We start from the raw sequence: 57,671 nt of genomic DNA on the forward strand, positions 1-57,671 counted from the left end.
GCCAGAGGATGTCGGACATGGTTTGCCTCTTCTTGTTGTCAGATCGTTCCCACGCAGAGCGTGGGAACGATCATCTATAAGGGTTTAGCGGCCAATCACTGCGCCAACCACCCACCATCAATATTCCACGCCGCACCCCGCACCTGAGCCCCGGCTTCACTGCACAAGAACAGCACCAACTCGCCCAACTGCGGCGGGGTCACGAATTCCAGCGAGGGTTGCTTCTCGGCCAGCAGATCATGCTGCGCCTGCTGCGGATCGATTCCGGTGGCGGCGCGATCGTCGATCTGCTTTTGCACCAGCGGTGTCAATACCCAACCCGGGCAAATGGCATTGCAGGTAACGTTGCTGGTGGCGGTTTCCAGGGCGACCACTTTGGTCAAGCCGATCACCCCATGCTTGGCGGCAACGTAAGCGGCTTTGCCGGTTGAACCCACCAGTCCATGCACCGAAGCAATATTGATCACCCGGCCCCAACCTTTGGCGCGCATGCCCGGCAGGCTCAGGCGGGTGCTGTGAAACACCGACGACAGGTTGATCGCGATGATCGAATCCCAGCGCTCCACCGGGAACTCGTCCACCGGCGCGACGTGCTGGATGCCGGCATTGTTGACCAGAATGTCGACGCCGCCGAACTCACGCTCGGCGTAGGCAATCATGTCGGCGATCTGTTGCGGGTCGCTGACGTCGGCCGGGTGATGGCCGACCTTGCCGCCGAACTGTTCGACTTCAGCAATGACCCTGGACGCATCGCCGAAGCCATTGAGGATCAGGTTGGCGCCAGCCTTGGCCAGGCTCAGGGCAATCCCCAGGCCGATGCCGCTGGTGGAGCCGGTAACCAGTGCGGTCTTGCCGGAAAGAGTCGTCATGAATACCTCACACAATGCCAGTGGCGTAGAAAGTACCGATCACCACGAAAACCGCCAGGGTCTTGATCAGCGTAATACAGAAAATATCTTTGTAAGCTTCGCGGTGGGTCAGGCCGGTGACCGCGAGCAAGGTAATCACCGCGCCGTTGTGCGGCAGGGTGTCCATGCCGCCACTGGCCATCGAAGCTACACGGTGCATCACTTCCAGCGGAATATTGGCGGCGTGGGCCGCCGCGATAAACTGCTCGGACATTGCCGCGAGCGCGATGCTCATGCCGCCCGAGGCGGAGCCAGTGATACCCGCCAGCAAGGTGACGGTGATCGCTTCGTTGACCAGCGGATTGGGGATGCTCTTGAGCCAGTCGGCCAGCACCAGGAAACCCGGCAGGGAGGCGATCACCGCACCAAAGCCGTATTCCGAAGCCGTGTTCATCGCCGCCAGCAATGCACCGCCGACCGCACTTTTGCTGCCTTCGGCAAGTTTGCTGCTGATGGCTTTGTAGCCGAACGCCAACACCATGAGGATGCCGACCAGCAGCGCAGCCTGCACCGCCCAGATTGCGGTGAGTTTGGCGATTTCAGTGGTGACCGGGGCCGCCATGCCCGGCAGCGCCAGGCTGTGGGTCTTGCCGTACCACTGTGGAATCCACTGGGTGAACAGCAGGTTCATGATGCCCACGGCTAGCAGCGGCGACAGGGCGATCCACGGGTTGGGCAGCTTGATGTCGGCAGCGGTTTCCGGCTCGTTGCGCAGGTCGGTGCCATAACCTTCACCGGCACGCTGGGCCTTGTTGCGCTGGCGCTGAAGAAACAGCATGCCGGCGCAGAACACGAAAATCGTACCGATCACACCCAACCATGGCGCAGCCCAAGCGGTGGTGTTGAAGAACGTACTGGGGATGATGTTCTGGATCTGTGGGGTGCCGGGCAGGGCGTCCATGGTGAACGAAAACGCGCCGAGGGCGATGGTCGCCGGGATCAGGCGTTTGGGGATGTTGCTCTGACGGAACATTTCAGCGGCAAACGGATACACCGCGAATACCACCACAAACAGCGACACGCCACCGTATGTGAGCACGGCACAAACCAGCACGATCACCAGCATCGCCTGGCGGGTGCCCAGCAGGCGAATGGCCGCGGCGACAATGGAACGCGAGAAACCGGACAGCTCGATGAGCTTGCCGAACACCGCACCGAGCAGGAATACCGGGAAGTAGAGTTTGATGAAACCGACCATTTTCTCCATGAACACGCCGGTGAAGGCAGGTGCGACGGCGGAAGGGTCAGTCAGCAGGACAGCGCCGAGGGCGGCAATCGGGGCAAAAAGGATAACGCTGTAGCCACGGTAAGCAGCCACCATCAGCAACGCGAGGGCTGCCAAGGCAATGATCACACTCATGGTGTGTCTCCTGGGATTGTTATTTTTGTGTGGTGAAATCTTGTAGGAAGGGGCTATAGCGAGTTTCGTGCCAGGTGGTTAACTAGCTGAAATATAAGGAAATATTTATCGTTGGTGCGATGGATTTACAGGGGGTGTCTCTATTTGGAGATTTTTTCGACCAGGAGAGCGTTTTCGCGGGCAAGCCTCGCTCCTACAGAGATTTGGGAAATATCGGGGTTTCACCATCCGTAAGAGCGAGGCTTGCCCGCGATGAGGCCGGATCTACCAATAGAGATGTCTGTCTCTCTATTGAGACTCAGCAATCCCCAACGCCACCATTTTCTTGTACAACGTCGACCGCCCAAGCCCCAAATGCGCCGCGGCTTCAATCACCTTGCCGCCGCATCGCGCCAGCGTGGTTTCGATCAGTTGGCGATCGAAGCGCTCCCGTGCCGCACTGAACGTCTCATGCTCCAGCGGTTCCAGAGTCGCTGGTGCCGGGCGTTCAACGGGGGTAAACGTTCCGATGGCCGCGCGGATGTCCGTGGCCGAAAGCCGCAGGTCATCACTGAGCAAGGCGGCCCGTTCCAGGACGTTGCGCAACTCGCGAATGTTCCCCGGCCAGGCGTGTTGACCCAGCAGCTGCAGCGCTTCACTGTTGAGTTCGTGCTGGCTGCGCAGCTCTTCAAGGATGGCCTCGCTGAGCGCGGGCAGGTCGTCGAGGCGGTCGCGAAGCGGTGGCACCTGGATTGGCAGGACATTGAGGCGGTAATACAAATCCGCGCGGAAATCACCGCGCTTGATCGCGGCTTCCAGGTCGGTCGAGGTCGCAGCGATCACCCGAACATCGCTCTGGATCACTTCATTGGAACCCACCGGTTCGAATTCCTTTTCCTGCAACACCCGCAGCAGCTTGCTTTGCAACGGCAGCGGCATGTCACCGATTTCATCGAGAAACAGGGTACCGCCCTGGGCGATTTGCAGTTTGCCTGCGCGGCCCTTGCGATCAGCGCCGGTGAAGGCACCCGGTGCCGTGCCGAAGAATTCAGCTTCCAGCAACGATTCCGGGATCGCTGCGCTGTTGATACTGACAAACGCCTTGTGTGCCCGCGGCGAAGCGTTGTGGATAGCCTGCGCCAGCAACTCCTTGCCGGTGCCGGTTTCGCCAAGCAGTAACACCGGCGACTCGGTGCTGGCACTGCGCCGGGCGCGGCGTTTGACTTCAAGGCTGGCGGCGCTGGTGCCAATGAAGTGGGCGAAGTTGTATTTGGTCTGCCGCGCGCGCAACAGCGAGCGCGTGGAAGCAAGCTCTTCCTGCATGCTCATGTAGCGCTTGAGCATCGGCGACAGGCTGCGCAGTTCATCGAACAGGGCGAAACCGATCGCACCGATGACCTCGCCAGCGTCGTCATGGATCGGCAGGCGCATGACCACCAAGGGTTCCTTGGGCGTGTCCTGCATGTCGAGCAGGATCGGCCGGCCGGTGCGCACCACTTCACGCAACAGGCTGCCGGGTATCACGCTTTCGCAGGCTTTGCCGATGGCGTTCTCGGCCGATTGCAGACCGAAACGCCGGGCATAACGCTCGTTCATCCAGACAATGTTGGCGTCGCGGTCGACGATCACCGTGCCTTCACTCGATTGCTCGATAATTTCGAACAGTGAACGGATCGCCAGCAGGCGCACGCGCTGGTAGTCCTTGAGGCTTTCGGTGGTGTTCATGGGTGCTGATCCTGATTTTTCATTGCCCGATCCGGCCTAATCGCGGGCAAGCCTTGCTCCTACAGATGCCCCCCTGTAGGAGCAAGGCTTGCCCGCGATGGCCGTGATACGGTTTAACGATTGTGAATCGATTATGCCTGCCCAACATGCGCCGCCGCCAACAGCTCCTTGGTGTACGGATGCTGTGGGGCATCGAATACGTCATGGCTGGCGCCACGTTCCACGACCTTGCCATCCTTGACCACGATCATGTCGTGCGCCAGGGCGCGGACCACTGCCAGGTCATGGCTGATAAACAGATAGGTCAAGCCATGTTTTTCCTGCAGTTGGCGGAGCAGGGCGACCACCTGTTTTTGCACGGTGCGATCCAGCGCCGAGGTCGGTTCGTCCAGCAGGATCAGCGCCGGTTTCAGCACCAGTGCCCGAGCGATTGCAATGCGCTGTCGTTGGCCGCCGGAAAATTCGTGGGGGTAGCGATGACGGCTTTGCGGGTCGAGGCCGACTTCCTGCAATGCCCGAATCACTTCGGCATTGCATTGCTCGGGACTCAGTTGGCTATGAACCTCCAGGCCCTCGCAAATGATCTGTTCAACAGACATCCGCGGGCTGAGGCTGCCGAACGGGTCCTGGAACACCACCTGCATTTTCTTGCGCCACGGCCGTAGCTGTTTTTGCGACAAACCATCGAGTGCCTCGCCCTGGAAACGGATGCTGCCTTCGGAGTCGAGCAGGCGCAGGATTGCCTGGCCCAGCGTTGACTTGCCGGATCCGGATTCGCCGACGATGCCCAGGGTTTTGCCACGCTGGATGCTCAGGCTGATGCCGTCGACCGCCTTGAAGTAAGTCTTGCGCCGCAGCAGTCCGCCACCCACGGCAAACTGCACGCGCAGGTCGTCGACTACCAGCACGTTCTCGCGTTCGTCCCTTGGCAGGGCTTCACCTTCGGGTTCGGCATTGAGCAGCACGCAGCTGTAGGGATGTTTCGGCTCGGTAAAAATAGTCTCGCAGGACGCTTGCTCGACAATCTCGCCGGCCTTCATCACGCAGACGCGTTGGGCGATGCTGCGCACCAGATTGAGGTCATGGCTGATCAGCAGCAGCGACATGCCGAGCCGTCGCTGCAATGATTTGAGCAGCAGCAGAATCTTACGCTGCACGGTGACGTCGAGGGCCGTGGTGGGTTCGTCGGCGATCAACAGTTCCGGCTCGCAGGCCAGGGCCATGGCGATCATCACCCGTTGCCGCTGGCCACCGGACAATTGATGCGGGTAGGCCTTGAGGCGTTCCTTGGGTTTCTGAATGCCCACCAGATGCAGCAACTCAAGAATCCGCGCCTGCGCCGCTTTGCCGGCCATGCCTTTATGCACGAGCAGGGTTTCGCCGATCTGTTTTTCGATACTGTGCAGCGGATTGAGCGAAGTCATCGGCTCCTGGAAAATCATCGCAATGCGGTTGCCGCGCAATTCGCGCAGTTTCTTTGCGTCCGCGCCCACCAGCTCCTGGCCTCGATAACGGATGCTGCCGGTCGTCTCGGTTCCGCATTCGGGCAGCAATTGCAGAATCGAGTGGGCGGTCACTGACTTGCCCGATCCTGACTCACCCACCAGCGCCAGGCATTCGCCCGGGTGGATATCCAGGCACAGATTGCGCACGACGGTCTGGCCGCTGAAAGCCACGCTGAGGTCTCGGATTTCGATCAGGTTGGTCATATCAACAGTCCGCTCAAGAACGCGGATCAAAGGCGTCGCGCAACGCTTCGCCAATGAACACGAGTAAAGAAAGAATCAGCGCCAGGGTAAAAAACGCGGTCAGTCCGAGCCAGGGCGCTTGCAGGTTCTGCTTGCCCTGACCGATCAATTCGCCCAGGGATGCGCTGCCCGCCGGCATGCCGAAGCCAAGGAAGTCCAGCGCCGTGAGGGTTGAAATTGCGCCGGTAAGAATGAACGGCAGATAGCTCAAGGTCGCGTTCATGGCGTTGGGCAGGATGTGCCGCACGATCACCTTGCGATCGCTCAGGCCCAGTGCCCGGGCAGCCTTGACGTATTCCAGATTGCGCCCGCGCAGGAACTCGGCGCGCACCACGTCCACCAGCGCCAGCCAGGAAAACAGCGCCATGATCCCCAGCAGCCACCAGAAATTCGGTTCGACGAACCCCGACAGAATAATCAGCAAGTACAGGACCGGCAGCCCGGACCAGACTTCCAGCAACCGCTGCCCGAGCAAATCCACCCAACCACCGTAATAGCCTTGCAGGGCGCCCGCGGCGATGCCGATCAGTGCACTGACAACGGTCAGCATCAAGGCAAACAGAATCGACACCCGAGCGCCAAAAATAACCCGGGCCAGGACGTCCCGGGCCTGATCGTCGGTGCCCAGCCAGTTGACCTGCGAAGGCGGGCTCGGTGCGGGTTTGTTCAGGTCATAGTTAGGCGTGTCATCACTGAAGGGAACCGGCGGGAACAGCAGCCATCCGCCGTCTTTCTTGATCAGTTGCTGCACGTAGTCGCTACGGTAATCGGCCTGGAACGGCAGTTGACCGCCGAACTCCTGCTCGGTGTAGCGCTTGAAGACAGGGAAATACAACGAGCCCTGGTAACTGACTACCAGCGGTTTGTCATTGGCGATCAGCTCACCACCCAGGGTCAGCAAAAACAACCCGACAAACAACCACAGCGACCACCAGCCACGGCGGTTTTTCTTGAAACGCTCGAAACGACGTCGGCCTAAAGGTGAAAGCTTGAACATCAGGCGTTCCTCGCGGCGAAGTCGATGCGCGGATCGACCAGGGTGTAGCACAGGTCACCCACCAGTTTTATCAATAGACCGAACAGGGTGAAGATGAACAGCGAGCCGAACACCACCGGATAGTCTCGTGAAACGGCCGCTTCGTAGCTCATGCGGCCCAGGCCGTCGAGAGAGAAGATCACTTCGATCAGCAGTGAACCGGCAAAAAACACGCTGATGAACGCCTGGGGAATCCCTGACACCACCAGCAACATGGCGTTGCGAAAGACGTGGCCGTAGAGCACGCGGCGTTCGCTCAAGCCTTTGGCGCGGGCGGTGACCACGTACTGGCGGGTGATTTCATTGAGGAACGAGTTTTTGGTCAGGATGGTCAGGGTCGCGAAACCGCCGATCACCAGCGACGTCACCGGCAATACCAGGTGCCAGAAATAGTCGGCAATTTTGCCCAGGGCCGACAGCGACTCGAAGTTGTCCGACACCAGCCCGCGCACCGGGAACCAGTTCAGTGACGTGCCGCCGGCAAAAACCACGATCAGGAACATGGCGAAGAGAAACGCCGGCATCGCGTAGCCGATGATGATTGCGGTACTGCTCCAGATATCGAAATGACTGCCGTGGTGCACAGCCTTGCGGATGCCCAGCGGGATCGATACCAGATAAGTGATCAAGGTTGCCCAGAGGCCGAGGGAAATGGTCACCGGCATTTTCTGCAGGATCAGGTCGGTGACCGTGGCACCGCGGAAAAAGCTCTTGCCGAAATCCAGTCTCGCGTAACTGGTCAGCATCAGCCACAGGCGTTCGTGCGCAGGCTTGTCGAAGCCGTACTGTTTTTCGATGTCCTTGATCAGTTGCGGATCGAGGCCACGGCTGGCTCGGGAGGTGCTCATGGCCTCGCTGGAACTGCCGCCGACACTGGCGCCGCCGATGCCCTGCAAGTGCGCGATAGCCTGTTCCACCGGCCCGCCCGGTGCGGCCTGGACGATAACGAAGTTGACCAGAAGAATGATCACCAGCGTCGGAATGATCAGCAGCAACCGCCGCAGAATGTAGCCCCACATCAATGCGGTCCTCCGGGTTTGCCGCGGCGGATGCGCTCGGCGGTCATTTCCTGGTTGGTCAGCGGCGTGGTGCTCATTTCCCACCAGCTTTCGATGGCTTCGTCATTGCTGGCCTGCACATTCGGTATGCCGAAGCGGTTCCACCACACGGTGGATGTTCCTGGCGGGTAATAGTTGGGAATCCAGTAGTAGTTCCATTGCAGCACCCGGTCCAGCGCATGGGCATAACGCAACATGTCGGCCTGGGTGTTCGCCCGAACCAGCCCGGTAATGAGCGTATCCACTGCCGGGTTTTTCAGCACCATGTAGTTGTTGGAGCCAGAATCAGTGGCCGCGGCTGAACCGAAGTAGTTGAACAGCTCGCCGCCCGGGGAAGTTGTCACCGGGTAACCGGTGACAATCATGTCGTAGTCGCGACTCATCAGACGGTTGACGTACTGTGACGAATCGATGCGCCGGATATTCAGGTCGATACCGATTTGCTTGAGGGTACGCTTGTAGGGCAGCAGCAAGCGATCCATGCCGTTCTGGCTGACCAGGAACGTGAAGCTCAGCGGCTCGCCGTCGGCGTTGACCAGCTGATCGCCTTTGGGTGTCCATCCGGCCTGTTCGAGCAGGTCCAGGGCTTGCAACTGTTTGTCGCGAATGATGCCGCTGCCATCGGTTTTCGGTGCCTCGAATACCTTGGTGAACACTTCGTCCGGGATCTGCCCGCGCAACGGCTCGAGAATCGCCAGTTCGCCAGCATCCGGCAGTTGCCGGGCCGCGAGATCGGTGTTGGAGAAGAAGCTCTGCTGGCGGATGTACATGTTGCGCATCATCTGCCGGTTGCTCCATTCGAAATCCCACAGCATGACCAGCGCCTGGCGTACGCGGCGGTCCTGGAACATCGGTTTTTGCAGATTGAACACAAAGCCCTGGGACGGTTGCGGCGCTTCGGTGGCCAGGTGAGCCTTTTGCAGTCGTCCATCGCTCAGGGCCGGGCTCTCGTAACCGATGGAATAGCCGGTGGCGGAAAACTCGCGGTTGTAGTCGTAGGCACCGCCGCGCAAGACCTGACGGGCAACGTCGGTGTCGCCGAAGTATTCGATGCTGAAACGATCGAAATTGTACAGGCCGCGGCTGACCGGCAGATCCTTGCCCCACCAGTCGGCGTTGCGCTCGAAAGTAATGCTGCGCCCGGAATCGACCTTGCCCACTTTATAGGGACCGCTGCCCAGTGGCGGCTCATAACCGCCGCCACCGGCGAAATCGCGGGTTGTCCACCAATGCTCGGGAAACACCGGCAGGGTGGCGATGTCCAGAGGAAGCGTGCGGTTTTCGTTGTTCTTGAAGTCGAAGCGCACGGTCAGTGGCGACTCCACCTCGACGCCTTTGACGTCGGCGAATTGCGTGCGATAACGCAGGCTGCCTTGGGTCATCAGCAAGTCGAAGGTGTAGCGCACGTCTTGCGCGGTGATCGGCTTGCCATCGGCGAAACGCGCCTTGGGGTTGAGGTAGAAGCGCAGGGACAATCCGTCATCGGAACGCTCCATCTTCTGCGCCACCAGGCCGTACACTGTATAAGGCTCGTCCAGCGAGCGCTGAGCCAACGGCGAGTAAAGCAAGCCGTCGATCTGCGAGACGCCAATGCCCTTGTCGATGTAGGGCAAGACATGGTCGAAATGCCCGATCTCGATGGCCGAACGGCGCATCGTCCCGCCTTTGGGGGCTTGCGGATTGGTGTAGGCAAAGTGGCTGAACCCGGCAGGGTATTTGGCCGGTTCGCCGTAGACGGTCAACGCATGTTGCGGTGCGGCGTTCACGCCAGCCGCGCCGATCAGCAGGGCCATGGCAGTGAATAACAAAGTTGGGAAAGCCAGTCGCATTGTCAGCCTTAGAGCCGGGTGGTCGATAACCACAATTTGTACGCTAGCGGCGCGTCCCTCGCCAGCCGTATTACGCAGTTGAAGCACAACGGCCCACCAAAAAGGCGGGCCGTTGCGTAAGAGGCATCAGGCGTCGATCAGTCCTGACGGCTGGTCACTTCCAGCAGGTGATAACCGAACTGGGTCTTCACCGGGCCTTGCACGACATTGATCGGCGCGCTGAATACCACGGTGTCGAACTCCTTGACCATCTGGCCAGGACCGAACGAACCCAGGTCACCACCCTGGCGGCTGGAAGGGCAGGTGGAGTTGGCCTTGGCGACTTCGGCGAAATCTGCGCCAGCCTCGATTTGCGCTTTGAGTTCGTTGCACTTGGCTTCGCTGGCAACGAGGATGTGGCGGGCAGTGGCTTTAGCCATGGGGAAATACTCCTTTCAATATTCTGTAAAGTGGTGAGCCTACCGGATTCAGTGGACGATTTCTTCTCAAAGTTCCGTTCCATACGGCCTCGACGGCGGGTGCTTTTTATAGTCCGGCTTTTTTCAGGCGTGCAGCGTGTTGTACGTATAGATCGATCGGGTCGATGCTTTTCGTGAAGATACCGGCTGACGGGCGGATGACCGCCAGATGATCCAGCGGATAATCGGATCGGATAATCGTCCCCAGATGCGAACTGTAGCGGCCAACCATGCCATCGTTTTGCTCGGCTTCAGTGATGAAGTATCGCGAAAACGCCCGCAGGAAACCGTGGAACGGATCAAGGGCGTTCATTCCTTCATCCAGGGGATTGTCCGGCAGGACGCCGCTCCAGGAGTAGTAACGCACACCATTGACCAATTCCCGACCCTTGCCACCCCAGGTTTTTGGCAATCCTTGAGGGTATTTGTCGTTGAATGCCCCTACGCCAGTTGTGGTCAGGGCATTGAGCGCGGCGATGGCGTTCTGCGGGAGGCGATGGTGGCCGCTTAGCAAGGACAGGAAGCCTGCGAACAACGTGGCGACCGTTTCAGCGACCTGTTCCGGCAAACATCCCGGTTCAAGCGCCTTGCGCAGAAAGTCGGCCAGCTCCGACCCATGGTTCGGCCCACTGACGGATGTCACCGAAGCAACCGACTGTGGTGCAACCGCCGCAGCGTAGCGAGCAGCGAGTGCGCCCTGACTGTGACCGATCAGATTGACTTTGCCCGCGCCTGTGCCTTCCAGCACCCGTTGAATCTGTGCCAGCAGTTGCTCGCCCCGTGCCTCATTGCAGTGGGTGGCCGATAAATACGGCACGAAAACTCTGGCGCCTTCGCTTCTGAGTGTCTGTTTCACATCGTGAAAGAGCTCGAACGGACCGATCCGGTCAAAGCCGAAAAGTCCATGGACCAGCAGAATTGGATAATGGGTGTTCGCATTCCGTTGCATCGCATTTACCTTTTTCAGGGAGTTAAGGAGGTGCCATGAGCCTCACTCTAAAACACTCGGATGGGCGCGCGATGTATGAAAAAACCGCTGTAAGTTGATGAAAACGGAATAGAAAGCGTACGAAAGCTCGGACGTGTGCGAAGCCTTGATCGGAATATCCAGACATCTTTTCAGCAAGTCCCGAGCTTCGATGATCAACGACCTACTTCACGCGTGTCCTTTTTCCTCTCCTGCAAAGACGATCTCCGGCATCGCAAATGGCTGGCATCGGGTTCAATAGGCTCCGTTGGTTGCCTTGACCCCAAGGTGACGCTGATTCCACGGATCGGAACCCTCAAATGACCTCTCACGAAGCAAGCATTTCCTTGCATTTATTACCGCCACCGTTGCTTGAGCCGGTGGAAAACGCGGTACTCGACCCCTTTCAAAAACGTGCCGTCGTCAGGATCAAGCCGTATCCGGGCATGGCCTGTGGCGACAAATTGCTTTTGAACTGGGAGGGCCTGGACGTCGAAGGGCTTGTATACAAGCATCAGATGACTCGGTTTGTCAGCGAAGAACAGGTTGGCTACGACGTGGTATTCGTCGTGCCGGCGGTGCACATCGCGGCACTCGACGGGGGAAGCCTGGAAGTTTTCCATACGTTGCAACGTGCCGGGCGCGCGGTGCCCGTGAACTCATCGCGTTTGCAGCTGGACGTGGGCGACGTCAATCCGGATTTGCTGCCACCGATTGCGGTCGATGCCGTTGGCGGGACGATCGACCCTGATCGCGTGCCCGAAGGCATTCTCGTCACGATCAGGCCCTATGCCCGGATGGCCGAAGGCGATCGAATCCTGTTGGCCTGGGCTGGTATTTCTGCGCAAGCGAGTTTCAACGATACGCTGAAGGTCGAGTCATTTGCCGTGGGCAGTGAGCTGTCCTTCTGGATCCACCCGGACTGTATCGCTCCCAATCTGGGGAGCAACGTGACGCTCAGCTATTGCGTCCAGCAAACAGGTCACGCCCCTCGATACTCTGAATCGGTTCAATTGCTGATCGGGCCGCTGTCGCGCCAGCCTCTTTTGCCACCGTTGGTGCTTGAGGCTGATGAGGGCAGGCTGGACCTGCAGGCTGCGATCGATGGCATTACCGTCGTGATCAATGACGCTCGGGTTGAAGAAGGCGAGTTGGTGTACCTGAAGTGCGATGGCGACTATTTCAATCATCGCGATGACCGCGAGATAACCAGGGAAATGGTCGGCGAGCCACTGGTGTTCATCGTGCCGTACAGATTCTGGCGGGAGCATCGGGACACGACGATCCGGATTGCCTACTCAGTTGAGCGACTTGACGATGTCAGTCAGCAGTCAGCCGTGATGACGGTACAGGTGCGCGCCTAGAGGTGCTGGTCACCAACCAGTCGGACGTGAAGACTGGTTGGTGAACGACGGGCCGGTTACGGTTTGGTGCGCTGCGCGCGCAGGCGTCGTGCTGCCTGTCGCAGCAGTTCTTCCGTCCCGTTCCACCCCAAACAGCCGTCGGTGATCGACACGCCATATTTCAACGACGCACTCAGTGGCTGGCAACCCTCGAACAAATGGCTTTCGATCATCATGCCGATCAGCGAGCGGTCACCTTGCAGGCGTTGTTCCAGTACGTCGTTGAACACCGCGGGCTGGCGCAGCGGGTCTTTGCTGCTGTTGGCGTGGCTGCAATCGACCATGATCCGTGCGGGGATTTTCAACCTGGTCAAGTCGTTGTGCACCTTGGCCACACTGGTGCGGTCGTAGTTCGGTCCATGATGGCCACCGCGCAAAACCAGATGCGTATCGGCGTTGCCCGGGGTCTGGATGATCGCGGGATGTCCCTGGCTGTCGACGCCGAAATGCCGGTGCGGATGGGCGGCCGAGCGCATGGCATCACTGGCCACGGCTACACCACCGTCAGTGCCGTTCTTGAAACCGACCGGCATGCTCAAACCGCTGGCCATCTCCCGATGGATTTGCGACTCAGTGGTGCGGGCGCCGATGGCGACCCAGCTGAGCAGGTCATCGAAGTAACCGGCTGCCATCGGTTGCAGCAGCTCAGTGGCCACCGGTAAACCCAGTTGGAGCATTTCGCGCATCAGTTCGCGGGACAAGGTCAGGCCGGCGGCCATGTCGTCGCTGCCATCGAGGTACGGATCGTACGCGAGGCCTTTCCAGCCGACTGTGGTGCGGGGTTTTTCAACGTAGGCGCGCATCACCAGCAGCATTTCATCGCTGACGTCGGCCGCCAGGCGGGCCAGGTTGCCAGCGTATTCGAGCGCCGATTGTGGGTCGTGAATCGAGCAGGGGCCAACTATGACCAGCAGGCGAGAGTCTTCGCCATTGAGAATCGCGCGAACCGCCTGGCGGTGGGCAGCGACTTGTTGGGTCAGGGCATTGGTAAGCGGCAATTGCTGTTTGAGCTGCAATGAGCTGGGCAGACGCAGGGTCATTGCCTCATTGGCCGGACTCAGGGTGGACAGTGGCAGAGCAGAGACGGACGAATTCATGTTCAGGCTTCCTGGGCGGGCGGCGGGTTCATTCCCGCGCACTCGGCCCTACTGGGGTGTTCGACAATTGGCCGGTTTGGCTACGTGTGTGTGCTTGCCACCTGTGGGTGACCGATCGGAGGCGGCAGGCTGTCCCGAGCGGAGGGTGGTAAATCGCCAGGCGGTAAAACTGTCGTAACGGTAATAAGTGGCGTAGTTCATGTTCTGGATCCTCTGAGTGTCTGGTATGTCGCAAAAATTAGTGGGGCTGAAAAAACAAAACCCCCGGTCGGGAGGCCGACCGGGGGTTGAGAATTCTCTGGTGGCGACCCGTTTGAAGTGGGCGCCGTGTGGGTATCAGGCGCGCCAGTGGCTAAACCAATACCCAAAATAAAAGTTGATCGGAGCGCAAACGTCGTTCACCCGGGCAGCCGCGACCGAGCGCAGGGCGCTGGCGGAGGAAAGCTGTGAAAGGGCGTTTGACATGGTCTGACTCCAATGGATGCACCGAGCTTACTAGAGGCCGGTGCGAGGATTCAATCAGAAAATGCTATTGCTCATCACTGGCGCTTTCTATCGGTTGAGCAGCCCTGAGGTTGTGACACACTTCGCGTTTGAGCCATAAAACCGCTTCGCCAGGATGAACCAGACGTCATGATCGAAACAACTCGCTGCCACATTGAAGAAGTGCACCGGCCGCCAAAGCAGTCACGGAGGTTCGATGAAGCTTGAATGGCAAACAGCCAACGAACGTGACCTCGAATATGCGCGCAACCTGACCTGCAGCAACCTGTTGCGCTATTACATTCAGCACAATCTGTTGTGGCAAGACGAAGCGTTCGATGTGGCTTGGGCGGGGCGTGACAACCGTTTGATCGTGAGTGACAACGTTCGGCTCGGGTATGTCAGCTTGAGTCGAGACGCCAGGGCTTTGTACATCCGCGAATTGCACATTGGCGAAGCATTTCGGGGGCAGGGGGCGGGATCCTGGGTGATCGACCAGGTTTTTGCTCTGGCGTGCGTGGAACGACGTCCGGCATTGCGCTTGACCGTGTTTGAAAACAATCCGGCACGGGCATTGTATGAAAGAAAAGGACTACAAGTGGTGGGTACGGATGACTGTTTCCTGAGGATGCAGCGAAACGTTCCGCGCCCGCATCGCTGAAACGCGTATGCCACAAGCCTTTCAAGATGTATTGAAACTTTTTATATGCTGCTTTCCGCTAGGTCTGCCACATGCTTTTTGCTAAGGTGTCGGCAACCCAATAAGACCATATCGCGAGGTGTCTGCTTGATTAGGGTGCTAGTAGTCGATGACCATGATCTCGTGCGTACAGGCATTACACGAATGCTGGCTGACATCGATGGCCTGCAAGTGGTCGGCCAGGCTGAATCAGGTGAAGAATCCCTGCTCAAGGCGCGCGAGCTCAAGCCCGATGTGGTGTTGATGGATGTCAAAATGCCTGGCATCGGCGGCCTCGAAGCCACTCGCAAACTGTTGCGCAGCCATCCGGACATCAAAGTCGTTGCAGTCACGGTGTGCGAGGAAGACCCGTTCCCGACACGGCTGTTACAAGCAGGTGCGGCAGGCTATCTGACCAAGGGCGCCGGTTTGCCGGAAATGGTTCAGGCCATCCGCCTGGTCTTCGCCGGTCAACGTTACATCAGCCCGCAAATCGCCCAGCAACTGGCGATCAAGTCGTTCCAGCCGACCAACGATTCACCGTTCGATGCCTTGTCCGAGCGGGAAATCCAGATCGCCTTGATGATCGTCGGGTGCCAGAAAGTACAAATCATTTCCGACAAGTTGTGCCTGTCGCCTAAAACCGTTAATACCTATCGTTACCGCATCTTCGAAAAGCTTTCGATCAGCAGTGATGTCGAGTTGACGCTGTTGGCGGTACGTCACGGCATGGTCGATGCCAGTCTCTGAGTAAAAATGACCGATTCCTTTGATCCAGGCGCCTTCCTGTCAACCGTGAGTGGGCGTCCGGGTGTGTATCGCATGTTCGACAGCGATGCACGCCTGCTCTACGTCGGCAAGGCCAAGAATCTTAAAAATCGCCTGTCGAGCTACTTTCGCAAAACCGGACTCGCGCCCAAGACCGCAGCCTTGGTAGCGCGAATCGCCCAGGTCGAAACGACCATCACCGCCAACGAAACCGAAGCCCTGTTGCTTGAGCAGACGCTGATCAAGGAATGGCGCCCGCCGTACAATATCCTGCTGCGCGACGACAAATCGTACCCTTACGTTTTTCTCTCGGACGGCCAGTTCCCGCGGTTGAGCATTCATCGGGGCGCGAAAAAAGCCAAGGGCAAGTATTTCGGCCCGTATCCCAGCGCAGGGGCCATTCGCGAAAGCCTCAGCCTGCTGCAAAAGGCGTTTTTCGTTCGCCAGTGCGAAGACAGCTACTACAAGAATCGCACCCGTCCTTGTTTGCAGTATCAGATCAAGCGCTGCAAGGCACCCTGTGTCGGGTTGGTGGAACCTGAGGTGTACGCCGAAGATGTGCGGCACTCGGTGATGTTTCTCGAAGGCCGCAGCAATGCGCTGGCCGATGAGTTGTCCGCCGGCATGGAAGAAGCGGCGATCAATCTCGAGTTCGAGCGCGCCGCCGAGTTGCGCGACCAGATCGCGCTGCTGCGACGGGTTCAGGATCAGCAGAGCATGGAAGGCGGAAGCGGTGACGTCGATGTGATCGCGGCGTTCGTCAATCCGGGGGGCGCCTGCGTCCACTTGATCAGTGTGCGTGGCGGGCGGGTACTGGGGAGCAAGAACTTCTTCCCGCAAGTCGGTATTGAAGAAGACGTGTCTGAGGTCATGGCGGCGTTTCTTGGCCAGTACTTCATCAGCAGTCCTGAGCGCGACTTGCCGAGCGAATTGATCGTCAACGTGGTTCATGAAGACTTCCCGACACTGATTGCAGCCATCGAAGAGCTTCGTGGTCGCGAGCTGACCATCAGTCACCGGGTGCGTGGCACGCGAGCGCGCTGGCAGCAATTGGCGGTGACGAATGCCGAACAGGCCCTGGGCGCACGTCTGGCCAATCGTCAGCACATTACGGCGCGCTTCGATGCGCTGGCCGACGTGCTGAAACTGGACGAGCCGCCGCAGCGCCTGGAGTGCTATGACATCAGCCATTCCAGCGGCGAAGCGACGGTGGCATCGTGTGTGGTATTCGGTCCTGAAGGGCCGATCAAGGCCGACTACCGTCGCTACAATATCGAAGGCGTCACCGCAGGCGATGACTACGCGGCGATGCATCAGGCACTCACGCGGCGCTTCAGCAAGCTGAAGGACGGGGAGGGCAAGCTGCCGGACATTCTGCTGGTCGATGGCGGCAAAGGGCAGTTGTCCATGGCGCGTGACGTGCTCAACGAACTGGCGGTGCCTGACCTGATCCTGCTGGGTGTCGCCAAAGGCGCAACGCGCAAGGCGGGTTTCGAAACGCTGTACCTCAACGATGCCGCCCACGAATTCACCTTGCGCGGTGACTCTCCTGCATTGCATTTGATCCAGCAGATACGTGACGAAGCCCACCGTTTCGCCATTACCGGGCACCGCGCCCGACGTGGCAAAACCCGCCGAACGTCTACGCTTGAAGGCGTCGCCGGAGTAGGGCCGACACGCCGTCGCGATTTATTGAAACATTTTGGTGGATTGCAGGAGCTGTCTCGTGCCAGCATCGAAGAGATCGCCAAAGCTCCCGGGATCAGTAAAAAGCTTGCAGAGTTGATTTATGCAAATCTGCACAGCGAGTAGAATGCCCCCTCACCTCGTAGCCAGTTGTGCCGATGAATATCCCTAATCTGATTACCGTTCTACGCGTCCTGCTCATACCGATCTTCATTTTGCTGTTTTATCTGCCTTACCACTGGAGTTACCTGGCGTCTGCCTCGGTCTTCGCATTTGCTGCCGCCACAGACTGGCTGGACGGGTATCTCGCTCGCCGGCTGGAGCAAAGCACGCCATTCGGGGCCTTTCTGGATCCCGTTGCGGACAAGCTGATGGTGGCCGTTGCGCTGGTGCTGCTGGTGCAGGAACACGGCAACCTGTGGCTCACGCTGCCGGCTGCGGTCATTATTGGTCGTGAGATCGTTGTCTCGGCCCTGCGGGAATGGATGGCCGAACTCGGCGCTCGTGCTCACGTAGCCGTGTCGAACCTGGGCAAATGGAAAACTGCCGCGCAAATGCTGGCGCTGGTGATTCTGCTGGCCAATCCGTCGGACTTCAGCTTCTGGGTTCTGTTGGGTTATGCCTTGCTGATGGTCTCTGCCGGCCTGACATTGTGGTCCATGGTCCAGTACCTGCGGGCTGCCTGGCCGCATCTGAAGACCGACGTTGAAAAGAAATAAAACTTTTTTGAATCAAGGGGTTGACGGGGCTTCTGGATTCTATAGAATGCGCCACACCAAGACGCGGGAATAGCTCAGTTGGTAGAGCACGACCTTGCCAAGGTCGGGGTCGCGAGTTCGAGTCTCGTTTCCCGCTCCAAGTTTGTACACATTTGATGTCGCGCTACTGACAGCAAATGTTTTGAGGCCGAGTAGCAAAATGGTTATGCAGCGGATTGCAAATCCGCCTACGCCGGTTCGATTCCGACCTCGGCCTCCACTAATAATCAACCCCGTAGATCGATGATCTACGGGGTTTTTTATTGTCTGCGAGAAAGCCGGTTATTGCCGACCTGCAGCAGTCGGTGATGTCGACTGCTGCAGGTTGTTTCCAATCCGCGGGTCACTCAATAAGGCCGCGCCGTGCACGCTTCGCCAATGATGTCGATGAAGTCATCATGTGAAACCGGTTTGCTGACGTGATAATTGAAGCCCGATTGCCTGGCTTTTTTCTGGTCATTGGCGGTGCCATAACCCGTCAGGGCAATGGCTGGTGTGTGTTTCAGATGAGCGATCTGGCGAATGGCCTGGATGAATTCGTGGCCATTCATGACCGGCATGCCAATGTCCGAAATAATCACGTCATAATTGCCATCCTTCGCCGCCTGAAGCGCCAATAACGGGTCGCTGAAGGCCTCCACATGCGCATCTTCCATCTCCAGCAACATTTGCAGGACTTCCATCACGTCCTGGGAGTCTTCTACCAGCATGATCTTTTGGCCAAGCAGGCGCCCTGACTCATTCGACACCTTGGGCTGGTCGTCAGTGTGCTGGTGAGACTGGCAAAGTGGCAGGCGGACGGTGAAGGTGCAGCCGCGTCCCATGCCTTCGGAGTGCACGCTCACCGAGCCGCCGTGGGCCTCAACCAGTTGTCGCACCAGCGAAAGACCGATGCCGAGGCCTTCGCGATGATGGGCGTTATGTTGGCTCTGCGCTTGGCTGAACAGGTCGAAAACCTTATGCAGGTTGCCCTGCTCAAGACCAACGCCGCTGTCGATCACGTCCAGTTGTGCCATGTTTTCGACGCGCTGGGCAATCAGCTCGACGCAACCATCCCTGGGCGTGAATTTCAGCGCATTGTTCACCAGGTTCCAGATGATCTGTTCCAGGCGAGTAGGGTCGGCATCAATCACCAGCGGCGGTTCCGGTGGCTGCGGCACTTTCAGGGTAACGGTGCACGGATGCTGGTCGTTGATCACCACGGTGTGCACATCCTGCAGCATTCTTCCCAGGTCCACCGCCTGCCTTTTAAGCTTGAGTTTGCCAGTGCGCACCCGGGCGACGTCCAGCAGGTCATCGATGATGCGCGCCTGGCTGGAGACGGCGTCGCAGATCGTGTTGACCGCTTTCATGGCCGGGCCGGCGGTTTTGGTCATTGGCAGTCGACGCAGCAGTTCGGCGTTGAGCTGGATGAGGTTCAGCGGATGCTTGAGTTCGTGGGACATCACCGCGAAAAACTCATCCTTGAGATGGCTGTTCGTTTGGGTCTCAGCCAATTGCTGACTTTGCTCGTCGTGGATGCGTTTGTGGCCGGTCAGGTCGCGGGCGATTTTCACATACCCTTGTAGACTGTCACCCATGAGTAACGTGACTTCACCACTGCAATAGAAGCGGCTGCCATCCTTGCGCAGGTGCCAGCGCTCATCTTCGCCGCGCCCGTGCTCGCGCGCTGCACGCAGTTCCGATTCGGGGATTGCCTCGGCCCGGTCCTCGGGAGTGAAGATAAGGTCGTAAAAAGCACCAAGCACCTCGCTTTTCTTGTAGCCGAAAATCAGCTCGGCACCGGTGTTCCAGTCGGTGATCATCCCGTTGATATCCAGCAGGATGATCGCGAAATCGTGGGTGCTTTCAGCCACAAGACGCATGCGCTCTTCACCGAGGCGCAGTTCGTCTTCGGCGGCACGACGCTTGGTGATGTCGATGAAGGTCAGTACCGTACCGTCGATATGATCTTCACTGGAACGGTAGGGCAGCAGGCGCGCGATGTACCAGCGCTGGTCGTTGCTGCTGATCTCCCGCTCGATCATGTTTAGCGAGTCGAATACCGTCGCTGCATCTTCGGCCATCTCCGGATAGTCCAGCCGGTGGGTGATGTCCATCAGCGAGCGCCCGGTATCGACGGGCAACATGCTGAATATGTCCGTGGCCCGCGGTGTAAACCAGCGGATACGCATGTTGCGGTCGACAAACACCGTGGCAATGTCAGTCGAAGCAATCAGGTTGGTGAGGTAGTCGTTGATCTTGTCGGTTTCTTCAACTTTGGTCTTGAGTTCGTAGTTGACCGTCAGCAACTCTTCGTTGATCGACTGCAGCTCTTCCTTGCTGGTCTCCAGCTCTTCGGTGGCCGAACGCAGTTCTTCGTTGATGGCCTGCATTTCTTCGTTGGAGGCCTTGAGTTCCTCGCTGGACACTTCGGACTGTTCGATCGTCTCCTGCAAATGCAGCTTGGTGCGCTGCAGTTCGTGCTCAAGGTTGGTCAATACCTGGTTTTTCATCGGGTCGGCGGCGACATCGACCGGCTCATGCGGGTTGACCTCGCGCTCTTCGAAGATCACCAACACATACTCGTTTTCGGTTGCATCATCCTTGTAGGGATGCGCAGTCAGGTCGACCAGGAACTTGCGCTGTTCGCGTTCCATCCGGATTTTGCGCGACGTGACCGCCGCGCCGGTTTGTTGGGCCTGGAACAGTGTGGTGCGAATTTCCAGGCGCAGGTCGGGGTGGGCCAGCGTCAGGAGATTGCGCGATATTTCCCCGGCCACATAGCGCAGAAAACGCCCGGCGCCTTCACTCAGGTGCAGGATATTGGCGTTGGTATCGACAATGATGCTCGGTGGGGCGGCTTTTTCCAGCGCTCTGAGGTGGATGTCAGCGAAAGAAACCTTGCGCTTGACCACCGTTTCTACCGGACTGGTGGCAACGGTGGTCCGCGCGTAGCCACCACGGGGCATGGTCGGCGTGCGACGCGTATTGGTCGAGACACTCTTGGCGCGGAAAATGCGATTGCGCTTGTCCACGGGGGTGAACAGGTCCAGACAGCCGTCAGCAGATTCCGATGTGCCCAGAAACAGATAGCCGCCTGGTCGAAGGGCAAAATGAAACATCTGCATGATGTCTCGCTGAACCTCGCGATCGAGATAAATCAGCAGGTTCCTGCATACGATCAAGTCAATTTGCGAAAACGGCGGGTCGAGCAACAGGCTGTGCTTGGCGAACAGCACCTTTTCGCGGATTTCCTTGCGGACACGATAGTGTTGATTTTCATGGGTGAAATACTGGCGCATGCGCGCAGGGGGAACATCGGTGATGATCGCTTCGGGATAGACGCCATTGCGACCGAAAGCGATGGCCCGATCATCGATGTCGGTGGCGAAAACCTGCAGCTTGGCAGCGCTGGCCTCCAGTGTCATTTGCTCTGCCAGCAGAATCGCCAGGCTGTAGGCTTCTTCGCCGGTGGAACAACCGGCCGACCAGACACGAATTTCTTCTCGATGAGGCAGTTCGTCTTGCAGCGATTTCAGCAGGTTGGGCACGACGTCGCGTTCCAGTGCTTCAAATGCCTCGCGGTCGCGGAAAAAATTGGTCACGCCGATCAGCATGTCGCCCAGCAAGGCTTTGGTTTCTTCCGGGTGTGCTTGCAGGTATTCGTAGTACGAGGCCAGGTCTGGCTGTGCTGTGACTTGCAGGCGGCGCTCAATTCGACGCAGTACTGTTGCGCGTTTGTAGTGCTTGAAATCGTGGCCGGTTCCGGCACGCAATTGCAGCAATATGTCCTGCAGCATTTGCTCGGCGACAACGGCATCCCGTTCGGTAGGAGGAGCGATAATCCTGAAATCGGGGTCGTTGCTGGTGGGCAGGGTGATGGCTTGCGAGTTGCGCCATAGCTCCATGAGCTTTTGTGGCATCTCTACGACGGGCAGCACCAAATCGACCATTTGCGTGTCGATGGCGGCGCGGGGCATGCCGTCGAACTCGGCATCTTCCGGCGCCTGGACCAATGTCACACCGCCTTGCTCCTTGATCCTCGAAAGGCCCACCGCACCGTCAGAACCGGTGCCCGAAAGCACCAGGCAAAAGGCGCGCTCCTTGTGCACGTCGGCCAAGTCCCGAAAAAACAGATCGATAGCGGTGTGCAGCCCGGGCTTGCGATCGGACGGCGTCACGCAAATGTAGCCATCGTTCATGGCCAGGCTGTGGGCAGGGGAAATGACGTAAACCGTGTTTTTTTCGATCGCGACGGTTTCAGTCACCTGCCGCACCGGCATTTTGGTGACCTCCTGAATGATCCGGTCGGCGATGCTTCGATGGTCAGGCGACAAATGAAGGATGACGACGAAGGCCATGCCATTGTTATGGGGCATGTGTTCGAAAAATGACTTGATCGCCTGCAAGCCGCCGGCAGACGCGCCGATACCAACCACGGGAAAGTCCAGGGAGCTGGGTGTCAGCTCTCCGCGCTGTGGAATATTGGGTGAGGGCTTCGTAGACGTCTTCATTAACAAACCTTAAATGCTGCAGCACAAATGCCGACACCAGGCCGAACGGATTTCATATCAGGACAAGGATATGCGCTTGGAGGTGCATTGCGAAACCACAATAGCCCAACTCTGATAATAGATGAGCCTGGTCGAAGATTGCCTTTCTCATTCATTCGCGACTGGCGTCCCAAGGGCGCGGTAGCCCGATATGCAGGGTTTTATCGACGATTCTCAGTTCTGAGGCGCTCTTTCAGCGGCGACTTCCGTGAGAGCCATAGAGAAGCTTCGTAGATCCATGATTTACGGAGCTTTTTTATTTTCAGTGGCGGTACGATTTTGTCTGGAAAAACACTAATGCGTCCTTGCTTCACCGGGAAGGGATGTATATATTTCCACCCTCTGATTCACCGCGCTACTGCCCGAATGGCGAAACTGGTAGACGCATGGGACTTAAAAGGTCTTGCATCCAACTATACGTTAGCGAATCAATAAACCCGGCACGCTCCGGGTTTTCTTTTGCCTGTAACTATCCACTATCGCAACTAATTCATACCGCTCGACACAGGAATCGAGTGGTTTGTGTCGTCACGGCTCTCTGACCACCTGCTTGGCAATTACCACACAGTCTTGGAGCACCCGGAGGGGTGTTCTCCCTGACTTCTCAAAGCCAACTATCAGAGAGAACTTATAGATGATTCCTATCATCACTAATGAATTGATTCAGGAGATTGAGAACAACCAAGAGTGGCAACAGAAGTTCGACCGACAGGTTGAACTTGAGGAGAAGATGAGGGGCATGGGCGTGGACCGTCACTGGTCCGAGATCGCTAAGTCCAGGGAGCGTGGTCAGGAAACCAGCGTCCGCTCCGTCCGCCGTCTGATGAACTCCTCAGTTGCAAAGATCGCTGACGGCATCCGCCAGTTCATCGAGAGCTGCGAAGCTGGCAAGGCTGGCCGTAAGCACAGCGCATACCCCCTCCTCAAACAGATCGAACCTGATTCCGCAGCCCTCATCACCGCACGGGTGGTGCTCGACGGTGTAGCGAAGGGCGATCTGCTGGTTCCCCTGGCTCGCCGTGTAGCGTCCCTGATCGAGGACGAGCTGGCCTTCCGCGAGTTCGCCAAAGCTGACAAGAAAACCCACGACTGGCTGGTGAAGCGCGAGAAGCGCGTGAACGGCAGCAGCTACCGCCGTCAGCGGCTGACCATGCTGCACAACATGGAGTCCCGCAACATCGCGTGGCAGGAGTGGACCGCCCGTGAGTCCCTGCTGGTCGGCTCCAAGCTGATCGAGATCATGACCGAGACCACCGGCCTGATTCAGAAAGTCACCCGCACCGTGGACGTGAAGCGCCAGGAGGTAGCCATCGAGGCCACCCCTGAGACCATCGCCTGGATCAACGAGGAGAACAATCGCTGCGAAGCTCTTTCCCCGGTGTATCTGCCCACCATCATCCCGCCACGCCCCTGGACTTCACCGTTCGAGGGCGGTTACTGGACCCCGCGTGTACGTCGACTGGCCCTGGTCAAGACCCACTCGAAGGGTTACTTGGAGGAGCTGGCCGAGCACGACATGCCCGAGGTCTACGATGCGATCAACGCCATGCAGCACACGGCCTGGGCGATCAACACCAGGGTGCTGGATGTTGTCCGCAACCTTTGGAACAACGGCTCGACCGTCGGTGGTATCCCATCGGCTGATGATCTGCCGCTTCCCGCGAAGCCCCTGTTCCTTGAGCAGGAGCTGCCTCGTGAGGAGTGGTCGGAGGATCAGGTCCGCCAGTTTAAGGAGTGGAAGCGCGAAGCCACGGACATCTATGCGTCCAACGCCAAGCTCAAGTCGCTGCGTCTGCAGTTCGCCAAGGTGCTGATGATCGCAGAGATGTTCGAGCACGAGGAGGAGTTGTACTTCCCCCACCAGTTCGACTTCCGTGGCCGGGCCTATGCCGTGCCGATGTTCCTGAACCCTCAGGGCAGCGACATTGCGAAGGGGCTGCTGGAGTTTGCCAACGCAGTGGCGATCAACGACGAGGAGGGCGCCCACTGGCTGGCCATCCACGGTGCGAACAGCTACGGCTACGACAAGGTGTCCCTCGAAGCCCGCGTGAAGTGGGTCGAGGAGCGCGAGGCTGAGATCCTGGCGTGTGCCGCTGATCCGTACAGCCATACGCTGTGGGCCAAGGCAGACAAACCGTTTCAGTTCCTGGCGTTCTGCATCGAGTGGGCAGAGTTCAAGCGCGAGGGCTACGGCTACCTGTCCACCTTGCCCATCGCCATGGATGGATCGTGCAACGGGCTGCAAAACTTCTCGGCCATGCTACGTGACCCCATCGGTGGCGAGGCGGTGAACCTCGTTCCCCAGGAGAAACCAGCGGACATCTACCAGAAGGTGGCTGACCGCGTGATCCTTCGGGTTGAGGCGGACGCCGTGGGCCAGGACGAGGAGCTGGCGAAGCTGGCTCAGGGCTGGCTCAAGCACGGCATCAACCGCAAGGTGTGCAAACGCCCGGTGATGACGCTGGCTTACGGTGCAAAAGAGTTCGGCTTCAAGACCCAGGTGTTCGAGGACACGGTCATGCCGTACAAACTCAAGGCTGGCAAGGAGTTCCCATGGGAAGGCTCTGGCTGGTCCGCCGCTGAGTACATGGGCAAGCTGATCTGGGAGTGTGTCGGTGAGGTGGTAGTCGCTGCCCGTCAGGCAATGGACTGGCTGCAGAAGGCTGCGCGTCTGGCCGCGAAGGAGGGACTGCCGGTACGTTGGAACACCCCGGACAACCTGGTGGTTCTCCAGGCGTATCCGAAGATGCTGACCGAGCGGATCGACCTGACCTTCGGGGGTAGTCGTCACCTGCTGACCGTGGCAGTCAGCCCGACCACCGAGCTGGATCGGAACAAGCAAGCCAACGGGATCAGCCCGAACTGGGTCCACTCGATGGACGCCAGCCATATGCGGGCCACTGTCCGCCGCTGCTGGAACGAGGGAATGCGTTCGTTCTCCCTGATCCACGACAGCTACGGCACACATGCGGGGAACGCCTGGGCACTGGCCCGGTTCCTGAGGGAGGAGTTCGTCATCATGTATGAGGAGGATGTGCTGGAAGACTTCAAGCGAGAGCTGGAGCGACAGCTCCCCGAAGGATCAGAGCTTGATCCGCTACCCCAGAAAGGCAACTTGGATTTGGCTTTGGTGCTGGAGTCCGCGTTCTTTTTTGCCTGATACTATCCACTAACGCATAGGTTGCGAGCGTGTAAAGGAGCCAGCAATTACCACACAGGTATGGAAGACCGTGCTGGCTCCACCCCTGAGGCGATTACCACACAGGTATGGAAGACCGCCCACCCACCAGATCACGAGGAGAACTTCATGAGCGCACTTGAACGAGCAATTGAATTTTGGAGTGAGGACATGCCGATCCCTCTGGATCTGGCAATGGAGTTGGCCAGCGAGGGCTACGACGTTGAAGCCCTTGAGGACTTCTATCGCCACTAACTATCCACCCATGCATTGAACCCACGACAACTGTGAGGACCACTGAATGACAGAAAAGAAAGCCCGCAATCCCCGTTACGTTACCCAGGTTGGCGTTGCCATCTACCCCCACCTCGTCGAGCCGGACACCAAGTTCAACCCTGAGGGGGAGTACAAGGTGAAGCTGCGCCTGTCGCCTGACTCGGTAATCACCGACTCCAAGGGCAAGCGCATCGCTGATGTTCAGAGCTTCATCGACGCCATGATGACCAAGGCCCTGGAGAAAGCGCAGCAGGAGAACAAGGGCAAGATCAAAGAGGCCGATGCGCCTTACGAAATTGACGAAGATACCGGCGACGTGCTGGTCAACTTCAAATTGAAAGCCACCGGCAAGACCCGTGATGGCAAAGAGTTCACCCAGAAGCCAGCGCTGTTCGACGCCAAAGGCAAGCCCGCAGAAGTGAAGGGTGTCTGGGGTGGGAGCAAGGTGAAGGTCTCGTTCGAGATCGTGCCGTTCTACACCAAGCTGATCGGGGCCGGTGTCTCGCTGCGTCTCAAGGCTGCGCAGATCATCGAACTGGTGGCTGGTGGTCAAGGCGGTTCGGCTGACAGCTACGGCTTCGGTGAGGAGGAGGGCTTCGAGGCTGACGATGCAGCAGCAGATAACGGCTTTGCCTCCGATGACGAAGGCAGCTCCGCACCGGCTGACGACGAGGACTTCTGATGGCAGCTCCCCGAGAGGCCGGGCTTCGGCTCGGCTTCCGGTCGGGGCTTGAGGAGAAGATCGCCCGAGAACTGGATGCCCACGGCATCGAGGTTCAGTACGAAACCGAACAGATCCGCTACGTCAAACCCGCCCGCGAAGCCAAGTACACCCCCGACTGGATACTGCCGAATGGAATCATCGTCGAGACCAAGGGCAGATTCGTCGTCGAAGACCGCCAAAAACACCTGATCATCAAGGAGCAGCACCCCGGCCTGGACGTGCGCTTCGTCTTTTCCAACTCCCGTACCCGCATCAGCAAGAACAGCAAGACCACATACGCCATGTGGTGCGAGAAGTACGGGTTCCTTTACGCCGACAAGTCCATCCCCGAGGCGTGGCTCGCTGAGTCATATAGCGCGGATCGTTGGGCTGCCCTGGAGAACGCCCGAGTTAAGAAGAAATGAACCGAGAGATTGACACCCTAATCATCCACACCGCCGCAACCAAGGCGACTGCGGACATCGGTGCCGTCGACATCGACAAATGGCACCGCGCCCGTGGCTGGCTGGGCTGCGGCTATCACTTTGTAATCCGCCGCAATGGCACCGTTGAGTCAGACGAGAAGGGCCACCGCTGCCGTCCGCTGGCCCAGGCAGGTGCTCACGTAGGTGACTGCGGCCCTGGCTGGAACAAGCGCAGCATCGGCATCTGCTTGGCTGGTGGCCTCGACGCCAACGGCAAAGCTCAAGACAACTACACCCCCGAGCAGTGGAAAGCCCTGGAAGAACTGGTGCTGTCCCTGCTTGAGCGCTTCCCCTCGATCAAGACCATCGGTGGACACCGCGACCTGATCCGCAAGACAGGTGCGCCGCCGAAGGATTGCCCGTGCTTCTCCGTGAAGGATTGGTTCGAGAAGCAGGTGAAGCCGAAGTACCCGGAAGCCCCGTATATCCAGGCTTTGAAGTACATCTGACCTGATTACCACACAGGTATGGAAGACCCGCCCCGGTATGCCCAGCGCTGCCGGGGTTTTCTTTTCAAGACCCACGACAACTGTGAGGAGAAACCCATGACCCACACCCAAATCCGTGCTCTGTCCCCTCAATGCGAGCTGATCCTCAACCACCTCCGCGCCGGTCACTCGATCACCCAGCGCAGTGCGTTGATGGACTTCGGCGTGATGGCGTTGCCGCGCCGTATCGCTGACCTCAAGGAACGCGGCTACGACATTGTGTCCGTGATGGAACACAACAACCTGACCGGCCAGCGCTATGCCCGCTACTCCCTGAAAGCCCAGAAGCGCCGCGCATAAGGAGGCCCGCATGGTACAGCTCAAGAAAATTCTCAAGTCCTTCGCTCGGACCCTGGACCAACTGGAGCAACTGATCTCCCTTAACAACGTGAAGGTCGACCAGAACACCCAGGAAATTGATCGTCTGCAGCAGTTCAACCTCACCCTGATGGCAGAGGCGCAAGCCGCTAAGAACGTGGCCCAGAACATCCGCAACCTGATCACCACCGAGACCGGCGATACCGTATGAGCGAGTGGGTGCAAACCCACTTGCCGTGTCCCTGTGGCCAATCCTCTGACGCCTACTCCATCAACGACAAAGGTTGGGGGAAGTGCTTCTCATGCGGGAAGAACTTCAACGAGGAGGCGTCGGACCCAGCCCCGAGAGGTAAGCAAGTGGCAGCAGTCAAGGAACTGGTGCCCTTCGGTGAATACCGGGCACTAAGCAAACGCAAGATCACAGAGGAGACCTGCAAGAAGTTCGGCTACTTCATCGGTGAGTTCAAAGAACAGACCGTCCAAGTCGCGGCGTATCGCAACACCGAGGGCGAGGTGATCGCCCAGAAGGTACGGTTCGCTGATAAGTCCTTCACCACCAGGGGCAAGTTCAAAGGTGTAGCACTGTTCGGCCAGCACCTGTGGGGTGAGGGCGGTAAGAAGCTGGTCATCACCGAAGGTGAGATCGACTGCCTCACCGTGAGTCAGCTCCAGGGGAACAAGTGGCCCGTCGTGTCCATCCCCAATGGTGCCCAGGGCGCAGCTAACTCCATCAAGGAAAACCTTGAGTGGGTGCTGACGTTCGAGGAAGTGATCCTGATGTTCGATCAGGACGAGCCAGGGCGTGAAGCCGCCATCAAGGTGGCCGAGCTACTGCCTCCGGGCAAGGCCAAGATCGCCAGCCTCCCACTCAAAGACCCGAACGACATGCTTGTCGCTGGCCGTGGCCAGGAGGTGATCCAGGCAATCTGGAACGCGAAGGAGTACCGGCCCGATGGGCTGGTCTCCGTCGACGACATCCTCGACGAGGTCGAGAAGCCCATCGAATGGGGTAAACCCTGGTGCTTCGAGGCCCTGACCAAGCTGACCTACGGTCGCCGGGAGGGCGAGCTTTACGCCATCGGCGCTGGTACTGGTGTGGGCAAGACCGACTTCATGACCCAGCAGATCGCCTTCGATGTGGTCGAGCTGGGCGAGCATGTCGGCGTCATCTTCCTTGAACAGAAGCCGGTAGAGACAGCCAAGCGCATCGCCGGGAAGATCGCCGGTCGCCGCTTCCACGTCCCTGATGCTGGCTGGACCCCGGAGGAGTTGAAGACATCCGTGGCCAACCTTAAAGGGAAGGTCACCTTCTACGACTCGTGGGGCGAGACCGAGTGGGATGCGGTGAAGTCCAAGATCCGCTTCATGGTGGTCAGCCTTGGCATCAAGCACATCTACCTCGACCACCTCACGGCGATGGCCGACACCTCGAACGAGAAGGAATCCATCGAGCAACTGATGAAGGAGATGGCGGGCTTGGCCAACGAGCTGGGCTGCATCATCCATTTCGTCAGCCACCTGTCCACCCCTGAGGGCAAGCCTCACGAGGAAGGGGGCAGGGTGATGATCCGCCACTTCAAGGGCAGCCGTGCCATCGGCTTCTGGTCGTACTTCATGTTCGGCCTGGAGCGGAACCAACAGGCTGAGGACGAGGAAGAACGACAGGTCACCACCTTCCGCATCTTGAAGGACCGCTACACCGGCCAGTCAACCGGCCACACCCTGAGCCTCGGCTACGACCAAGACACTGGTCGCCTGTTTGAGCACGCCCAGGGCGCCGACGACTACGGCTTCCACGACACCCCGGCTTCCACCCAGGAGGGCATCGACCTTCCTTGGGAGGAAAAGCCGGATTTCTAACTATCCACCTGCGCATAGGTACTCCCGTGAGAGGCCCAGATGAAGACCCTTGAGTTCGACTGTGAAACAAACGGGCTGCTACACCAGCTCGACCGCGTCCATTCCCTTGTCATCAAGGACGCAACTACCGGGGAGCGCGGCTCCTTTGCTGACCAACCGGGCTACTCGCCTATAAAAGAAGGGCTCGCTTGGCTGATGGAGGCTGACCTTGCGGTCGGCCACAACATCATCAAGTTCGACATGCCCGCCCTCCAGCAGGTGTATCCCTGGTTCAACCTCCCTATCGAACGGCTGCGGGACACCCTGGTGTTGACCCGCCTCATCTGGCCCGAGATCGGTGACCGTGATACCGGCCTGATCCGCAAGGGCAAGCTGCCAGGGAAGCTGCGAGGCTCCCATTCCTTGGAAGCCTGGGGCCACCGCCTCGGCGTGTACAAGGGTGAGTTCGGTAAGACCTCCGACTGGCAGGTCTGGACGCCTGAGATGCAGACCTACTGCGAGCAGGACGTCGAGGTTACCGATGCGCTGTGGAAGAAGATCCTGTCCAAGGAAGTGGCCGAGCGTGCCGTCGAGCTGGAGCACTGGTTCGCCTTCATCATCGGTCTGCAAGAGCGCCATGGCTTTGCCTTCAACACCCAGGCAGCGGCTGCTCTGTACACCACCCTGGTGGCCGAACGGGAACAGCTCGACGACCAGCTTAAAGGTGCGTTCCGCCCTTGGTATGTGAACGCCGGGGTTGCAACACCGAAGCGCCCGAACCGTACCCAGGGCATAGAGGCTGGTGTGTCGTACTGCAAGATCGCTCTGCAGGAGTTCAACCCAGCTAGCCGCCTACAGATCGCGGATCGTCTGACCAAGCTGTACCGCTGGAAACCCCAGGAGTTCACCGAGAGTGGGCAACCAAAGGTGGACGAGACGGTGCTGTCGAAGTTGCCGTACCCACCGGCCAAGCTACTGGCCCGCCGGTTCCTCGTCGAGAAGCGCATCGGGCAGTTGGCAGAAGGGAACCAGGCTTGGCTCAAGCTTGAACGGCATGGCCGCATCCATGGCTCGGTGAACACAATCGGCGCCGTGACTGGTCGCTGTACCCATAGCCATCCCAACGTGGCCCAGGTGCCGTCAATCCGCGCCCCGTTTGGTAAAGAGTGCCGCGCTCTGTTCGGCGCTGATCCTGGGTTCGTTCAGATCGGTGCTGACGCCTCGGGCCTTGAGCTGCGCTGCTTGGCGCACTACATGGCGCGGTATGACGGGGGAGCCTACGTCAAGGTTCTGCTCGAAGGTGACGTCCATACGGAGAACCAAAAGGCAGCAGGGCTGCCCAGTAGGGACAACGCGAAGACCTTCATCTACGCCTACCTCTATGGGGCGGGCGACGAGAAGATCGGGCAGATCGTTGGCAAGGGTGCGAAGGAGGGGAAGAAGCTCAAAGACAACTTCCTGAAACGCACCCCCGCACTCAAACGGCTACGCGAAGACGTTGCGTCTGCCGTGAAGAAGCGGGGCTACCTCGTCGGGATCGATGGCCGACACCTACACATCCGGTCAGACCACGCAGCCCTCAACACCCTCTTGCAATCAGCCGGTGCCCTGTTGGTTAAACAGGCAACTGTCAACCTGTATCGGGAGCTATCCACTCGTGGATACGTGTTCGGTAAGGACTGGGCAATGTTGGCCCACGTCCATGACGAGTACCAGCTCCAGGCCAGGAAGGAGATAGCAGAGGAGGTTGCCGAGGTAGCCGTGTGGGCATTCCAGCAAGCGGGCCGGGACTTCAACTGGCGCTGCCCGCTGGATGGCGAAGCCAAAACCGGAAGCAATTGGAGCGACTGCCATTGATGAATCGAAGAACCCTGACCGTCCTGCAGCGAGCCTACATCGAGCCGTTCACCGTGCAGAGCAACTACGCACGGGAGAACTCCCTTCGTGTGGCCGAGCTGGCAAGCCGAGGACTACTCACCACCCATGCCGGACATGGGGTTTACAGCAAGCATTGGCGCGTGACCCCTGCGGGCCGCGCTCTTTTGGAATACACCGGAGGAGAATCTTGAAAGCGCAGTACGTTGATCATATGGGCAGCGACCTGAGCGTGGTGAACGCCGCCCGCGTGTCTTTCGACAAGACGTCAGAATGGGATTGGATCGACGACGACCTGGGCGGTTACCCCGTACTCAAGGATGTAGACGCCCGGTTGATCCGCTACCTCGCTCGGCACAACCACTGGACTCCCTTCGCCCACACCTCGGTAACCCTGCGAATGCAAGCTCCGGTGCCGATCCGCACCCAATGCTTCAAGCACAAGCAGGGGCTGGTGGAGAACGAGGAGTCTCGCCGTTACATCAACTCAACGCCTGAGCTGTACGTTCCGTCTGTGTTCCGCAGCAAGCCAGAAGGCTCGGCCAAGCAAGGCTCTGCCGGTGATCACCCGCGCAGCCACGAGTGGCGTCAGCAGTACCGCATGGCCGGTGAGTTCGCGATCCGTCTGTACGAAGACATGATCCGTGATGGTGTCTGCCCGGAACAGGCCCGCTTCGTTCTGCCGCAAGGCTGTGAAGTCAATTGGATCTGGACCGGCAACGTCTATGCGTTCGCCAACTTCTACCTGAAACGTACCGACCCACACGCCCAGCAGGAAATCCAACGGCTGGCCCATGAGGTCGGCTCAATCATCGAACCGCTGTTCCCAATCACTTGGGCGGCTTTAACACGTCTGGAGGAATCCACCAGTGGATGAATTGAACCTTGACTTGAGCGGCATCGAAGACCCGGTGACCGCTCGTGTGACCGACCTGATCCGCCTGTCCGCTGCCATCGACAAGACCTCCGCAGAGGACAGTAAGGAAATGCTCGAAGCCGCAATGGCGTTGGTTCTGCATGACCTCAAGCAGACCGTACTTCCTCCGATGGTGGTCCAGGGCGACAACATCATCCCGTTCCCTGGAGGTCGTGATGTCCACTGAAACCATCGCGTTGATCGACGGCGACATCTTCGCCTATGAGATCGCAGCGGGTGCGGAGGAGCCGATCCATTGGGGCGACGGCCTTTGGACTCTCCATGCGTGGGAAGACCAGGGCCGTCTGCGGGTTGTCGACCGGGTGCATGAGGTGGCCGATGCCATTGGTGCAGACCGCGTCATCGTTGCCCTGACGGACGAAACCAACTGGCGCAACTCGGTACTCCCTTCCTACAAGGAGAACCGGATCGGCCAGCGCAAACCGATGATCCTCAAGCCGCTCAAGGAACAGCTCAAGGAGAGCTTCGAGACTTTCATCCGCCCCGGCCTGGAGGCGGACGACGTGCTCGGCATCCTCTCCACATGGCCGAAGCTGACTGGTCGCAAGGTCATTGTCACCAAGGACAAAGACCTCAAGACCATCCCAGGTCTGCACTTCCACACCCACAGAACCGAGCTGGGCGTGTTCGAGGTGACTGAGCACCAAGCCAACTACCACCACCTGCAGCAAGCCCTGACCGGCGACGTCACTGATGGCTACAAGGGCTGCCCAGGGATCGGCCCGGCGAAGGCCGACAAGATCCTCCTCCCGTTCGTGGACGAGACCAAGCACGACGCCTTCTTCGATGTGCAGGGCGCGTGGCCAAAGATCGTCGAGGCATTCGCCAAGGCCGGTCTCTCCGAACAAGAAGCCCTCGTTCAGGCCCGCGTGGCCCGCATCTGCAGGGCGTCCGACTACGACTTCAAAACTAAGAAGGTGAAGCTATGGAATCCGTGATCGACATGGTGAACCACCCTGGCCACTACAAAGGCAGGGTCGCTCCCATTCTTGCCGCAGTCCGCGGTGCCCTCGTTGAGGACGTGGACGGCGTAAACATTGAGTGCTTCGAGGCCATGGTCTCGATGATGACCATCGAGGAACTGCGCGGTTATCTGCGTGGCAACTCCTTCAAGTACCGCTGGCGTTACCAGAAGAAGGCCGGGATTCAGGACTTGGAGAAGGCCGAGTGGTACGAGAAGAAGCTGCTGCGCCTGGAGCGCGCCGTGCGTGACTTCGTGTTCACCCAGGAAGACGCCGCATGATCGAGAGCCTGGAAGCAGCAGTCATCAAATGGGCCGAGGATCGGGGCATCTTCGAGAAGGCAACCCCAGCCAGCCAGTGGGAGAAGACTCACGAGGAAGTGATGGAGTTAATCGACGGGATTGTCCTGAACAACCGTCGGGAGATCGAGGATGCCATTGGCGACATCGTCGTGACCCTCATCATCCAGGCCCGTATGCACGGCCTGTCCCTGGGTCGATGCCTCGCCTCGGCCTACGGCCAGATCAAGAACCGAACCGGAAAGATGATCGACGGAGTATTTGTCAAAGATGCACCTTGAGACCTACCACGGTCTCACCCTGAACAATGAGCGTGATGCTCGCCTAACAGCCCTCGCAGGTGACCTCCTGCGGGGGTTTTATGTTTCTGGGGGTGAGACTTTCCAACAAGCTTTTGCGCGTCCTGCGCTGGCGTTCTGCAAGGGAGACCTGCAGTTCGCCCAGGACATCTACGACGATGTCTCCCGTGGCTGGGCCATGTACTCCAGCCCCATCCTCAGTAACGCACCGATGCCCGGCGTAATGCCCAAGGCTCTCCCGATCAGTTGTTTCCTGTCGTTCGTGCCGGACACCCGTGAGGGACTGGTACAGCACCAAGTCGAGCTGGCTTGGTTGTCGATGATGGGCGGTGGAGTAGGGGGCCACTGGGATCAGGTACGCGCCGTGTCCGACAAGTCGGTCGGCCCGCTGCCGCACATCAAGATCGCAGATAGCGCGGTCGAAGGTTTCCGCCAGGGTAAAACTCGGAAGGGAAGCTACGCAGGATACCTGTCCATTTCGCATCCAGATGTCAGCGAATTCCTGAACATTCGCCTCCCAACTGGGGGTGATGTGAATCGCAAGTGCTTCAACATCCACCATGCGATCAACATCACCGATGACTTCATGATTGCCGTTTTCGCGGGTAGCACCTGGGATCTTCGATGCCCTCACTCGGGTGTCGTGGTTGAAACCGTGGATGCTCGCGAGCTATGGCAGTCGATCCTCGAAGTCCGCTTCCGTACCGGCGAGCCGTACCTCAACTTCATCGACACCGCGAACCGTGGACTGCCCGAGACCCAGCGTGCCCTGGGACTGAGCATTCACGGCTCTAACCTGTGCAACGAGATCCACCTCGCGACCAACGCCGAGCGCACGGCGGTGTGCTGCCTCTCGTCGATCAACCTTGAGAAGCATGAAGAGTGGAGCAAAGACCCGCGCTTCGTGCATCGCTGGGTTCGCTTCCTCGACAACGTCTTGGACTTCTTCATCGAGAACGCACCGGATGTGATGAGCCGCGCCGCCTTCTCGGCCATGCGTGAGCGCGCCATTGGCCTGGGCGCCATGGGCTTCCACTCCCTGTTGCAAAGCAAGCGTGTGCCGTGGGAGTCGGTGATCGCTAAGGCTATGAACCGCCGCATCTTCGCCAAGATCCAGGCAGACGCTATTGCTGCAAGCCAAGAGTTGGCATTGGAGCGGGGTGAGGCACCCGACATGGTGGGCACCGGTCGCCGGAACAGCCACCTACTGGCCATCGCTCCCAACGCGAACAGCGGGTTGATCTGCGGGACAAGCCCGTCGATTGAGCCACTGCGCTCGAACGCCTTTACCCAGCGCACCCGTGCTGGTTCCCATCTGGTCAAGAACCCACACCTTGAGGCCGTCCTTGAGGCGCTGGGCCAAAACACCGATGAGGTCTGGCAGTCGATCATCCTGCACAAAGGGTCGGTACAGCACCTGGAATTCTTGGATGAGTACGACAAGGAGGTCTTCAAGACCGCCTTCGAGCTGGATATGCGGTGGGTCGTCGACCTTGCTGCGGATCGCCAGGAGCACATCTGCCAGGGCCAAAGCCTGAACCTGTACTTCCCGTTCGGTTCCCAGCGCCGCTATGTCAACGAGGTTCACCTCATGGCGTACCAGCGGGGACTCAAGGGCGTGTACTACCTGCGCACTGATGCGGGTTTCAGCGGCGACAAGGTCAGCCAGAAGATCGAGCGCAAGGCGCTCAAAGATTACAACGCGGAGGAAGAATGCCTAGCTTGCCAAGGCTGACCACCTACAGCCAAACCTACAAACCCTTCCTTTACCCCGAGTTCGTCAATCACGCCATCGACCACGAATCCCTGTTCTGGGGCGAGTGGGAGGCTTCGCTCCAGCGTGACGTGAACCAGTGGAAGGACGGGACCATCACCCCGGTCGAGAAGGACCACATCACCCAGATCCTCCGGCTGTTCACTCAGTCGGACCAGATCGTAGGGGGTTCCTACGTTGACGTCTTCCTGCCGTACTTCAAGAACAACGAAGTACGCATGGCGCTGCTCTCCATCGCCAACCGGGAGTCGACCCACATGCGCGCCTATGCGCTGTTGAACGACACCCTGGGTTTGCCCGAGAGCGAGTACCGGGCGTTCCTTGAGTACGAGGAAATGGCCGAAAAGGCTGAGTTCATGCAGAACTTCGCCGTGGTTCCAGGCCCGATGCAGATGGGGCTGAACCTCGCCAGGACCGTGATGAACGAGGGTATGAGCCTGTTCTCGGCCTTCGTTCAACTGCTCAACTACCAGCGTCCTGAGGCTGGCTCCAAGATGCTGGGAATGTGCGAGATCGTCGAATGGTCAATCCGCGACGAGACCAAGCATGTCGAGATCATGGCTGCCTTGTTCCGGCGTCACTGCGAGGAAAACCCAGAGATCGTCAACGATGCGTTCAAGAAGGCGATCTACGAGATGTTCCGTCAGGGTGCCGCCCTGGAGGACCGCTTCATCGACCTCTCGTGCGCCCTGGGCGGACCTAAGGCACTCACCCCGGAGGGGATCAAGCAATACATCCGCTTCATCGGGGATCGCCGTCTGGTCCAGCTCGGCCTCAAGCCGAACTGGGGGATCGATAAGAACCCCTTGCCGTGGGTCGACCATATCGTTTCCGGCGACAACCAGAAGAACTTCTTCGAGGGCCGTGTGACCGACTATAACCACAAAGGTATGGAGGGTGATTGGGGGTGGAACTGAATCTTGCTTTGAGTCGAATTAATGGCATCATCAGGCCATTACCAACGAGGGATAGTTTATGGGCGAATTCGAACGACAGCTGCGGCAGTACCAAGCGAAGGAAACATTGGGTAAAACCGAAGTAGGGAGCCGTGCTGCCTTGTATCCACACCTGCTGGAGCACCTGTATGAATCTATGGAGAGATGCTTTGCCGCGTTGCGGGAACTCCCCGAGGGTATCCAGCGGTTTGATAAAGATGTGGTTATCACTATAGGTAAGCATAGCCAGACCGCTTCTCTTCCATACCTGAAGCTAAATGCAGGATCGGTGCAAGTGACTATTGGGCCTGACCAGAAGCTAGGTGAGACGCTGATCGTCCGGGTCGCAGGAGAAAACGCCAAAAGTCATTTCAATGTGGTCAAAGATGAGAACGACCCACAATGGAGTATCCAGAAGCCAGGCAGCCAAAAGCAGTGGTACTCAGACCACGTTTTTGACAATCTCCTCGCCGATGCAATGTTTAACTAACTCATCCACAGGCGCCCACAAGGCGCCTTTTTTGTGCCCGTTCAATTACCACACAGTAATGGAGGACCGGGGAAAAACTCATAGGGATAACTTATGGATCAACTACCTGTAATTCCTAAGGAGCTACTTGATGCCCTGGATCAGCGATTCCCTGAACGCTGTCCAGAGCCAGAGTGGTCCGAACGTGAAATCTGGATGCGCGTAGGTGAGCGCCGGGTACTCCGGTTGCTCCGTCGCGTGTATGAGCAACAGCAAAACAACGTGTTGAGGGACACCAATGTGCTTCGCTAAAAGCCCAAAGATGAAGTCCAGTACTCCCGCAGCCCCTCCACCCGCACCGGAGAAGTCTGCCGCTGACGAGCAGGGAGTCCCTGAGAACGAGGACACCAACGTCACCAAGAAAACCCCGTTGCGCAACAAGCTGCGAATCGACCTCGACCGCAACGCCGAGGAGCGGAAGTACGGCGGCTACACAGTCTGAGGTAGCCGTGTTCATTCCCCAGTATCTGCGCCTGGATGCTGGAACCCCAACCCCTTTGACCCGTGAGCAGATTGAGCCAACCGTTCGGGAGGCCATGAAGCTCTACTTCGACATCCACAAGGCCGACTACGGCCAGTGGCTTCTGTCAGCAGATGAAGCTGCCGAGGTCTCCCTCCGAGACCACCACATCGTCCTCATCAACTCCGAATACCTGATCGGCTACTCGAAAGCCTCCGAGTGGTACGCCCGTGGCTTCGTGCTCACGGAGGAGTACCTGCTTCGGGTAGGGGCTGGGAGTACCCGGCTGTCCGAGGTGTTCCAGACGATGAAGACGTTCGCGCTTCTCCACGGGGCAAGAGGTTGTGAGTTCGGCACCCGCGCAGCCAGCAACAAAGCGGCCATCCGACGGCTCTACGCCCGGCATGGCCTGACCGAAACCATGACTGTGATGAGGTGTAACACCCGTGGGTGGAATCAAGAAGGCGGTTAAGTCCGTCACCAAGTCAATCAAGACGGCGGTCTCGAAGACTGTTGGGGGGGCGTTCGGCCTCAAAACCGACAAGCCCAAGGTCGTCGAACAGGCGCCGCCAGCTCAGGAAGCCCCGAAGCCTGAGCAAAACGCAGAAGGGGTGAGCACTCCCGAGGAGCTGAGCACCCGTAAACGCAACCGCCGCAACGGCTTGCGTATCGACCTGAACAATGCAGGTGCAGCTAACACCGGCAGCGGTCTCAACATCCCTGTGGGTTAACCGAGGAGGCATATGGAACAAACGGCTGGAGGGCGCTACAACGCGCTCATCAGCTTCCGTGAGCCTTTCCTGCAACGCGCACGAGAAGCTGCAAAACTAACCATCCCGTCGCTCCTTCCTCCTGCCAACCACTCCGCGCAATCCAAGCTACCGACCCCGTTCCAGGGGCTGGGCGCTCGCGGCGTCAACAACCTCGCATCGAAACTACTCCTGGCGTTGATGCCACCGAACAGCCCGTTCTTCCGGCTGACGGTGGACGATTACACCCTGGAGCAGATGACCCAGCAAGAGGGAATGAGGGCTGAGGTGGAGGAGGCCCTGGGCAAGATTGAACGTGCAGTGATGTACGACATCGAGGCCCAGGCGATCCGGGTGTCGACCGGTGAAGGTCTCAAGCAACTACTGGTTGCTGGCAACGTGCTGCTGTACCTGGCCCCCGAAGGTGGCATGAAGGTCTACCGCCTGGATCGTTATGTGGTCCGCCGTGACCCAATGGGAAGCGTGCTGGAGATCATCGTACAAGACACGGTGTCGCCCGAGGCACTGCCGGGAGAGTTCCTGAGCAAGCTCAAGGACGCCCCGCAGATGACCAAGGAAAAAACCCTGGAGCTGTACACCCGGATCTACCGCGACGGTAACCAGTGGCGCATCTACCAAGAGGTCAAAGGGCAGATCGTCCCTGGCACCGAGGGCACCTATCCCCTGGACAAGTCCCCATGGCTGGCCTTGCGGTTCACCAAGATCGACGGCGAAGACTACGGACGTGGGTATGTCGAGGAGTACTACGGCGATCTCCGGTCCCTGGAGGCTCTGACGCAAGCCATCGTCGAGGGATCTGCTGCTGCCGCCAAAGTGTTGTTCCTCGTGAACCCCAACGGCACCACCGAGCAGCGCACCCTGACCGAGTCCCCGAACGGTGCTGTCCGTACCGGTAACGCCCAGGACGTCACTGTCTTGCAGGTGCAAAAATTCGCTGACTTCCGCATTGCGTTCGAGACCACCGAAGCGATCACCCAGCGCCTGTCCTTTGCCTTCCTACTGAACACAGCCGTTCAGCGTGGTGGTGAGCGGGTTACCGCAGAGGAAATCCGGTACATGGCAGGTGAGCTGGAGGATGCCTTGGGTGGGGTCTACTCGATCCTTTCCCAGGAGTTCCAGTTCCCCCTGGTGCAGCGCCTGATCCTGCAACTGGAGAAGCGTAAGAAGATCCCGTCGCTTCCGAAGGACACCGTCCGACCCACCATCACCACCGGCCTGGAAGCCCTTGGCCGTGGGCACGACTTGAACAAACTCGACGCCTTCATCCAGGGCGTGAACCAAGCGTTCGGTCCTGAGGTGGTCGCTCGTTACCTCAACGTCGGGGACTACATGACCCGCCGTGGTACTGCGCTAGGTCTGGACATGAAGGGTCTGGTGCGCAGCGAGGATGAAGTCCAAGCGATGGAGCAACAGCAAGCCCAACAAGCCCAGATGGATCAGCTCGGACAGATGCTGGCCCAGGGCGGTATGGGAATGGCAACCGAAGTAGTGAAGGCAGGTGTGAAGAATGGCTGACGAAGCTCAACCGAAAGTCACCAGCCAGGAAACCAAAGGGGGTCGCCGCAAGGCGGCCCCTGCTGTTTCTACGGCTGAAACCCCCAAGCAAACCCAAGAGACCCCGAAGGCTGGCCCTGCGAAGCAGGAGCTACCCAGCGGTCTTGTCGTGATTTACCACTAAGAGGAGAACCAAATGGCTGAAGTCCTGAACACTGGCGGTGACCTGAATCCCGCAGCCCCGCAAGGCCACGATGCGGCGATGGTCGCAGCAGTCGACCAGAAGAATGCCGAACTGGCCAACCTGGGCAATGACGCTCCGAAAACCCAGGAGCCCCTGCTGGGCAAGTTCCAGTCGGTCGATGATCTGGCTAAGGCGTATCAGGAGCTGGAACGCAAGCTCGGCCAGAAGCCGCAAGAACCGGCCAAGCCTGACGTTGGCGACCTGACTCCCGAGAAACTCGATGAGTTGGCCGAGAAGAACGGCTTCGACATTGAGGATATGTCCAGCTACTACGAGGCCAACGGTGGTCTGTCGGACGACCACTACTCCCAACTGGAGAAGGCCGGTATCCCCCGTGCCTACGTTGACCAGTACATCGCTGGTGTTGAGGCCGAAGCCGAACGTGCCCGCGACGCTATCTACCAAGAGGTCGGCGGTGAGCAAGCCTTCCAGGCTATGGCTCAGTGGGCAATGGCAAATCTGAGCAAGGACGACCTGAGCCGTTACAACCTCGCGGTTGAAAGCGGCGATATGGACACCGTCCGTAGTGCCGTGATGTCCCTTGCGTACCGCTACCAGAAAGCCTCCGGCTCCGATCCGAAGCTGGTCAACAGCCAGAACGGCGGCGGTGCTGGTGGCTACGAGTCGCTGGCTCAGCTGACCGCTGCAATGCAAGACCCTCGTTATGAGCGCGACCCAGCCTACCGTCGTGAGGTTGAGGCCAAGCTCGCCCGTTCCAACATCTTCTGAGGTGAACCATGATTGATACCATCCTGAACAACTGGGAGGGCATCCTGGCGGTGATCGCTGGTGCCCATGCTCTGGCCGTGGCTGTCGTCAACCTGACCCCAACACCCAAGGACGATGAGATCGTCGGCAAGGTATACAAGGTCGTCGAAGTCGTGGCTGGGGTAGTAACCCGCAAAGCCAAGTCGCTCCCCGGCGAATCGCTGTGAGTGCCTTCCTCAAGGCGCTCCGGCAGATCCTTGAGGTAGCAACCCTGGTGCTCACCCTCCTGCGTGACGACAAGTTGCGCCAGGAAGGTGAGCGCAAGGCTCGCCTGGAATCGCTGGAAGCCGAGCAACAACGCCGTGGAGAAGCCCATGAGATTGATCTTCAAGTGGCTCGCGGTGGTTTGTCTGACGCTGACCTTGAGCGGATGCGCAAATACCAGCGCACCAGTCGATGAGTGTGCCTGGGCAAAGCCCATCAGTTGGCATGAAGACGACACCCCGACGACCAAGCAGGAGGTCTTCGCCCATAACTTGAAGTGGGAGAAGTTCTGCCTCCGGTAATTACCACACAGTTATGGAGAACAAGATCGTTCTCCGTTCTCTCCTGTTGGTTGGTTTTTGGGGCGGTGAATGCTGCCCCCTTTTTCCCGAATCCATCACCCCTCAAGCCTCTGGCCGGGTTACCCCGTCACCCGCGTATCTAAGGCCACGCTCAAATAGAAGGGGTCGCTAGGCAGCTTGCTCCGTCTGCCTAATCACGGAGCCCTTATTTCCACGAGAAAGGAGGTGATCCTCTATCTCCGGGTGCAGCTACGGAAACTGCACAAGCCCTAGCACGCCGTGATGGCGTTACTGGGCACCCCCTACCTCACGAACGAATGAGCCAAGTCGCACTGGCAGCAAAGCCGGTGACTTAGCACCCAAAGCATTTCATGCACGAGCCTAGGCCCAACTGGCCCACCTGCGGGTGGAGCTGGGAGGACAACCTTGTGCGCAGCGCGTGGATGGCTGCTGGGAGCAACCACTCTCATCAATCCGTTCACGAGGTAACAAATGGCTGACGCTATCGTTTCGCGTCTTGGTCAGATCAACGGCAGCGGCGCTGCTGATGCTCTGTTCCTGAAAGTATTCGCTGGTGAAGTTCTGACCAGTTTCGAGAAGACCAACGTGATGATGGGTAAGCACCAAGTGCGAACCATCGCCAACGGCAAGTCTGCTCAATTCCCGGTAATGGGTCGCGCTAGCGCCTACTACCACACTCCGGGCAACGAGATTCTTGGCGGCACTCTGAAGCACGCCGAGAAGATCATCACCATCGATGATCTGCTCATTGCTCCGACCTTCATCGCCAACATCGACGAGGCGAAGAACCACTACGACGTTCGCTCTGTTTACACCCGCGAGATGGGTGCAAAGCTGGCGAACACCATGGACAAGCACATCCTGCAAACCGGTGTGTTGGCGTCCCGCACTGCGAAGACCATCAACGACCCCGATCAATTCGGCGGCACCCAGGTCTTCAACGTCAACGCCACCAACGGTGATGCCATCGCTGATGCGATGTTCGAGGCTGCCCGCATTCTGGACGAGAAAGATGTACCGGCTGACGAGCGTTACCTGTTCGTTCGTCCGGCTCAGTTCTATGCGCTGGCTAAGTCCACCAAGGTTCTGAACCGCGATTGGGGCGGTGAAGGTTCTTACGCTGGCGGTAACGTGATCCGGGTAGCCGGTATCACCATCGTCAAGACCAACAACCTGCCGCAGACCACTGTGGCTGCAGGTTCCCTGGAAGCGGGCACTGGCGACAAATATGCCGGTGACTTCTCCAAGACTGTTGGTCTGGTGATGCACCCGTCTGCGGTCGGCACCGTGAAGCTGCTGGACCTGGGCATGGAGTCCGAGTACCAGATCGCACGACAAGGCACCCTGATGGTTGCCAAGTATGCGGTCGGTCACGGCGTTCTGCGTCCTGAGGCTGCAGTGGAACTGTCGAGCGCAACTGCGTAAGTAACTATCCACCAGTGTATAGGAGGGCCAGTTTTTGGCTCTCCTATTTTTTTCTTTTGGGGGTTCCATGATTTCTCCAACCACTGAGCTGGATGCCATCAACACGATGCTATCCACCATCGGTGAAGCCCCGATCAGCACCGTCGAGGACAGTGGCGTAGTGGATGCCGTAATGGCGCGCCAGATCCTCATCACGGTTGACCGGGAAGTCCAGGCCAGGGGCTGGCACTGGAACACCGATAAAGGCTACCCGCTGACTCCGAACGAGGAGGGCGAGTGCGAATTACCAAACGGGGTGCTGCGGTGCGACACCGTGACTCCCGATGACCAGATCGACGTGGTGGTTCGTGGCAAACGCCTCTACGACCGCCGCAAACACACCTACCAGATCAACAAAGAGGTGAGGGTGGACATGGTGACCCAGCTCCCCTTTGAGGATCTGCCGGAAGCCGCCCGCCAATACATCACCGTTCGTGCTGCCCGCATCTTCCAAGAGCGCGTCCTGGGGTCCAGCGAGCTGTCGAGGTTCTCCACCATCGACGAGACCCGCGCCTTGGTGACCCTCAAGGAGATGGAAGCAGACACCGCTGATTACAACATCCTCTCCGACAACTACTCGGTCTTCCGGGTACTGGACCGTTAAACATGACTCTGATCTCCACGACCATTCCGAACTTGGTGAATGGGGTGAGTCAGCAGCCCTATGCAATGCGACTGGCCTCCCAGTGCCAGGAGCAGATCAACGCCCACTCCTCTGTGGTCGAAGGGCTGCGGAAGCGCCCCGGTACTCGCCATCTGGCCAAGCTGCCAGCCGTCACCGGCAGTCTCCACATCCACACCATCAACCGCGATGCGGTCGAGCAATACCTCGTCATCATTCAGAACGGCAACCTGCGGGTATTCGACCTGAACGGCGTCGAGAAGACGGTCAGCTTTCCTCACGGAAAAACCTACCTGACGTCCGCTAAGCCAGCCGAGGAGTTCCGCTGTGTGACAGTGGCGGATTACACCTTCGTGTTGAACACCAAGGTGGCCACCAGCGCATCCACCGTGTTGACTTCAAGCCGTCCTTACGAGGCGCTGGCATGGGTGAAGCAGGGCTCCTACGGTGCAAAGTATTACCTCACCGTGGATGGGAAAACTGCCAGCTATTCAGCGCCTGACGGTTCTCAGGCGACACATGTGAATCAGGTGACCACCGACTACATCGCTACCCAGCTCAGTTCGGGCATCATCTCGGCATTGGGAGCGGGTTGGGCGGTGGTGCGCTACGGTTCGACTCTCCACATCAGACGCAATGACGGCGCAGCCTTCGCCATCAGTTCCGATGACTCGATTGGTGACAACGGTTTGGACGTCATCGCGCAAAAGACTCAGCGGTTCTCGGACCTTCCAGCCCGTGCTGTGCCGGGTTTTTCGGTGGAGATCGTCGGGGATCAGTCCTCATCGTTCGACAACTACTTCGTTGCCTACGATACGAGCGGGACCGGGACGACTTCGGGTGTCTGGAAGGAGACCGTTAAAGGAGGCGAAGCGGCTGGGCTAGATGCGGCGACCATGCCTCATGTGCTTGTCCGAAATGCCGACGGTACGTTCACCTTCAAGCGCGCCGACTGGGATCAGCGCAAGGTCGGTGATCTCGATAGCAACCCCTTGCCGTCTTTTGTGGGTCGCCCGTTAAACGACATTTTCTTCCACCGGAACCGGCTCGGATTCATCAGCGACGAGAATATCGTCTTCTCCCGATCTGGCGAGTACTTCACCTTCTTCCGGGGCACAGCCACATCAACCCTGGATACCGACCCAATCGACATCGGAGTGTCGCACGTCAAGGTTTCCATCCTGCGCCACGCGGTGCCGTTTAACGAAACCATGCTGTTGTTCAGCGACAAGACGCAGTTCCAGCTTGGCAATGCCGATGTTCTTACCCCGGATACCATCGCCGTGAACCAAACCACCGAGTATGAGTGCTCTCTCAGGGCCAAGCCTGTGGGTGCCGGCAGGTACATTTACTTTGCCGTTAACCGGGGCACGTACACAGGTATCCGCGAGTACTTCGTCGACGGGGAAACCGAATCCGAGGATGCTGCGGATGTCACCGGTCATGTGCCCAAGTACATCCCAGGAGGGGTCTATAAGATCGCAGCCAGCTCCAACGAGGACTGTGTGGTGGTGCTGTCAGACCAGCGACAGAACAGCGCCTGGGTCTACAAGTACTACTGGAGCAACAGGGAGAAGCTGCAATCATCGTGGTCCCGGTGGGACTTCCCGGCTGGCGACCAGATCCTCAACTGCGACTTCATCGAGTCGCGCCTGTACTTCGTCATCCGGCGAGCAGACGGGTTGCACCTTGAGGTGATGAACCTTGAGCCGGGCGCAACCGAAAACAACTGGGATGTTGCCGTCCACCTCGACAGCCTGGTTACCCAGGCCCGTTGCTCGGCCGCCTTCGTGGATACCGATCTCACCCTGGAAGCTGATGACATCACCAAAATCACCCTACCGTACAAGCTACAAGCTGGCGAGTCGGTGCAACTGGTGACCGCGCCTGGAGGCACACGAGTTCCTGGCGTGGTGTTCAGCAACTACACCCTGGACAACACTGGGACGTTTTCCGTGCTGAGCTTCCAGGGTGATTGGCGATCCCAACCGTTCTACATCGGCAAGCCGTACACGTTCCGCTATCGCTTCTCCACCCTGGTTATCAAGGAAGAGGCAGTAGGTGGCGGCCAGTTGACGGTGGGTGAGGGCCGTATCCAGCTCCGCAAGATGTCGGTGCTCTACAACAACGCCGGGTACTTCCGGGCCGAGGTCACGCCGTTCCGAAGAGAAACCTATAGGTACATCTTCTCGGGGCGTGTGGTCGGCTCCGGTAGGAACATCCTGGGCCAAGCCGCCATTGAGGAAGGCAAGTTCAGCTTCCCGGTGATGGCTAAGAACGATCAGGTCGAGATCGAACTGATCAACGACAGCTACCTCCCATGCTTCTTCCTGAGCGCCGAATGGGAGGCGTTTTACGTCATTCGTTCAAGGAGATTGTGATGCTTACAACTCGACGAGCAACCATTGAGGATGCCGTCGATATGGCGCCACGTCTTCGCCAAGCTGACCTTCGAGAACTCCAAGCAGTGGGGCGGACAGATCCCCTGGAAGCCCTATTGGTTGGAGTCCACTCGCCTGATCCTTGCTACGTCGCGGTCGATGCGCAGGATAAGCCTCACGTCATGTGGGGCACCTGTCCATCCGATGAACCCTACCTGGGCTACGTCTGGATGATGGCCACCGACGCCATCAAGGATCACTGGGTTCAGATCCTACGCGAGACCCGCCCATATCTTTCGCGCATCCGCGAGCACTACCGCGTATTGGCAAACGCTGTACACGCGGAAAACCAAGTCCACATCCGATGGCTCAAGTGGGCCGGATTTACGTTCCTGCGTGAGTTCGAGCACAACGGCCATCGTTTCTTCGAGTTCGCCAAGTTGATCCCAATGGAGGGACGCTAATGTGTGATCCCGTTTCCATCACGATGGCTGTGATCGGGACGCTATCTGCCGTAGCTGGTCACCAACAGGCTGAAGTTGCAGCCAAGGTTCAGACCAAGCAACACGAGCAGAACCAGCGGAATGCCCAGGCTGCCCTGCGTGACAGCTACATCGCCGTCCAGAACCGCCAGCAGCAAGAAGCCCAAAGTGCTTCCCAGCAGATCGAGGAGCGCCGCCGTGAGTCTGTACGGCAAGTTTCCTCAGCCTATGCCGCAGCCGGTGAGGCTGGAGTCTCTGGCTTCTCAGTTCAATCCATCCTGGCAGACATCGGCGCCACTGCCTCCCGAGACATCAGCACCATCGAGCAGAACCGTGATTGGTCGGTCGATCAGCTCAACTCCGAGATGTCTGGCGCCCGTAATCAGGCCATGGGCCAGATGAACGCCACTACCGCAGGTATCCGCCCAAGCGGGTGGTCTACTGCTCTGCAGATCGGTTCGAGTGCTGCTGGGGCTTACGCCAACTACGCCACCAGAACCGGCAAAGATCCAGTTGGTGATTTCTTCGGTAAGAAGACCACCGCCACTACCACCACCACACCCAAGACGACCTAAGAGGTAACCAATGGACAACGTACCGGGGCTGCGGCCCTCGTCTTCCTCGCGTCCCTCTGTCCGCCAAAAGAGGGGGCGAGCGGTAACCCAGCGGGCTATGTCGGCCCGAGTAGGTCTGGCCCCGGCTGCGGCTCGGGTCGAAACCTACGTTAGACCTCAAGCAATCGCCCAGGATCATCGCCTGGGCCAGCTTGCTGATGCGCTGTCGTCCTTGAACCCTTCCCTGGAGCGGTACGCGGCTGCGACCACCAAGGACATGGAAAAGGAGCAGATGCAGAAGCTGCGGTTCTATACCGAGCAGTTCACGAAGGACAAGGAGTCCGGGGCTGTCAGTTCAACCCAGGTGCAGGAACAGTTCCCAGAGCTGGTTCCCACCGTGGCAGCCCGTATCGCCCAGGCTACAGGGGAGCAGGAGGCTAAGCAGTGGGCGCTCGATCAGGTGCAAGACGTTCTACAGAACGACGAGTTGCGCCTGAATACGGCCAATCGCAAGCAGTTCCTCGACGGAGTCCGCAAGCAAGCCTTCGAGAAAACCGGGGGCCAGGACTTTTACGGTAGCGGTTTCCTCGACCAAGTCGACCGGACTCTGAACGAGTTCGAGACCACTTGGATGCGCGAGACTGCGCAATACCACCAGGAACTCCAGAAGAACTCCTTCTCGGACGCAGTGGTGAATACCCTGAAAAACAAGGGCGACCTCATGGCCCTGGACGAGGAGTGGAAGCAGTCGTCGTCGCTTAATAACATCGAGCGGAACAAGATCGTTGTGGACTCGGTGGTTGCACAGGCGGTGGCCGATAGCAACACCAAACTGCTCGACTCGGTCCCGCCCCGGTTCCTTAACGCTACATCGAAGGCCGAACTGGCCAAGGTGGGTCAACAGATCGAGGCTGCGAAATACTCCGAGTTCGTGAGGGCCAAGGAGATTGCTGAGTTCCAACGGTCTCAGAGCATCCGTTCGGGCAAGGCTTCGATCCTGCAACGGCTGGTCAGTGGCGATGCTGTGAACCCAGCTGATTACTACAAGACCCCGGAGCTGTACGAGTACGCCCTGCGGCTGAACTCCCAGCCCACCTTGGATTCAACCTACAGCACCCGCAACGCTGCCTCGGTGCGGTCGAAGTTGCTCCAGGCCGGGACCACAGGTTCGTTCACCCAGGCGTTCGAGAGTGACCCTGAATTCCTGTACGACTTCCGCCAGGACGGCGACGTTACAGAGGACAAGCTGCGTGACCACATCATGGCTCGCAACGACCTCAACCCCCACGACAAGCAGAAGCTGATCGATGACATCCCGACCCTGATGGGAGGGGTGAACTTGCTGCGTGATAAGGACGTGACTACCTACTTCGACTCCAACCTGGGAGACGACCTCAAGGTATTCGCTCAGTCGCCCCAAGGCCAAGTCCTGCAAATCCAGGGGGTTAACGCCCAAGGGACCGTCCGCTCGACGTTCTTCAACACCCTGGGCTCCGAGGTCAACGCTTACATCGAGGAAAAGGGTGAGGTGCCCCGTGGCCGCGCCAAGCTGGAACTACTGGATCGCGCCCGCCAAGCCGCCGATATGCGTCTCCAAAACCTGCAAAACCGCATGGGTCAATCGCAACCCCAAGCAACCAACAAACCTGCACCGTCCCCACAGAAGGCTGCGCCGGAAGGCTCGGCTGGCTCGTTCCGTCTACCGAACGGCGTGGAGGTGCGCCGAGTAGAGTGAGGAATTGAATGGCCGTTTACGAGATCAATGGCGCTCGCTACGAGCTACCTGATGACCTCCATGGGAATCAGCTCAACGAAACCCTGATGTACCTCTCACAGTCCGCGTCGAACGACGAAGCAGCTTCTGCGCCCAAAGATCACCAGTATGGTCCGGTTGGTGAGGACATCGAGCCTGAGGCGTTGGTGGGTGACAAGGACTGGCTCACCGCAGCACGGGTCATGTACCAAATGAACGAAGGACGAGAGTTCCAGGGCAGCGATCAAGAGTTGTCCGACTGGGGTCTCGACATGATGGGGTGGTTCAATTACAACTTACCTTCGATGGCTGTCGACGCTGCTCAGATCCACAACGCTGAGCAGTTCGAGAAGGAAGCCTTCCTTCACATGATGGACACCTACGACCACGTCAACGCCTCCTGGGCGGGGGCTGGTCGGTTCTTCAAAGGTGTCCTGGCTGATCCAACCACCTACGTCGGATTGGGAACCCTGGGCATTGGCCTGGGCGGTAAGGAGGCTGCCAAACAAGCCACCAAGGCGGGCGTTCGCGAACTCCTCAAGTCTGGCCTAAAGACCGGCACAGTCGCTGGCGTTGAAGGCGCGATGTACGGGGCCGTGGATAACACGATCCGCCAGAGCGTTGAAGTAACCGCAGGTCGTAAGGAGGAGATTGATGGAACGTCTGTTCTGGGCAGTGCTGCCGTGGGTGCAGGGGTTGGTCTGGTTGGGGGTACTGTACTCTCTGCTGTTTCAGACTCACTAGCAGCCAAGTGGCGTAACCGGATGTTCGAGGCAGAGGCGCCCGCTAATGCGCCGGATCATCTGCCCTCGATCAGGCTCGATGAACCCACCCCAGGCGAAGCCCCGAAAGTCCAACCGGAAGCCGGGGCTGAGCCGCTAAAGCTGCCCTCAATCAACCTTGATGAACCCCAGCCTGGTACTGACGTGATCCGCATGTCTCCCGGCAAGGACATCGAGACTCCTGCCCGCGAAGGGGAGATGATCTTCAACCGCACTCTGGATCAGCTCAATACGCCTGAGCTGGACAACCAGATTCCATTCGTTCCCAGGAACATGGAGGAGGTCACCAAGTTTGCAGAGTCTCTTGCGGAAGACCTCCGCGACCTGCATTACACCCAAGTCGAGGACATTGTCGATCAGCTCCGCACTACGAAGATGACCCAAGCCGAGTGGGGGAGCTTCAACCGCTCAACTCAGATCGCCGTGGATCAACTACGTGTCGAGCTATCCAAAGTCATTAAGGAAGCCCAGAGCACCAGTAATCCCGAGAAGTTGGTCCAGCTGGGCCAACAGCAAGAGAAGCTGGAACGGCTGCTGGCTCCGACTGCGACGATGGACGAGGCTTTCTCGTCGCTCACAGGCTCCATGCTGCGGCAACGCCAGGAAGGTCTCACGGCTCTCCGTGGGCTGAGTCCAGAGGAGTTGATGAAGCAGGGCATGGACAAGGAAGCAGCCGACGCCGAGTTTGCTCGCCGTGTCGATGTAGCCATGGAAAGTGCCGAGACCAAGCAGAAAACCCAGGAGTACGACTCCGCAATCTCTGCAGCCCTGGCCAAGGGTGACGTGGACGAAGCTGCAAGGCTCACCGTGGTCAAGCAGGAGGAGCTGGCTATCGACGCTGAGTCGGCTGTTGGCACCAACCCTGGGTTCATCCGCAAGGCCAACGAGCTGATCATCTCCAACGTGTTTAGCCCGACCACCTTGGCCGTCAACCTCGTACCTTCCATGGCCAAAGTGCTGTACCGGCCTACGCTCAACGCGGCCCTATCGAACCCCTTCGAGAAGGCTACTCGCCGCGAGATGATGGCTACCTACAGCGCCATGCGGTCAGCAACCGGTGGAGCCTGGAGAGCAGCAAAAGCTGCGTTCCGATACGAACAAGCCATCCTCACCAGGGAGTCTGGCCGTCTGCTTGAGGGCGAGTTGGCGATCAAAGGGCTAAAGGGCGGGGTGGTTCGTATGTTTCCCCGACTGCTTAACGCTTCGGATGAGTTCATGTCGCGCCTGACCTACGAAGGTTTCATCGCCGGGAAGGTGGCCAACAACGCATTCGAGGAGGGCGAACGCCAGGGACTCAAGGGCAGGGAGCTGAACCAGTATGTTAAGGCCCAGGTGAAGTCTGCCATCGAGTCCTCCTATGCCAAACCTACGGCCCAGGAGAACCTGAACGTGGTATTGAACAAAGGCCGTACCCTTGGCTACTCCGGCCAGAAGCTGGTCAGTTACGTTCAGCGTGAGATGGCAAGAGATCCTGAGGCACTGCGGCATGGCCACGACAAAGAGGCCATCGACTACGTCCGCGACGTGCTCTACAAGCGGGCGTTCAGTGGCGAAGGGTTCGCCTCCAACACCGCCAAACGGTATGAGGATTGGGTGAACGACCATCCGGTGGTTCGCTTGATGGGGCAGTTGTTCTTCCGAACTCCGGTGCGTGTCTTCGAGGAGGGCATGAGGATGACTCCGGGCGTGCAAGTTGTTGCCCCTGGATTCCTCCGTGACCTCCGTGGTGTCAACGGTCGCCGTGCCCAGATGCGTGCCCAGGGCGAAGCAATGATGTCTCTGGCTGCTACCAGCGCTGTTTTGACCTTGTACGCCCAGGGCCGGATCACCGGTGACGGGGCATACTCGGATTGGCGTCAGCAGCGTAATCGCGGCGACTCGGACCTCCCCGAGCCTTACACCATTCGGTTCGACGATGGGACGACTTGGAGCTACCGGAACTTCGACCCCCTGGCTACTCCGATCAAGATCATGATCAATGGTCTGGAGCGCTACGGAAACCTCGCTCTACGGGAGCGTCAGGGTGAATTCATCGATAAGACCGAGTGGCAGCGCGCTATGGGCGCGGTCTCTGTGGGTACTGGGGCGGTTGCCCAGGCCATCCGTGATGCCAATCTCATGGCCGGGGTAGATACCCTGCTCACCCTTGGAGAGGACGCGGCAGATCCCGAGAAGTCGGACGCCGCGATGCTCAAGTTCCTGGGCGAGAAGCTGCGCACTTTGGTGCCCAATACCATGCAGAAGATCGCCAAGACCAACGACCCCACCATCGACGACCCGACTACGTTCTGGCAGATGGTGGAGTCGAAGGTGCTCTTTGGGGGCAGCATGGGGGCGTATGACCGCAGTGCTCCGAAATCCTACGACGTGCTGGGCAATGTCCGGCAAACAGGGGATGAGGGCGCAATGTGGAACATCTTCTCCCTGTCCACCCCGGAGGAGCGGGCCAAGGGGATGAACGATCAGCAGATCGATGTCCTGCGCAAGCTCGATCAGATCAGCAAACAGACCGGAACTACCTTCGTGGCTCCCAACAAGCACCGCCTGATGGGGAATGCGGACCTCCGCAAGACCACCACGGCGGATGGTAAAGAGTCGCTGTATGACCGGTGGCAACGCTACTACAAGGAGCAGCAGCCGGAAGTCGGCCTGTCGCAGATCCTCAACGCCGGTCTTCCTGTGGGCACCCAGTCCGTCAGTGGTCCGGTGGTCCAACAAGTGAACAGCTACATCAACTCCCTCCGTGACGCTGCCTTCTACCGGCTTATGGCCGAGGAAGCTGGCGTTCAGCAAGGCGTAATCCAGAACCTGCACCGCAAAGCGGAAGTGAAAGCGGGCTTCTGGGATCAGTAATAACCATTCGTTCAACGCACAGGGGCGGCCTTCGGGTCGCCCTTTTTATTTGTCTGGAGGAAACGCATGGCTCTAGCGCGAGTCACCTACACCCAGAGCGTGAGCGGTAACCGCAACTTCTCGGTGCCTTTCCCGTACATCTCGCGGGACCACGTCAAGGTCACCGTGAACGGGACCGCAAGCACGTTCTCCTGGCTGTCGGCCTCGTCCATCCAATTGACCACGGCACCTGCTGTCGGGGTCAAGGTTGAGGTACGCCGGGTTACCGAGCGGAACTCCACCCTGGTGGACTTTGCGGACGGCTCTACGCTCACCGAAAGCCAGCTCGATCTGGCAAACAAGCAGAACTTCTACCTGGCCCAGGAAGCGGATGACCTGGCTGTCGAATCCAACGGGCTAGCCAAGGTCGCAACCGATACTGCCAACGCTGCGACCACCACGGCCAACGAGGCGAAGACCCTCGCCACTACCGCTGTGAGCGCCGCTAACACCGCCAGCTCGACTGCCAACACCGCTGACTCGAAGGCGACTTCTGCCGTGAGCACTGCCAACACGGCCAACACCAAGGCGGATCAGGCCCTGGCCAAGGCCGCAAACGCCGAAACCGTGGCGGGGGCTGCCAACTCCAAGGCAGATAGCGCCGTGAGCACGGCAAACACCGCCAGCGGCACCGCCAACGGCGCATCGACCCTGGCCAACGCTGCGAAGACCCAGGCAGAGCGTGCTGAGGCGGCCTCGAACACCGCAACCAACACCGCCAACACGGCTCTGGCCACCGCGAACACCGCGCTCCAGAACTCGGCCAACGCCTCCTATCTGGCAAACCAGTCGGAGCAGAGCGCCCGAGACGCGAAAGGGGCGGCTGAATCGGCTGCCCAGGACGCGGCGACTGCCGTGCAGACCGCAAGTGGTCTCCAAGTCACCGTGAACAAGGTGCTTCAGGACGTACAGCAGATCGCTGGCGGCGACCTGTCGGACTTCTCCAAGAACTCCCGCAACCTCGCTGACCTGAGCGACAAGGCTGCTGCCCGTAGCAATCTGGGCCTGGGGCAAGTCGACAACACCCGCGACCTCGACAAGCCGGTCTCCACGGCGACTCAACAGGCGCTGGCAGGTAAAGCAGATAGTGGGCACACCCACGCGATCTCCCAGGTGAATGGCCTCCAGACAGCTCTCGATGGCAAGGCTGCAGCCGCCCATAGCCACCCAATCTCCGATGTCACGGGGCTGCAGAGTGCCTTGGACGGCAAGGCTGCGTCTGGGCACGGCCATGCGATCTCTGATGTGTCCGGCTTACAGAGCGCGCTCAACGCCGCTAGCGGGCTGACTCAAGGCGCGACTGGTCAAGACCCTAACGGTGCGGTGACCCAGCTCATCCTGACGAACCACGCGAACACCCCTAACGCGGGGTACTACTGGCACATCTACACGAGCTTCTACTCGTCTATCGCTGCCTCCAGCAACCGAGCGCAGATCGCCATTCAGTACAACGGCGGTGCTCAGGCTTACTGCCGGTCGTGTTACAGCGGAACATGGACTCCCTGGATTCGTATGGATAACGGCAGTCTCGGCACGGCTTCTACAAAGAACCTCACCGTCTCCACTGCGGCGCCTTCGGGTGGCATTGATGGCGATGTGTGGATTCAGTACTGAGGAGATTCCATGCCACTTAATGTGAACGCCGGGGGCAGTTGGAGGACTGCCTCCAAGGTCTACGCAAAAGTTGCCGATGCGTGGGTTAACGCGAAGGAGCTTTGGGCCTACATGAGCGGTGGTTGGCGTAGTGCCTGGAAAAATGAGATCCGCTACGTAAATACAGCCAATCGCACCGGGGCGAGTGTCCACGAGCTGATGGGTTCTCCCACGCAGCCCAACACCTACATCTTCGAGAACCAAGCAACGATCTCTGCTGGAGTAGGAAGCTACGCGCTGCGTACAGGGGTGTTCCCCGCTGGCTCGACCCTCGTAATCATCAACAAAGGTGTCATTCAAGGGAAGGGCGGAAGCGGCGGTGCTTTCAACGTAGCTGGAGGCGCTGGGGGCAATGCACTGTACATCGACTATCCCTGCACCATCGACAACGGCCTCGGGTACATCTACGGCGGCGGTGGAGGCGGTGGAGGGGTGAACTCGGTTAACGGCGGCTATTACCTCCGTACCGCAGGGGGTGGGGGCGCTGGCGCCACAGGCGGTGATGTCTCTACTACCTCGACGAACGCCACGACCTTGTCGGGAAGCAATCTTGTCCAGGCCGGAGTGGGGTCGTCATCCGCAGGGGGAAGTGGAGGGGTGATCAACTGGACGATAGCCGCGACGATTTACCTACGGCAATACGGCGGCGCGGGAGGTGCTCCAGGCTCAGCCGGTGTAGCGGGGACTTACGCGATTACGGGCGTTTCTTATTCCAGCTCCGTGACCGCTTCAGGCGCCGCTGGCTCGGCCATCAGTAGAAACGGATACACCGTGACTATCACCGCTGGCAACGACACTACTCATATCAAAGGAGCAGTAATTTGAACGACTTTAAGATCCTTTCTATCGACGCTGCCACCAAGACGATGGTGGTCGATTGGGGTTTCGTGACACTCAATCACGACATTCCGCTGTACATCCTTGAGAACCCGGACCTTCCCAAGGAAGTGATGTTGGCGAACATCGGCTACATGCGTCCGCCAGCTCCGATTGATCTGGAGGTTCCCCCAGCACTTATGGAGTTGGTCGAGCCTGTGGTGAAGCCTCTGGAGGAGACTACGGAGTGAGTACTCGCCATATCGCTGAGCAAGCTGCCATTGTCACCACTCCTGTGCCCGTGGGTGTCTCAGGGATGACGATGTTTGGAATCACCTTGCAGGACTGGGTGTTTATCGGCACCGCGATGCTGCTGCTGTTCCAGATCATTGTCTTCCTACCTAAGGTACGGGATGCCCTGAAATCTCTGTTCCGAAAGGAGAAAACCTGTGACCGCACCGAAAGAGCTTCTTGAGGCTCTGCACTCGGCGGTCGGTGAACAGTTGCTGGCACGGATCGCGTCCGGCCAAGCCACGGCCTCGGATTTCGCCCAGGCCATCAAGTTCTTGAAGGACAACGGCATCGAGGCAATCCCGACTGCCGGTAACTCCCTGGAGCGCCTGTCGAACTCCCTGGCAAGCCAGCTCCCGTTCACCGATCCCAACGATTCCGCTTACCACTAACAATCCTGCCTAGAAGGCCCGTAGAGCGTCTCCAGCTATCCACTAGTGCATTCGTACTGGTTGGGTAGATGGCGGCGCTCTGCGCGTTTCTGCGGAGCTTAAAACCCTATGTCTTTGCCTGAGTCTCACCCTTTACGGGACTTCAGGAACTTCCTCTTTGTCGTTTGGGAGTTCCTTTGGAAGGCGGGGGCCATCACGGCAGCAAAGCCAGACCCCACGCCCATTCAATACGACATCGCATACTTCCTACAGCATGGCCCACGCCGAAAGGTGATCGAGGCTTTCCGGGGAGTAGGCAAGAGCTGGATCACCTCGGCCTACGTCTGTTGGCGACTCCTGCTCGATGCCAACCTCAACTTCCTCGTTGTGTCCGCCTCGAAGGACCGTGCTGACCAGTTCTCCACGTTCACCAAGCGGCTGATCTTCGAGTTGCCGATCCTGTCGCACCTGCGCCCACGGGACGGCCAGCGCAACTCCAACATCATGTTCGACGTTGGCCCTGCTGGTATCAGCCATTCGCCGTCGGTGAAGTCTGTAGGTATCACCGGCCAGCTCACCGGTAGCCGTGCTGACGAGATCATCGCGGACGACGTTGAGTCGTTGAACAACTCGCTCACCCAGGTGATGCGCGACCAGCTCTCTGAGCGAATCAAGGAGTTCGACGCGATCATCAAACCCGGTGGACGTATCACGTTCCTGGGCACGCCTCAGACCGAGATGTCGATCTACAACCAGCTCACTGAGCGTGGCTACCAGATCCGCGTATGGCCAGCCCGCGTACCAGAAGACCCCGATAAGTACCAGGGCCGGTTGGCTCCCTACATCATGGACATGATCGCCCGTGGTGCTAAGACCAGGGAGACCACAGACCCCAAGCGGTTCAGCTCGGAGGATCTGCTAGAGCGTGAGGCTTCCTATGGACGCTCAGGCTTTGCCCTGCAGTTCATGCTGGACACCAGCCTGTCGGATGCCGAGAAGTACCCGCTGCGGCTGCAAGACCTGATCATCATGCCCCTGGATACCCGGATGGCACCCGTGAAGGTTGTCTGGTCGTCCGGCCCTGAGTACACCCTCAGCGATGTCCCTTGCGTAGGGATGGGGGGTGACCGGTTCTACAGGCCCATGTGGACTGCCCAGGACATGGCTGACTACACCGGCTCGGTGATGTTCATCGACCCGTCTGGTCGCGGTAAGGATGAGACCTCGTATGCGGTCGTGAAGATGCTGCACGGGTGGCTCTACTTGGTCGACTGCGGGGGCTTCACCGGAGGGTACAACGACGAGACCCTCAAGAGCCTTTGCCTTGTGGCAGCCAAGCACTCGGTCAATCTGGTACTGGTGGAGCCTAACTTCGGTGACGGTATGTTCCTCGAACTCCTCAAGCCCTGGATGACCAGGTTCCACCCGGTGACCTTGGAGGAGGCCCCAAGGGCGTCCATGCAGAAGGAGAAGCGGATCATCGACGTACTGGAGCCGGTGATGAACCAGCATCGGTTGGTGGTCGATAAGGCGTTGATCAAGAAGGACTACGACTCAGCTCCCGATCCCAAGTACAGCCTGTTCTACCAGCTCACTCGCATCACCAAGGACAAGGGCGCATTGATCCACGATGACCGCCTGGATGCGCTTGCAGGAGCAGTTGCGTACTGGGTGGAGCAGATGGGGAGGGACACCGAGAAAGCCGCTACAGCGCACAGGGAGAAGCTCATCGACGCCGAGCTACAACGCTTCAAGGATTCGGTATTAGGTGCCAGACCTTCTGAACTCCGTTGGTTCAGCATGTAAACTATGGGGGAGGGATCCCCCTTTTTCATGTGAACGGAGCATCTATGTTTGATCTTGGAAAGGCTTTAGGGCCTCTGATATTTAGTCCCGCTACATTTGGAACGCTTTGTGATCTGCTTGAAGATGACGACGCGTTGAAGGTGCACTTTCAGAAATGGCAGTTTAAG

At 58.8% G+C, this 57,671-nt stretch carries 54 protein-coding genes and 2 tRNA genes (1 of these 56 running past the window's edge); 45 read left to right on the forward strand and 11 right to left on the reverse strand.

The genetic code is table 11. From position 1 onward, the window contains the following. Positions 1 to 95 precede the first annotated feature (95 nt). The 9 genes from hbdH to D8U69_RS05655 all read right to left on the reverse strand — a co-directional run bounded on the left by hbdH (position 96) and on the right by D8U69_RS05655 (position 11,050). Entirely contained in the window at positions 96 to 869 is a 774-nt protein-coding gene (hbdH, locus tag D8U69_RS05615; RefSeq protein WP_056852794.1) for a 3-hydroxybutyrate dehydrogenase, read from the reverse strand. Between the two features lie 7 nt (positions 870 to 876). Then, positions 877 to 2,268: a GntP family permease gene (locus tag D8U69_RS05620; protein WP_130906871.1), complete on the reverse strand. Its 1,392-nt coding sequence runs from the start codon at positions 2,266 to 2,268 to the stop codon at positions 877 to 879. Positions 2,269 to 2,556: 288 nt separating this feature from the next. Then, a complete protein-coding gene (locus tag D8U69_RS05625) occupies positions 2,557 to 3,972 on the reverse strand; it encodes a sigma 54-interacting transcriptional regulator (RefSeq protein WP_056852792.1) in 1,416 nt (471 codons plus the stop codon). A gap of 131 nt (positions 3,973 to 4,103) precedes the next feature. Next, the gene (locus tag D8U69_RS05630) at positions 4,104 to 5,681 is read right to left on the reverse strand and encodes an ABC transporter ATP-binding protein (protein WP_130906872.1); all 1,578 of its coding nucleotides are present in this window, start codon (positions 5,679 to 5,681) and stop codon (positions 4,104 to 4,106) included. Between the two features lie 13 nt (positions 5,682 to 5,694). Next, the gene (locus D8U69_RS05635; protein ID WP_130903414.1) at positions 5,695 to 6,717 is read right to left on the reverse strand and encodes an ABC transporter permease; all 1,023 of its coding nucleotides are present in this window, start codon (positions 6,715 to 6,717) and stop codon (positions 5,695 to 5,697) included. Continuing rightward, positions 6,717 to 7,775, reverse strand: a complete 1,059-nt coding sequence (locus D8U69_RS05640) for a microcin C ABC transporter permease YejB (RefSeq protein WP_056852789.1) — start codon at positions 7,773 to 7,775, stop codon at positions 6,717 to 6,719. The genes D8U69_RS05635 and D8U69_RS05640 overlap by 1 nt, the downstream gene beginning before the upstream one ends. Then, complete coding sequence (locus D8U69_RS05645; protein ID WP_130903412.1) at positions 7,775 to 9,643, reverse strand: extracellular solute-binding protein; 1,869 nt, start codon at positions 9,641 to 9,643, stop codon at positions 7,775 to 7,777. Before D8U69_RS05645 ends, D8U69_RS05640 begins: the two co-directional genes overlap by 1 nt. A gap of 137 nt (positions 9,644 to 9,780) precedes the next feature. Next, positions 9,781 to 10,062, reverse strand: a complete 282-nt coding sequence (locus D8U69_RS05650; protein WP_007984657.1) for a peptidylprolyl isomerase — start codon at positions 10,060 to 10,062, stop codon at positions 9,781 to 9,783. Positions 10,063 to 10,168: 106 nt separating this feature from the next. Continuing rightward, positions 10,169 to 11,050, reverse strand: coding sequence for a triacylglycerol lipase (locus D8U69_RS05655; RefSeq protein ID WP_130906873.1), 882 nt, complete (start codon positions 11,048 to 11,050; stop codon positions 10,169 to 10,171). Between the two features lie 338 nt (positions 11,051 to 11,388). Between D8U69_RS05655 and D8U69_RS05660 the strand changes: the two genes are divergently transcribed. Continuing rightward, on the forward strand, positions 11,389 to 12,432 hold the full coding sequence (locus tag D8U69_RS05660; RefSeq protein ID WP_130903410.1) for a hypothetical protein: 1,044 nt from the start codon (positions 11,389 to 11,391) through the stop codon (positions 12,430 to 12,432). A 56-nt stretch (positions 12,433 to 12,488) separates the two neighbouring features. Here the strand turns inward: D8U69_RS05660 and D8U69_RS05665 are convergent, their stop codons facing one another. Next, positions 12,489 to 13,568 (reverse strand): 3-deoxy-7-phosphoheptulonate synthase, encoded by a 1,080-nt coding sequence (locus tag D8U69_RS05665; protein ID WP_130903409.1) that lies wholly within the window; start codon positions 13,566 to 13,568, stop codon positions 12,489 to 12,491. Positions 13,569 to 14,268: 700 nt separating this feature from the next. Between D8U69_RS05665 and D8U69_RS05670 the strand changes: the two genes are divergently transcribed. The 6 genes from D8U69_RS05670 to D8U69_RS05695 all read left to right on the forward strand — a co-directional run bounded on the left by D8U69_RS05670 (position 14,269) and on the right by D8U69_RS05695 (position 18,162). Continuing rightward, a complete protein-coding gene (locus D8U69_RS05670) occupies positions 14,269 to 14,712 on the forward strand; it encodes a GNAT family N-acetyltransferase (protein ID WP_130903408.1) in 444 nt (147 codons plus the stop codon). 126 nt (positions 14,713 to 14,838) lie between these two features. Then, on the forward strand, positions 14,839 to 15,480 hold the full coding sequence (gene uvrY, locus D8U69_RS05675; protein ID WP_008015884.1) for a UvrY/SirA/GacA family response regulator transcription factor: 642 nt from the start codon (positions 14,839 to 14,841) through the stop codon (positions 15,478 to 15,480). 6 nt (positions 15,481 to 15,486) lie between these two features. Further along, complete coding sequence (uvrC, locus tag D8U69_RS05680; protein WP_130903407.1) at positions 15,487 to 17,310, forward strand: excinuclease ABC subunit UvrC; 1,824 nt, start codon at positions 15,487 to 15,489, stop codon at positions 17,308 to 17,310. 32 nt (positions 17,311 to 17,342) lie between these two features. Further along, on the forward strand, positions 17,343 to 17,903 hold the full coding sequence (pgsA, locus tag D8U69_RS05685) for a CDP-diacylglycerol--glycerol-3-phosphate 3-phosphatidyltransferase (RefSeq protein WP_056852782.1): 561 nt from the start codon (positions 17,343 to 17,345) through the stop codon (positions 17,901 to 17,903). A 63-nt stretch (positions 17,904 to 17,966) separates the two neighbouring features. Then, positions 17,967 to 18,042: transfer RNA gene (locus D8U69_RS05690), tRNA-Gly, on the forward strand. 46 nt (positions 18,043 to 18,088) lie between these two features. Beyond that, positions 18,089 to 18,162 (forward strand) — tRNA-Cys (locus tag D8U69_RS05695). Positions 18,163 to 18,289: 127 nt separating this feature from the next. Here the strand turns inward: D8U69_RS05695 and D8U69_RS05700 are convergent. Next, positions 18,290 to 22,438 (reverse strand): CheR family methyltransferase, encoded by a 4,149-nt coding sequence (locus tag D8U69_RS05700; RefSeq protein ID WP_130906874.1) that lies wholly within the window; start codon positions 22,436 to 22,438, stop codon positions 18,290 to 18,292. 673 nt (positions 22,439 to 23,111) lie between these two features. Between D8U69_RS05700 and D8U69_RS05705 the strand changes: the two genes are divergently transcribed. The 38 genes from D8U69_RS05705 to D8U69_RS05895 form a co-directional block, all read left to right on the forward strand. Beyond that, positions 23,112 to 25,637, forward strand: coding sequence for a DNA-directed RNA polymerase (locus D8U69_RS05705; protein WP_130906875.1), 2,526 nt, complete (start codon positions 23,112 to 23,114; stop codon positions 25,635 to 25,637). A 147-nt stretch (positions 25,638 to 25,784) separates the two neighbouring features. Continuing rightward, on the forward strand, positions 25,785 to 25,910 hold the full coding sequence (locus tag D8U69_RS29940) for a hypothetical protein (RefSeq protein WP_277751145.1): 126 nt from the start codon (positions 25,785 to 25,787) through the stop codon (positions 25,908 to 25,910). Between the two features lie 46 nt (positions 25,911 to 25,956). Beyond that, complete coding sequence (locus tag D8U69_RS05710; RefSeq protein ID WP_130906876.1) at positions 25,957 to 26,613, forward strand: hypothetical protein; 657 nt, start codon at positions 25,957 to 25,959, stop codon at positions 26,611 to 26,613. Beyond that, positions 26,613 to 27,059 (forward strand): endodeoxyribonuclease, encoded by a 447-nt coding sequence (locus tag D8U69_RS05715; RefSeq protein WP_130906877.1) that lies wholly within the window; start codon positions 26,613 to 26,615, stop codon positions 27,057 to 27,059. The genes D8U69_RS05710 and D8U69_RS05715 overlap by 1 nt, the downstream gene beginning before the upstream one ends. Beyond that, entirely contained in the window at positions 27,056 to 27,568 is a 513-nt protein-coding gene (locus D8U69_RS05720) for an N-acetylmuramoyl-L-alanine amidase (RefSeq protein WP_130906878.1), read from the forward strand. Before D8U69_RS05715 ends, D8U69_RS05720 begins: the two co-directional genes overlap by 4 nt. Positions 27,569 to 27,664: 96 nt before the next feature. Next, positions 27,665 to 27,907: a helix-turn-helix domain-containing protein gene (locus tag D8U69_RS05725; RefSeq protein WP_206663061.1), complete on the forward strand. Its 243-nt coding sequence runs from the start codon at positions 27,665 to 27,667 to the stop codon at positions 27,905 to 27,907. A gap of 10 nt (positions 27,908 to 27,917) precedes the next feature. Then, positions 27,918 to 28,136: a hypothetical protein gene (locus D8U69_RS05730; RefSeq protein ID WP_130906880.1), complete on the forward strand. Its 219-nt coding sequence runs from the start codon at positions 27,918 to 27,920 to the stop codon at positions 28,134 to 28,136. 146 nt (positions 28,137 to 28,282) lie between these two features. Continuing rightward, positions 28,283 to 29,785 (forward strand): DnaB-like helicase C-terminal domain-containing protein, encoded by a 1,503-nt coding sequence (locus D8U69_RS05735; protein ID WP_241668641.1) that lies wholly within the window; start codon positions 28,283 to 28,285, stop codon positions 29,783 to 29,785. Positions 29,786 to 29,824: 39 nt separating this feature from the next. Then, entirely contained in the window at positions 29,825 to 31,621 is a 1,797-nt protein-coding gene (locus D8U69_RS05740; RefSeq protein WP_130906882.1) for a DNA polymerase, read from the forward strand. A gap of 208 nt (positions 31,622 to 31,829) precedes the next feature. Beyond that, a complete protein-coding gene (gene thyX / locus D8U69_RS05750) occupies positions 31,830 to 32,516 on the forward strand; it encodes an FAD-dependent thymidylate synthase (RefSeq protein ID WP_130906884.1) in 687 nt (228 codons plus the stop codon). Further along, on the forward strand, positions 32,509 to 32,742 hold the full coding sequence (locus D8U69_RS05755; protein WP_130906885.1) for a hypothetical protein: 234 nt from the start codon (positions 32,509 to 32,511) through the stop codon (positions 32,740 to 32,742). Before thyX ends, D8U69_RS05755 begins: the two co-directional genes overlap by 8 nt. Next, the gene (locus tag D8U69_RS05760; RefSeq protein ID WP_130906886.1) at positions 32,732 to 33,514 is read left to right on the forward strand and encodes an exonuclease; all 783 of its coding nucleotides are present in this window, start codon (positions 32,732 to 32,734) and stop codon (positions 33,512 to 33,514) included. The genes D8U69_RS05755 and D8U69_RS05760 overlap by 11 nt, the downstream gene beginning before the upstream one ends. Next, complete coding sequence (locus tag D8U69_RS05765) at positions 33,502 to 33,819, forward strand: DUF3310 domain-containing protein (protein WP_130906887.1); 318 nt, start codon at positions 33,502 to 33,504, stop codon at positions 33,817 to 33,819. Before D8U69_RS05760 ends, D8U69_RS05765 begins: the two co-directional genes overlap by 13 nt. Beyond that, positions 33,816 to 34,118, forward strand: a complete 303-nt coding sequence (locus D8U69_RS05770; RefSeq protein WP_130906888.1) for a MazG-like family protein — start codon at positions 33,816 to 33,818, stop codon at positions 34,116 to 34,118. The genes D8U69_RS05765 and D8U69_RS05770 overlap by 4 nt, the downstream gene beginning before the upstream one ends. Beyond that, positions 34,108 to 35,871, forward strand: coding sequence for a ribonucleoside-diphosphate reductase subunit alpha (locus D8U69_RS05775; RefSeq protein WP_130906889.1), 1,764 nt, complete (start codon positions 34,108 to 34,110; stop codon positions 35,869 to 35,871). The genes D8U69_RS05770 and D8U69_RS05775 overlap by 11 nt, the downstream gene beginning before the upstream one ends. After that, complete coding sequence (locus D8U69_RS05780; protein WP_130906890.1) at positions 35,850 to 36,827, forward strand: ribonucleotide-diphosphate reductase subunit beta; 978 nt, start codon at positions 35,850 to 35,852, stop codon at positions 36,825 to 36,827. Before D8U69_RS05775 ends, D8U69_RS05780 begins: the two co-directional genes overlap by 22 nt. Before the next feature lie 58 nt (positions 36,828 to 36,885). Continuing rightward, positions 36,886 to 37,335, forward strand: coding sequence for a hypothetical protein (locus D8U69_RS05785; RefSeq protein ID WP_130906891.1), 450 nt, complete (start codon positions 36,886 to 36,888; stop codon positions 37,333 to 37,335). A 301-nt stretch (positions 37,336 to 37,636) separates the two neighbouring features. Further along, positions 37,637 to 37,816 carry a hypothetical protein gene (locus D8U69_RS05795; RefSeq protein ID WP_130906893.1) on the forward strand — a complete coding sequence of 60 codons (180 nt, stop codon included), beginning with the start codon at positions 37,637 to 37,639 and terminating at the stop codon, positions 37,814 to 37,816. Between the two features lie 7 nt (positions 37,817 to 37,823). Continuing rightward, positions 37,824 to 38,306, forward strand: coding sequence for a hypothetical protein (locus D8U69_RS05800; protein WP_130906894.1), 483 nt, complete (start codon positions 37,824 to 37,826; stop codon positions 38,304 to 38,306). After that, positions 38,281 to 38,565 (forward strand): hypothetical protein, encoded by a 285-nt coding sequence (locus D8U69_RS05805; protein ID WP_130906895.1) that lies wholly within the window; start codon positions 38,281 to 38,283, stop codon positions 38,563 to 38,565. Before D8U69_RS05800 ends, D8U69_RS05805 begins: the two co-directional genes overlap by 26 nt. A 12-nt stretch (positions 38,566 to 38,577) precedes the next feature. Then, positions 38,578 to 40,119 carry a portal protein gene (locus D8U69_RS05810; RefSeq protein WP_130906896.1) on the forward strand — a complete coding sequence of 514 codons (1,542 nt, stop codon included), beginning with the start codon at positions 38,578 to 38,580 and terminating at the stop codon, positions 40,117 to 40,119. Between the two features lie 175 nt (positions 40,120 to 40,294). Beyond that, a complete protein-coding gene (locus tag D8U69_RS05815; RefSeq protein WP_130906897.1) occupies positions 40,295 to 41,071 on the forward strand; it encodes a capsid assembly protein in 777 nt (258 codons plus the stop codon). 8 nt (positions 41,072 to 41,079) lie between these two features. Continuing rightward, the gene (locus D8U69_RS05820) at positions 41,080 to 41,277 is read left to right on the forward strand and encodes a hypothetical protein (protein WP_130906898.1); all 198 of its coding nucleotides are present in this window, start codon (positions 41,080 to 41,082) and stop codon (positions 41,275 to 41,277) included. Continuing rightward, entirely contained in the window at positions 41,274 to 41,510 is a 237-nt protein-coding gene (locus D8U69_RS05825) for a hypothetical protein (RefSeq protein ID WP_130906899.1), read from the forward strand. The genes D8U69_RS05820 and D8U69_RS05825 overlap by 4 nt, the downstream gene beginning before the upstream one ends. A 598-nt stretch (positions 41,511 to 42,108) precedes the next feature. Further along, positions 42,109 to 43,062, forward strand: a complete 954-nt coding sequence (locus tag D8U69_RS05830; RefSeq protein WP_177434549.1) for a phage capsid protein — start codon at positions 42,109 to 42,111, stop codon at positions 43,060 to 43,062. 67 nt (positions 43,063 to 43,129) lie between these two features. Continuing rightward, on the forward strand, positions 43,130 to 43,705 hold the full coding sequence (locus D8U69_RS05835) for a phage tail protein (RefSeq protein WP_130906900.1): 576 nt from the start codon (positions 43,130 to 43,132) through the stop codon (positions 43,703 to 43,705). Positions 43,706 to 43,707: 2 nt separating this feature from the next. Beyond that, positions 43,708 to 46,104, forward strand: coding sequence for a hypothetical protein (locus tag D8U69_RS05840; RefSeq protein ID WP_130906901.1), 2,397 nt, complete (start codon positions 43,708 to 43,710; stop codon positions 46,102 to 46,104). A gap of 182 nt (positions 46,105 to 46,286) precedes the next feature. Then, positions 46,287 to 46,568: a phage protein Gp13 family protein gene (locus tag D8U69_RS29585; protein ID WP_206663062.1), complete on the forward strand. Its 282-nt coding sequence runs from the start codon at positions 46,287 to 46,289 to the stop codon at positions 46,566 to 46,568. Next, positions 46,568 to 47,161, forward strand: coding sequence for a hypothetical protein (locus D8U69_RS05850; protein WP_130906903.1), 594 nt, complete (start codon positions 46,568 to 46,570; stop codon positions 47,159 to 47,161). The genes D8U69_RS29585 and D8U69_RS05850 overlap by 1 nt, the downstream gene beginning before the upstream one ends. A gap of 97 nt (positions 47,162 to 47,258) precedes the next feature. Continuing rightward, positions 47,259 to 48,875, forward strand: a complete 1,617-nt coding sequence (locus D8U69_RS05855; RefSeq protein ID WP_130906904.1) for a hypothetical protein — start codon at positions 47,259 to 47,261, stop codon at positions 48,873 to 48,875. An 8-nt stretch (positions 48,876 to 48,883) separates the two neighbouring features. Next, positions 48,884 to 52,528 carry a hypothetical protein gene (locus D8U69_RS05860; RefSeq protein ID WP_130906905.1) on the forward strand — a complete coding sequence of 1,215 codons (3,645 nt, stop codon included), beginning with the start codon at positions 48,884 to 48,886 and terminating at the stop codon, positions 52,526 to 52,528. Positions 52,529 to 52,594: 66 nt separating this feature from the next. Next, the gene (locus D8U69_RS05865; protein ID WP_130906906.1) at positions 52,595 to 54,181 is read left to right on the forward strand and encodes a phage tail fiber protein; all 1,587 of its coding nucleotides are present in this window, start codon (positions 52,595 to 52,597) and stop codon (positions 54,179 to 54,181) included. Positions 54,182 to 54,190: 9 nt separating this feature from the next. Beyond that, positions 54,191 to 55,045, forward strand: a complete 855-nt coding sequence (locus D8U69_RS05870; RefSeq protein WP_130906907.1) for a hypothetical protein — start codon at positions 54,191 to 54,193, stop codon at positions 55,043 to 55,045. Then, positions 55,042 to 55,287 carry a hypothetical protein gene (locus D8U69_RS05875; protein WP_130906908.1) on the forward strand — a complete coding sequence of 82 codons (246 nt, stop codon included), beginning with the start codon at positions 55,042 to 55,044 and terminating at the stop codon, positions 55,285 to 55,287. The genes D8U69_RS05870 and D8U69_RS05875 overlap by 4 nt, the downstream gene beginning before the upstream one ends. Continuing rightward, the gene (locus D8U69_RS05880) at positions 55,284 to 55,511 is read left to right on the forward strand and encodes a hypothetical protein (protein WP_130906909.1); all 228 of its coding nucleotides are present in this window, start codon (positions 55,284 to 55,286) and stop codon (positions 55,509 to 55,511) included. The genes D8U69_RS05875 and D8U69_RS05880 overlap by 4 nt, the downstream gene beginning before the upstream one ends. Next, positions 55,486 to 55,719: a hypothetical protein gene (locus D8U69_RS05885; RefSeq protein ID WP_130906910.1), complete on the forward strand. Its 234-nt coding sequence runs from the start codon at positions 55,486 to 55,488 to the stop codon at positions 55,717 to 55,719. Before D8U69_RS05880 ends, D8U69_RS05885 begins: the two co-directional genes overlap by 26 nt. Positions 55,720 to 55,827: 108 nt before the next feature. Then, positions 55,828 to 57,504, forward strand: coding sequence for a phage terminase large subunit (gene terL, locus D8U69_RS05890; RefSeq protein ID WP_130906911.1), 1,677 nt, complete (start codon positions 55,828 to 55,830; stop codon positions 57,502 to 57,504). 44 nt (positions 57,505 to 57,548) lie between these two features. Next, a protein-coding gene (locus D8U69_RS05895) for a hypothetical protein (protein ID WP_130906912.1) crosses the window boundary here: on the forward strand, positions 57,549 to 57,671 show its 5' end (the start). The gene runs 582 nt beyond the window's last position; the window shows 123 of its 705 coding nt (coding positions 1-123); the start codon lies at positions 57,549 to 57,551; the stop codon falls past the right edge of the window.

Origin of the sequence: Pseudomonas sp. Sample_16, assembly GCF_004307665.1 — a bacterium.
Lineage (GTDB): Bacteria > Pseudomonadota > Gammaproteobacteria > Pseudomonadales > Pseudomonadaceae > Aquipseudomonas.

Bases quoted from the DNA above. Each gene is read 5' to 3' on its own strand.
- hbdH (WP_056852794.1), bottom strand. From the start codon at position 869: ATGACGACTCTTTCCGGCAAGACCGCACTGGTTACCGGCTCCACCAGC.
- D8U69_RS05620 (WP_130906871.1), bottom strand. From the start codon at position 2,268: ATGAGTGTGATCATTGCCTTGGCAGCCCTCGCGTTGCTGATGGTGGCT.
- D8U69_RS05625 (WP_056852792.1), bottom strand. From the start codon at position 3,972: ATGAACACCACCGAAAGCCTCAAGGACTACCAGCGCGTGCGCCTGCTG.
- D8U69_RS05630 (WP_130906872.1), bottom strand. From the start codon at position 5,681: ATGACCAACCTGATCGAAATCCGAGACCTCAGCGTGGCTTTCAGCGGC.
- D8U69_RS05635 (WP_130903414.1), bottom strand. From the start codon at position 6,717: ATGTTCAAGCTTTCACCTTTAGGCCGACGTCGTTTCGAGCGTTTCAAG.
- D8U69_RS05640 (WP_056852789.1), bottom strand. From the start codon at position 7,775: ATGTGGGGCTACATTCTGCGGCGGTTGCTGCTGATCATTCCGACGCTG.
- D8U69_RS05645 (WP_130903412.1), bottom strand. From the start codon at position 9,643: ATGCGACTGGCTTTCCCAACTTTGTTATTCACTGCCATGGCCCTGCTG.
- D8U69_RS05650 (WP_007984657.1), bottom strand. From the start codon at position 10,062: ATGGCTAAAGCCACTGCCCGCCACATCCTCGTTGCCAGCGAAGCCAAG.
- D8U69_RS05655 (WP_130906873.1), bottom strand. From the start codon at position 11,050: ATGCAACGGAATGCGAACACCCATTATCCAATTCTGCTGGTCCATGGA.
- D8U69_RS05660 (WP_130903410.1), top strand. From the start codon at position 11,389: ATGACCTCTCACGAAGCAAGCATTTCCTTGCATTTATTACCGCCACCG.
- D8U69_RS05665 (WP_130903409.1), bottom strand. From the start codon at position 13,568: ATGAATTCGTCCGTCTCTGCTCTGCCACTGTCCACCCTGAGTCCGGCC.
- D8U69_RS05670 (WP_130903408.1), top strand. From the start codon at position 14,269: ATGAAGCTTGAATGGCAAACAGCCAACGAACGTGACCTCGAATATGCG.
- uvrC (WP_130903407.1), top strand. From the start codon at position 15,487: ATGACCGATTCCTTTGATCCAGGCGCCTTCCTGTCAACCGTGAGTGGG.
- pgsA (WP_056852782.1), top strand. From the start codon at position 17,343: ATGAATATCCCTAATCTGATTACCGTTCTACGCGTCCTGCTCATACCG.
- D8U69_RS05700 (WP_130906874.1), bottom strand. From the start codon at position 22,438: ATGAAGACGTCTACGAAGCCCTCACCCAATATTCCACAGCGCGGAGAG.
- D8U69_RS05705 (WP_130906875.1), top strand. From the start codon at position 23,112: ATGATTCCTATCATCACTAATGAATTGATTCAGGAGATTGAGAACAAC.
- D8U69_RS29940 (WP_277751145.1), top strand. From the start codon at position 25,785: ATGAGCGCACTTGAACGAGCAATTGAATTTTGGAGTGAGGACATGCCG.
- D8U69_RS05710 (WP_130906876.1), top strand. From the start codon at position 25,957: ATGACAGAAAAGAAAGCCCGCAATCCCCGTTACGTTACCCAGGTTGGC.
- D8U69_RS05715 (WP_130906877.1), top strand. From the start codon at position 26,613: ATGGCAGCTCCCCGAGAGGCCGGGCTTCGGCTCGGCTTCCGGTCGGGG.
- D8U69_RS05720 (WP_130906878.1), top strand. From the start codon at position 27,056: ATGAACCGAGAGATTGACACCCTAATCATCCACACCGCCGCAACCAAG.
- D8U69_RS05725 (WP_206663061.1), top strand. From the start codon at position 27,665: ATGACCCACACCCAAATCCGTGCTCTGTCCCCTCAATGCGAGCTGATC.
- D8U69_RS05730 (WP_130906880.1), top strand. From the start codon at position 27,918: ATGGTACAGCTCAAGAAAATTCTCAAGTCCTTCGCTCGGACCCTGGAC.
- D8U69_RS05740 (WP_130906882.1), top strand. From the start codon at position 29,825: ATGAAGACCCTTGAGTTCGACTGTGAAACAAACGGGCTGCTACACCAG.
- D8U69_RS05760 (WP_130906886.1), top strand. From the start codon at position 32,732: ATGTCCACTGAAACCATCGCGTTGATCGACGGCGACATCTTCGCCTAT.
- D8U69_RS05765 (WP_130906887.1), top strand. From the start codon at position 33,502: ATGGAATCCGTGATCGACATGGTGAACCACCCTGGCCACTACAAAGGC.
- D8U69_RS05770 (WP_130906888.1), top strand. From the start codon at position 33,816: ATGATCGAGAGCCTGGAAGCAGCAGTCATCAAATGGGCCGAGGATCGG.
- D8U69_RS05775 (WP_130906889.1), top strand. From the start codon at position 34,108: ATGCACCTTGAGACCTACCACGGTCTCACCCTGAACAATGAGCGTGAT.
- D8U69_RS05780 (WP_130906890.1), top strand. From the start codon at position 35,850: ATGCCTAGCTTGCCAAGGCTGACCACCTACAGCCAAACCTACAAACCC.
- D8U69_RS05785 (WP_130906891.1), top strand. From the start codon at position 36,886: ATGGGCGAATTCGAACGACAGCTGCGGCAGTACCAAGCGAAGGAAACA.
- D8U69_RS05795 (WP_130906893.1), top strand. From the start codon at position 37,637: ATGAAGTCCAGTACTCCCGCAGCCCCTCCACCCGCACCGGAGAAGTCT.
- D8U69_RS05810 (WP_130906896.1), top strand. From the start codon at position 38,578: ATGGAACAAACGGCTGGAGGGCGCTACAACGCGCTCATCAGCTTCCGT.
- D8U69_RS05815 (WP_130906897.1), top strand. From the start codon at position 40,295: ATGGCTGAAGTCCTGAACACTGGCGGTGACCTGAATCCCGCAGCCCCG.
- D8U69_RS05820 (WP_130906898.1), top strand. From the start codon at position 41,080: ATGATTGATACCATCCTGAACAACTGGGAGGGCATCCTGGCGGTGATC.
- D8U69_RS05830 (WP_177434549.1), top strand. From the start codon at position 42,109: ATGGCTGACGCTATCGTTTCGCGTCTTGGTCAGATCAACGGCAGCGGC.
- D8U69_RS05835 (WP_130906900.1), top strand. From the start codon at position 43,130: ATGATTTCTCCAACCACTGAGCTGGATGCCATCAACACGATGCTATCC.
- D8U69_RS05840 (WP_130906901.1), top strand. From the start codon at position 43,708: ATGACTCTGATCTCCACGACCATTCCGAACTTGGTGAATGGGGTGAGT.
- D8U69_RS29585 (WP_206663062.1), top strand. From the start codon at position 46,287: ATGTGGGGCACCTGTCCATCCGATGAACCCTACCTGGGCTACGTCTGG.
- D8U69_RS05850 (WP_130906903.1), top strand. From the start codon at position 46,568: ATGTGTGATCCCGTTTCCATCACGATGGCTGTGATCGGGACGCTATCT.
- D8U69_RS05855 (WP_130906904.1), top strand. From the start codon at position 47,259: ATGTCGGCCCGAGTAGGTCTGGCCCCGGCTGCGGCTCGGGTCGAAACC.
- D8U69_RS05860 (WP_130906905.1), top strand. From the start codon at position 48,884: ATGGCCGTTTACGAGATCAATGGCGCTCGCTACGAGCTACCTGATGAC.
- D8U69_RS05865 (WP_130906906.1), top strand. From the start codon at position 52,595: ATGGCTCTAGCGCGAGTCACCTACACCCAGAGCGTGAGCGGTAACCGC.
- D8U69_RS05870 (WP_130906907.1), top strand. From the start codon at position 54,191: ATGCCACTTAATGTGAACGCCGGGGGCAGTTGGAGGACTGCCTCCAAG.
- terL (WP_130906911.1), top strand. From the start codon at position 55,828: ATGTCTTTGCCTGAGTCTCACCCTTTACGGGACTTCAGGAACTTCCTC.